The organism is Lysinibacillus sp. LK3 (assembly GCF_001043675.1).
GTDB classification, from domain to species: Bacteria; Bacillota; Bacilli; order Bacillales_A; family Planococcaceae; genus Lysinibacillus; species Lysinibacillus capsici.
Genome location: NZ_LDUJ01000001.1, coordinates 461,371 through 519,041 on the forward strand (window position 1 = coordinate 461,371; position 57,671 = coordinate 519,041).

At 40.1% G+C, this 57,671-nt stretch carries 60 protein-coding genes (1 of these 60 running past the window's edge); 48 read left to right on the plus strand and 12 right to left on the minus strand.

What is annotated here, in order from left to right:
* Positions 1-414: the start of a pentapeptide repeat-containing protein gene (locus VK91_RS02165; RefSeq protein WP_048390321.1), read on the minus strand. It extends 441 nt beyond the left edge of the window; the window shows 414 of its 855 coding nt (coding positions 1-414); its start codon is at positions 412-414; its stop codon lies off the left edge, out of view.
* Between the two features lie 138 nt (positions 415-552).
* Here VK91_RS02165 and VK91_RS02170 point away from each other — a divergent pair, with 138 nt between their 5' ends.
* The 4 genes from VK91_RS02170 to VK91_RS02185 all read left to right on the plus strand — a co-directional run bounded on the left by VK91_RS02170 (position 553) and on the right by VK91_RS02185 (position 6,197).
* On the plus strand, positions 553-2,157 hold the full coding sequence (locus VK91_RS02170; RefSeq protein WP_048390324.1) for a PucR family transcriptional regulator: 1,605 nt from the start codon (positions 553-555) through the stop codon (positions 2,155-2,157).
* A gap of 128 nt (positions 2,158-2,285) precedes the next feature.
* Positions 2,286-3,554 carry a cytosine permease gene (locus VK91_RS02175; RefSeq protein ID WP_048390326.1) on the plus strand — a complete coding sequence of 423 codons (1,269 nt, stop codon included), beginning with the start codon at positions 2,286-2,288 and terminating at the stop codon, positions 3,552-3,554.
* The gene (locus VK91_RS02180) at positions 3,551-4,654 is read left to right on the plus strand and encodes a DUF917 domain-containing protein (RefSeq protein ID WP_048390328.1); all 1,104 of its coding nucleotides are present in this window, start codon (positions 3,551-3,553) and stop codon (positions 4,652-4,654) included. Before VK91_RS02175 ends, VK91_RS02180 begins: the two co-directional genes overlap by 4 nt.
* The gene (locus VK91_RS02185; protein ID WP_048390330.1) at positions 4,647-6,197 is read left to right on the plus strand and encodes a hydantoinase/oxoprolinase N-terminal domain-containing protein; all 1,551 of its coding nucleotides are present in this window, start codon (positions 4,647-4,649) and stop codon (positions 6,195-6,197) included. Before VK91_RS02180 ends, VK91_RS02185 begins: the two co-directional genes overlap by 8 nt.
* Before the next feature lie 17 nt (positions 6,198-6,214).
* Here the strand turns inward: VK91_RS02185 and VK91_RS02190 are convergent, their stop codons facing one another.
* A complete protein-coding gene (locus tag VK91_RS02190) occupies positions 6,215-6,889 on the minus strand; it encodes an HAD family hydrolase (protein ID WP_048390332.1) in 675 nt (224 codons plus the stop codon).
* A gap of 6 nt (positions 6,890-6,895) precedes the next feature.
* Entirely contained in the window at positions 6,896-7,129 is a 234-nt protein-coding gene (locus VK91_RS02195) for a hypothetical protein (protein ID WP_016994653.1), read from the minus strand.
* 190 nt (positions 7,130-7,319) lie between these two features.
* Here VK91_RS02195 and VK91_RS02200 point away from each other — a divergent pair, with 190 nt between their 5' ends.
* The 11 genes from VK91_RS02200 to ptsP all read left to right on the plus strand — a co-directional run bounded on the left by VK91_RS02200 (position 7,320) and on the right by ptsP (position 17,953).
* Positions 7,320-8,096 (plus strand): hypothetical protein, encoded by a 777-nt coding sequence (locus VK91_RS02200; protein ID WP_048390336.1) that lies wholly within the window; start codon positions 7,320-7,322, stop codon positions 8,094-8,096.
* Entirely contained in the window at positions 8,093-8,449 is a 357-nt protein-coding gene (locus VK91_RS02205) for a GntR family transcriptional regulator (protein ID WP_048390347.1), read from the plus strand. The genes VK91_RS02200 and VK91_RS02205 overlap by 4 nt, the downstream gene beginning before the upstream one ends.
* A 9-nt stretch (positions 8,450-8,458) precedes the next feature.
* Entirely contained in the window at positions 8,459-9,172 is a 714-nt protein-coding gene (locus VK91_RS02210) for an ATP-binding cassette domain-containing protein (protein WP_048390349.1), read from the plus strand.
* 87 nt (positions 9,173-9,259) lie between these two features.
* On the plus strand, positions 9,260-10,180 hold the full coding sequence (locus VK91_RS02215; protein ID WP_048390351.1) for an ABC transporter ATP-binding protein: 921 nt from the start codon (positions 9,260-9,262) through the stop codon (positions 10,178-10,180).
* On the plus strand, positions 10,158-11,099 hold the full coding sequence (locus VK91_RS02220; RefSeq protein WP_048390353.1) for an ABC transporter permease: 942 nt from the start codon (positions 10,158-10,160) through the stop codon (positions 11,097-11,099). Before VK91_RS02215 ends, VK91_RS02220 begins: the two co-directional genes overlap by 23 nt.
* Before the next feature lie 178 nt (positions 11,100-11,277).
* Entirely contained in the window at positions 11,278-13,221 is a 1,944-nt protein-coding gene (gene nagE, locus VK91_RS02225) for an N-acetylglucosamine-specific PTS transporter subunit IIBC (RefSeq protein ID WP_048390355.1), read from the plus strand.
* Positions 13,222-13,318: 97 nt separating this feature from the next.
* Positions 13,319-14,479 (plus strand): N-acetylglucosamine-6-phosphate deacetylase, encoded by a 1,161-nt coding sequence (nagA, locus tag VK91_RS02230; protein ID WP_048390357.1) that lies wholly within the window; start codon positions 13,319-13,321, stop codon positions 14,477-14,479.
* Between the two features lie 66 nt (positions 14,480-14,545).
* Complete coding sequence (locus VK91_RS02235) at positions 14,546-15,256, plus strand: sugar isomerase domain-containing protein (RefSeq protein WP_048390359.1); 711 nt, start codon at positions 14,546-14,548, stop codon at positions 15,254-15,256.
* Positions 15,257-15,276: 20 nt separating this feature from the next.
* On the plus strand, positions 15,277-15,981 hold the full coding sequence (locus VK91_RS02240; RefSeq protein ID WP_053075668.1) for a glucosamine-6-phosphate deaminase: 705 nt from the start codon (positions 15,277-15,279) through the stop codon (positions 15,979-15,981).
* Positions 15,978-16,244 (plus strand): HPr family phosphocarrier protein, encoded by a 267-nt coding sequence (locus VK91_RS02245; RefSeq protein ID WP_004229305.1) that lies wholly within the window; start codon positions 15,978-15,980, stop codon positions 16,242-16,244. The genes VK91_RS02240 and VK91_RS02245 overlap by 4 nt, the downstream gene beginning before the upstream one ends.
* Complete coding sequence (gene ptsP / locus VK91_RS02250; protein ID WP_048390361.1) at positions 16,241-17,953, plus strand: phosphoenolpyruvate--protein phosphotransferase; 1,713 nt, start codon at positions 16,241-16,243, stop codon at positions 17,951-17,953. The genes VK91_RS02245 and ptsP overlap by 4 nt, the downstream gene beginning before the upstream one ends.
* A 40-nt stretch (positions 17,954-17,993) precedes the next feature.
* Here the strand turns inward: ptsP and VK91_RS02255 are convergent, their stop codons facing one another.
* Positions 17,994-18,665 (minus strand): HAD family hydrolase, encoded by a 672-nt coding sequence (locus VK91_RS02255; protein WP_048390363.1) that lies wholly within the window; start codon positions 18,663-18,665, stop codon positions 17,994-17,996.
* A 71-nt stretch (positions 18,666-18,736) separates the two neighbouring features.
* Positions 18,737-19,504, minus strand: coding sequence for a sporulation protein (locus VK91_RS02260; protein WP_048390365.1), 768 nt, complete (start codon positions 19,502-19,504; stop codon positions 18,737-18,739).
* A 111-nt stretch (positions 19,505-19,615) separates the two neighbouring features.
* Between VK91_RS02260 and VK91_RS02265 the strand changes: the two genes are divergently transcribed.
* The 3 genes from VK91_RS02265 (at position 19,616) to VK91_RS02275 (ending at position 21,643) form a co-directional block, all read left to right on the plus strand.
* Positions 19,616-20,470, plus strand: a complete 855-nt coding sequence (locus VK91_RS02265; RefSeq protein ID WP_048390367.1) for a LysR family transcriptional regulator — start codon at positions 19,616-19,618, stop codon at positions 20,468-20,470.
* Between the two features lie 76 nt (positions 20,471-20,546).
* Positions 20,547-21,281 (plus strand): sulfite exporter TauE/SafE family protein, encoded by a 735-nt coding sequence (locus tag VK91_RS02270; RefSeq protein ID WP_048390369.1) that lies wholly within the window; start codon positions 20,547-20,549, stop codon positions 21,279-21,281.
* A gap of 41 nt (positions 21,282-21,322) precedes the next feature.
* Positions 21,323-21,643 carry a YnfA family protein gene (locus VK91_RS02275; protein ID WP_004229297.1) on the plus strand — a complete coding sequence of 107 codons (321 nt, stop codon included), beginning with the start codon at positions 21,323-21,325 and terminating at the stop codon, positions 21,641-21,643.
* A gap of 44 nt (positions 21,644-21,687) precedes the next feature.
* On the opposite strand, the gene VK91_RS02280 is transcribed toward VK91_RS02275, so the two are convergent.
* From VK91_RS02280 to VK91_RS02290, 3 genes are all read right to left on the minus strand, one after another.
* Complete coding sequence (locus VK91_RS02280) at positions 21,688-22,452, minus strand: trans-aconitate 2-methyltransferase (protein WP_048390372.1); 765 nt, start codon at positions 22,450-22,452, stop codon at positions 21,688-21,690.
* Positions 22,453-22,737: 285 nt separating this feature from the next.
* The gene (gene nhaC, locus VK91_RS02285) at positions 22,738-24,114 is read right to left on the minus strand and encodes a Na+/H+ antiporter NhaC (protein WP_048390375.1); all 1,377 of its coding nucleotides are present in this window, start codon (positions 24,112-24,114) and stop codon (positions 22,738-22,740) included.
* A 101-nt stretch (positions 24,115-24,215) separates the two neighbouring features.
* The gene (locus VK91_RS02290; RefSeq protein ID WP_048390377.1) at positions 24,216-24,980 is read right to left on the minus strand and encodes a TSUP family transporter; all 765 of its coding nucleotides are present in this window, start codon (positions 24,978-24,980) and stop codon (positions 24,216-24,218) included.
* Positions 24,981-25,370: 390 nt separating this feature from the next.
* On the opposite strand from VK91_RS02290, the gene VK91_RS02295 reads away from it, so the two are divergent.
* From VK91_RS02295 to VK91_RS02330, 8 genes are all read left to right on the plus strand, one after another.
* Positions 25,371-25,991, plus strand: a complete 621-nt coding sequence (locus VK91_RS02295) for a DUF47 domain-containing protein (protein ID WP_004229078.1) — start codon at positions 25,371-25,373, stop codon at positions 25,989-25,991.
* Between the two features lie 15 nt (positions 25,992-26,006).
* The gene (locus VK91_RS02300; RefSeq protein WP_004229076.1) at positions 26,007-27,023 is read left to right on the plus strand and encodes an inorganic phosphate transporter; all 1,017 of its coding nucleotides are present in this window, start codon (positions 26,007-26,009) and stop codon (positions 27,021-27,023) included.
* Positions 27,024-27,471: 448 nt separating this feature from the next.
* Positions 27,472-28,170 carry a response regulator transcription factor gene (locus tag VK91_RS02305; protein ID WP_048390381.1) on the plus strand — a complete coding sequence of 233 codons (699 nt, stop codon included), beginning with the start codon at positions 27,472-27,474 and terminating at the stop codon, positions 28,168-28,170.
* Positions 28,167-29,615 (plus strand): HAMP domain-containing sensor histidine kinase, encoded by a 1,449-nt coding sequence (locus VK91_RS02310; RefSeq protein ID WP_048390384.1) that lies wholly within the window; start codon positions 28,167-28,169, stop codon positions 29,613-29,615. Before VK91_RS02305 ends, VK91_RS02310 begins: the two co-directional genes overlap by 4 nt.
* The gene (locus VK91_RS02315; RefSeq protein ID WP_048390502.1) at positions 29,615-30,685 is read left to right on the plus strand and encodes a sigma-E factor regulatory protein RseB domain-containing protein; all 1,071 of its coding nucleotides are present in this window, start codon (positions 29,615-29,617) and stop codon (positions 30,683-30,685) included. Before VK91_RS02310 ends, VK91_RS02315 begins: the two co-directional genes overlap by 1 nt.
* Positions 30,686-30,694: 9 nt before the next feature.
* On the plus strand, positions 30,695-30,916 hold the full coding sequence (locus VK91_RS02320; RefSeq protein WP_004229062.1) for a hypothetical protein: 222 nt from the start codon (positions 30,695-30,697) through the stop codon (positions 30,914-30,916).
* A gap of 109 nt (positions 30,917-31,025) precedes the next feature.
* On the plus strand, positions 31,026-31,241 hold the full coding sequence (locus VK91_RS02325; RefSeq protein WP_048390387.1) for a hypothetical protein: 216 nt from the start codon (positions 31,026-31,028) through the stop codon (positions 31,239-31,241).
* A 103-nt stretch (positions 31,242-31,344) separates the two neighbouring features.
* Positions 31,345-33,120: a sodium:proton antiporter gene (locus VK91_RS02330; RefSeq protein ID WP_048390389.1), complete on the plus strand. Its 1,776-nt coding sequence runs from the start codon at positions 31,345-31,347 to the stop codon at positions 33,118-33,120.
* Between the two features lie 232 nt (positions 33,121-33,352).
* On the opposite strand, the gene VK91_RS02335 is transcribed toward VK91_RS02330, so the two are convergent.
* Positions 33,353-33,706, minus strand: a complete 354-nt coding sequence (locus VK91_RS02335; RefSeq protein WP_048390391.1) for a DUF4260 domain-containing protein — start codon at positions 33,704-33,706, stop codon at positions 33,353-33,355.
* Positions 33,707-34,132, minus strand: a complete 426-nt coding sequence (locus VK91_RS02340; protein WP_048390393.1) for a MerR family transcriptional regulator — start codon at positions 34,130-34,132, stop codon at positions 33,707-33,709.
* Positions 34,133-34,255: 123 nt separating this feature from the next.
* Between VK91_RS02340 and VK91_RS02345 the strand changes: the two genes are divergently transcribed.
* From VK91_RS02345 to VK91_RS02355, 3 genes are all read left to right on the plus strand, one after another.
* Entirely contained in the window at positions 34,256-34,762 is a 507-nt protein-coding gene (locus tag VK91_RS02345; RefSeq protein WP_048390395.1) for a sigma-70 family RNA polymerase sigma factor, read from the plus strand.
* A complete protein-coding gene (locus VK91_RS02350; protein WP_048390397.1) occupies positions 34,755-35,945 on the plus strand; it encodes a hypothetical protein in 1,191 nt (396 codons plus the stop codon). The genes VK91_RS02345 and VK91_RS02350 overlap by 8 nt, the downstream gene beginning before the upstream one ends.
* A 221-nt stretch (positions 35,946-36,166) precedes the next feature.
* Positions 36,167-37,615, plus strand: coding sequence for a tetratricopeptide repeat-containing diguanylate cyclase (locus VK91_RS02355; protein ID WP_048390399.1), 1,449 nt, complete (start codon positions 36,167-36,169; stop codon positions 37,613-37,615).
* Positions 37,616-37,666: 51 nt separating this feature from the next.
* On the opposite strand, the gene VK91_RS02360 is transcribed toward VK91_RS02355, so the two are convergent.
* Positions 37,667-38,215: a GNAT family N-acetyltransferase gene (locus tag VK91_RS02360; protein ID WP_004229045.1), complete on the minus strand. Its 549-nt coding sequence runs from the start codon at positions 38,213-38,215 to the stop codon at positions 37,667-37,669.
* A gap of 165 nt (positions 38,216-38,380) precedes the next feature.
* On the opposite strand from VK91_RS02360, the gene VK91_RS02365 reads away from it, so the two are divergent.
* The 9 genes from VK91_RS02365 (at position 38,381) to VK91_RS02405 (ending at position 46,537) form a co-directional block, all read left to right on the plus strand.
* Positions 38,381-38,851, plus strand: coding sequence for a DUF2975 domain-containing protein (locus VK91_RS02365; RefSeq protein ID WP_048390401.1), 471 nt, complete (start codon positions 38,381-38,383; stop codon positions 38,849-38,851).
* A 10-nt stretch (positions 38,852-38,861) separates the two neighbouring features.
* Complete coding sequence (locus VK91_RS02370; RefSeq protein WP_004229042.1) at positions 38,862-39,083, plus strand: helix-turn-helix transcriptional regulator; 222 nt, start codon at positions 38,862-38,864, stop codon at positions 39,081-39,083.
* A gap of 119 nt (positions 39,084-39,202) precedes the next feature.
* Positions 39,203-39,853, plus strand: coding sequence for a TetR/AcrR family transcriptional regulator (locus tag VK91_RS02375; RefSeq protein WP_048390403.1), 651 nt, complete (start codon positions 39,203-39,205; stop codon positions 39,851-39,853).
* 56 nt (positions 39,854-39,909) lie between these two features.
* Positions 39,910-42,228, plus strand: coding sequence for an ABC transporter permease (locus VK91_RS02380; RefSeq protein ID WP_048390405.1), 2,319 nt, complete (start codon positions 39,910-39,912; stop codon positions 42,226-42,228).
* Positions 42,229-42,233: 5 nt separating this feature from the next.
* A complete protein-coding gene (locus VK91_RS02385) occupies positions 42,234-42,989 on the plus strand; it encodes an ABC transporter ATP-binding protein (RefSeq protein WP_048390407.1) in 756 nt (251 codons plus the stop codon).
* A gap of 103 nt (positions 42,990-43,092) precedes the next feature.
* The gene (locus tag VK91_RS02390) at positions 43,093-43,611 is read left to right on the plus strand and encodes a sigma-70 family RNA polymerase sigma factor (protein ID WP_048390409.1); all 519 of its coding nucleotides are present in this window, start codon (positions 43,093-43,095) and stop codon (positions 43,609-43,611) included.
* Entirely contained in the window at positions 43,598-44,260 is a 663-nt protein-coding gene (locus VK91_RS02395) for a TIGR04104 family putative zinc finger protein (RefSeq protein ID WP_048390411.1), read from the plus strand. The genes VK91_RS02390 and VK91_RS02395 overlap by 14 nt, the downstream gene beginning before the upstream one ends.
* 141 nt (positions 44,261-44,401) lie before the next feature.
* Positions 44,402-44,953, plus strand: coding sequence for a biotin transporter BioY (locus VK91_RS02400; protein ID WP_048390413.1), 552 nt, complete (start codon positions 44,402-44,404; stop codon positions 44,951-44,953).
* An 18-nt stretch (positions 44,954-44,971) separates the two neighbouring features.
* Positions 44,972-46,537, plus strand: a complete 1,566-nt coding sequence (locus VK91_RS02405; protein WP_053075669.1) for an amidohydrolase — start codon at positions 44,972-44,974, stop codon at positions 46,535-46,537.
* 34 nt (positions 46,538-46,571) lie between these two features.
* Here the strand turns inward: VK91_RS02405 and VK91_RS02410 are convergent, their stop codons facing one another.
* A complete protein-coding gene (locus VK91_RS02410; protein WP_048390417.1) occupies positions 46,572-46,781 on the minus strand; it encodes a hypothetical protein in 210 nt (69 codons plus the stop codon).
* 212 nt (positions 46,782-46,993) lie between these two features.
* Between VK91_RS02410 and VK91_RS02415 the strand changes: the two genes are divergently transcribed.
* The 10 genes from VK91_RS02415 to VK91_RS02460 all read left to right on the plus strand — a co-directional run bounded on the left by VK91_RS02415 (position 46,994) and on the right by VK91_RS02460 (position 57,670).
* Complete coding sequence (locus VK91_RS02415; RefSeq protein ID WP_048390419.1) at positions 46,994-48,763, plus strand: glycerophosphoryl diester phosphodiesterase membrane domain-containing protein; 1,770 nt, start codon at positions 46,994-46,996, stop codon at positions 48,761-48,763.
* A 214-nt stretch (positions 48,764-48,977) separates the two neighbouring features.
* Entirely contained in the window at positions 48,978-49,934 is a 957-nt protein-coding gene (locus VK91_RS02420; protein WP_048390421.1) for a stalk domain-containing protein, read from the plus strand.
* 318 nt (positions 49,935-50,252) lie between these two features.
* On the plus strand, positions 50,253-51,044 hold the full coding sequence (locus tag VK91_RS02425; RefSeq protein ID WP_048390423.1) for a DeoR/GlpR family DNA-binding transcription regulator: 792 nt from the start codon (positions 50,253-50,255) through the stop codon (positions 51,042-51,044).
* 13 nt (positions 51,045-51,057) lie between these two features.
* Positions 51,058-52,323, plus strand: a complete 1,266-nt coding sequence (locus VK91_RS02430; RefSeq protein ID WP_004229019.1) for an aspartate aminotransferase family protein — start codon at positions 51,058-51,060, stop codon at positions 52,321-52,323.
* A gap of 43 nt (positions 52,324-52,366) precedes the next feature.
* Positions 52,367-53,386 (plus strand): phosphotransferase enzyme family protein, encoded by a 1,020-nt coding sequence (locus VK91_RS02435; protein ID WP_048390425.1) that lies wholly within the window; start codon positions 52,367-52,369, stop codon positions 53,384-53,386.
* 25 nt (positions 53,387-53,411) lie between these two features.
* Positions 53,412-54,818: an ethanolamine permease gene (gene eat / locus VK91_RS02440; RefSeq protein WP_048390427.1), complete on the plus strand. Its 1,407-nt coding sequence runs from the start codon at positions 53,412-53,414 to the stop codon at positions 54,816-54,818.
* A 20-nt stretch (positions 54,819-54,838) separates the two neighbouring features.
* Positions 54,839-55,582: an HAD family hydrolase gene (locus VK91_RS02445; RefSeq protein WP_048390429.1), complete on the plus strand. Its 744-nt coding sequence runs from the start codon at positions 54,839-54,841 to the stop codon at positions 55,580-55,582.
* Positions 55,583-55,586: 4 nt separating this feature from the next.
* Positions 55,587-55,877, plus strand: a complete 291-nt coding sequence (locus VK91_RS02450) for a hypothetical protein (protein WP_004229009.1) — start codon at positions 55,587-55,589, stop codon at positions 55,875-55,877.
* A 15-nt stretch (positions 55,878-55,892) separates the two neighbouring features.
* Positions 55,893-57,374 (plus strand): aldehyde dehydrogenase family protein, encoded by a 1,482-nt coding sequence (locus tag VK91_RS02455; RefSeq protein WP_053075670.1) that lies wholly within the window; start codon positions 55,893-55,895, stop codon positions 57,372-57,374.
* A gap of 14 nt (positions 57,375-57,388) precedes the next feature.
* Complete coding sequence (locus VK91_RS02460) at positions 57,389-57,670, plus strand: BMC domain-containing protein (RefSeq protein ID WP_004229005.1); 282 nt, start codon at positions 57,389-57,391, stop codon at positions 57,668-57,670.
* Position 57,671 lies beyond the last annotated feature (1 nt).

Below are 57,671 nucleotides of genomic sequence, written 5' to 3' on the forward strand. Positions count from 1 at the left end.
TTCATAAAGCATATTATCCACCTGATAGGACAAAGCCTCCGCCACATACGCAATCATTTCGTAAAGCTGTTCCATAATAGGAAAAACACGAAACATCTTGTCAGCATGCTCACGAGATTGTCGCCAATCCTGTCCATGAAATGTCACCTGTGAAACCTGTTGACCTGCGCCTAGGCAATCAAAAACGGTACAGCCCTTAAAACCTGTCTCTCGTAGCTGACTATGTATGTGACAGCTATAGTTATCCTGCAAATTAGGACATGGCGTGCCTGCGGGTTTATTGATCGCAAAATCACTAGAAGCCACAATATTTAAAGCGGTACAGCACAAGCCAAAACAGCTTTGACAATCTGCCTGTAGACTGTGTCGGATTTTTGTACCAATGGTTGTATCTTTTTTTGTCTGATTAGACATTCTCATTTTCCTCTCTAATCTTATCCATTTAGTTACTATTTTAACACTAACAAGCTATCAGTTAAAATAGAGAGCAAACTGTATTTTGAAAGATAATAGGGGATATGGTATTCTTCTTCAAAAGAGTTGTAAAGAAAAGTGGTGGTGGAACATGGGGTAACGGTCAATGAATTATTACAATTGCCATCTTTTCGAGGGGCAGAGGTGTTAACAGGGCGAGGTAACCTGCACCGTACTGTATCATCTCTATCTGTATTAGAGGTATCGAATGTTGATTTTTATTCGAAAATTATTAACCGTATACAGGAGGAATGGTATGCAGAGGAGCTTGTTATTAGCTCCTTTTACTCCATTCGAGATAGTGTGGAGCAGCAATGTGAAACGATACAGCATTTACATGATTTAGGAGAGCTGGGGCTTATTTTATATTATGTCGGCATTGTATTGCCTGATATTCCAGAAGAAGTGCTTGCGTTAGCGGAGGCACAAGGCTTTATTATTATTTGTATGCCGCGAAATGATTATTCACTGCGCTATAACGAGGTTATTTATGAGGTTATGGAAGCGATTGTTAGTAATCAAGGCGTTAATGATCATTTTGTCAAAGAGACATTAGAAAAGGTATCGTTACTACCTGAGCATTTAAGAAGTGTTGAAATTACACTGAAAATGCTTTCAGATCGTTTAAAGGCGAATATTGTGCTCACCAATAGTCATTTTGACATTGTGAACCAAGTGATGTGGCCACGAAATTCATCATTAGATGTAGCGAATGTCATCGAAGAATGCTCCCAATCCAATTTTCAGAGGGAAGCAGGCAAGCTCGAGCTGCTAAGAAGTGATGTCGCCTGTGTCGTAGACTATAAAAGAGTACATCAAAAAAATGGCGAGCCGCTATTTTTATTTCTGATTAAAGAAAATACTAAATTACCTGCTAAGACAATTGAAAAAGTAAGTGAGGTTGTGCAAGTAGCCATAAATTTATGGGGAGACAAGCATGATGAGGTTAGTGAATATGCCTTAGTTAAAGCTATTATCAATGACGAAGGGGAGAAAATGAGAAGATTAGCCAATCTTCTTCATATTGATGTTTCCGCCATTCAAATGATGTGGCTTGTCTACATGCATGATTTAGCAGACGAAAAAAGAATTCGCGATGAATTAGAAGAGCAACTGTCCAAATATTATCAAACAAGAGTCATCCAATGCATTGACCATTGTATGATTGTACTGGTAGGCAATTGCTTTTATAAGCATCATGAGTTTGAAATTGCCATTGAATATAGTGAAACTACTCAGTATGATGCCCAAATCGCAGAAATTGTTTATGCACCTAAAATGAGAAATACAAAGTCTGTTCGTCAAATGTATCAATTGGTCAATCAGGTGGGGGACAAAGCCCATACGATTTATCCGATGCGAAAATTGTTTACTGCTGCGGAAGTGCGCTCCATGAAAAGGGCAATTGATGTCAGTAAGCAGGGCGAGGAAATGATTGAAGAATATTTGTCTGTAATTGAACCCATTTTACGTGACCATGATGCCTTGCAAACATTGATAACCTTTTTATTAGATGCAAATGCTAGTGTGGAGCGCTGTGCAGAGCTCCTCTATATCCATAAAAACACGGTGAAATACCGCATCAAAAAAATTAGTGAGCTGATTGGCACAGATGTTACCGTATATTCGGAATTTTATGATGCCTACATGGCTTGCATGCTATATCGATTGATTAATGATTAGAATAATCTGAAATTTTGTCATTTTGAACAAAATTTCAGATTATTTTTTTCATTTGCGCAAAAGACTCGACTCCTACCTTTCTTCTATAATTAAAAACATTAATCCATCACCAATAAGGAGGGAGTCACATGCAAAATGAAAATAAAGGTCAATCTTGGTATAGCTTAGGCATTATTTGGGCTGGTGCCATGATTTGTATTCCCAGTTTATTAGTCGGTAACGCACTGATTGCCAATATGAGTTTATCAAAGGCACTGGCTGTTGCTTTTGTAGGCTATGCTATTGTCGTGATCATCATGATTTTGCAAGGCATGCAAAGCAGTGATTTAGGAAAGCCCACTGTCCATATAGCAGGACAAGTGTTTGGAAAAAAGGGCTCTCGTACAATATTATCCATTATCTTAGCTATTGCTTGCTTAGGGTGGTTTGGCATTCAGGCCAATGTGTGTGGTGTAGCCTTAGCAAATTTATTAGCAATCTATCATTTGAATATACCCATTCCAATCGCTTCATTCATTAGTGGTATGGTCATGGTCGTATCCGCACTTTATGGGATGAAGGTGTTGCGTATTTTAAGCTATATCGCCGTACCATTGCTCGTCATCATTTGCCTGTATGGTTTAGGTCAAATATTAACTGGTGAGCAACTACAGCTCGTTCGGGATTATCAGCCACAGGGCAATATGAGCTTTATGGATGGTTTAGCTGTAACGATTGGGTCCTTTGCATTAGGGGCTGTTATAGCGGGTGATTATTCGCAATTTTCAAAAAAACGTTCAGACGTTTTCAAAGCCGCTACATTAGGGATTATTCCTGCAGGGGTGCTAATGATTGCTGTGGGAGCTGTCTTAACGATTGCCTATCAAACAAGTGATATTACAGCAGTCTTTCTGCATATCGCAACACCCTTTATTGGTGGAGTGGGTCTGATTTTAGCAACATGGAAAACCAATTTGGTCAATGCAATTTCAGGTGGAATTGCCTTAATTAATGTATTTGATGTTGCTAAAAACAAAGAACGATTAGCCATAGGTGTGGCGGGTACAATTGGCACAATCTTAGCCGTTGTAGGGATTTTAAATTATTTTACACCTATCATGTCAATTTTATCGGCGATGATTCCGCCTGTTGCAGGGGTGATGATTGCTTCCTACTGGGTCATTCATAAAGGCAAAACAGATAGCTGGCAGGAAGTTGAAGGGGTCAATCGATTAGGTGTATTTTCTTGGCTAGTAGGTGCTGTAATTGCCTGTATGCCAGTGGTATTTTCCTTATTCCCTGCATTGCCAGCGCTACCAAACCAACCGATGATTGGCATCATTATTTCATTCGTGATTTATTATGTTGGGTATCGTGTATCTGTACAAAAAACGGTCATATTGGAGGAACATAGATGAGATATTTAGATCAGGCAGCTATTGAACATATTGCCATAGGGGCAGCATTTTTAGGAACAGGTGGGGGAGGAGATCCCTATATTGGAAAATTAATGGCGCTTTCTGCTATCGAAAAAAATGGCCCTGTAAAGTTGTATTCAGTGGATGAAATTGCGGATGATGATTTTTTCATTCCAGCCGCAATGATGGGGGCACCATCAGTTTTAGTAGAAAAATTCCCACGTGGCGATGAGTTTGTTAAGGTTTTTCAAAAGCTTGCCCAATATTTGGGAAAAGAAAAAATTGCAGGCACCTATCCAATGGAAGCAGGTGGGGTCAATTCGATGATTCCTATTGTAGTAGCAGCACAGCTTGGCTTACCATTGATTGATTGTGATGGCATGGGGCGTGCATTTCCGGAATTACAAATGGTGACATTCCACTTAGATGGGATTTCGGCAACGCCAATGGCCATCACTGATGAAAAAGGGAATATTGGTATTTTTGAAACGATTGATAATAAATGGACCGAGCGTATCGCCCGAACAGCAACAGTAGAAATGGGCGCTAGTTCTTTAGTGAGCCTCTACCCAACAACGGGTGCACAAATTAAACAAAGCGGTGTTCATCATATAGTGACGCTTTCTGAAAAAATCGGTGAAATTATTGCCTCGAAAGATCAAGAGGTGAACGATAAGCTACAAAGCCTTTTAAAGCTTGCGGATGGATATGAGCTTTTCCAAGGAAAAATAGTGGATGTTATTCGTGAAACGAAGGGTGGCTTTAACCTAGGTAAAATGAATCTTGAAGGTATTGAATCTTATAAAAATGATCAAATGAAGGTTCATTTCCAAAATGAAAACTTATTAGCTGAGAAAAACGAGCAGGTTATAGCGATGACACCAGACTTAATTTGTTTGGTGGATTATGAAACTTTATTGCCTGTTACAACAGAGAGCTTAAAATATGGTAAACGTGTGCGTGTGATTGGCTTACCAGCACATGAAAAATGGCGTACAGCAAAAGGTATTGAAACAGCTGGACCCAAATACTTTGGCTATGAATATGAGTATACGCCAATTGAGGAACTGGTGAAAAAGGAGGTAGCAGAGCATGTATAAAATTGGAATCGATGTAGGTGGAACAAACACAGATGCCATCCTTTTAGACCATAATAGCCAGCTTATTTACAGTGTGAAATCACCAACAAGCTTAGATATTAAAACAGGGATTGAAAAGTCACTGCAACAATTACTAGAGGGCGCAAATATTGATAAAACAAAAATTACCCATGCGATGTTAGGGACAACACAATGCACCAATGCCATTGTTGAACGTAAAAAGCTAGCAAAGGTTGGTGTCATTCGACTAGGTTATCCAGCGACGGCTTCCGTACTCCCTTATACAGCTTGGCCAGCAGATATGATTGATAAATTATCTGGTAATTATGCCATTGCCCATGGTGGTTATGAATATGACGGCCAATTATTGAGTGCGCTTGATCAACAGGAAATTACAAAACTACTAGAGGAATGGCGTGGTCAAGTAGAATCCATTGCGATTGTTGGTGTCTTTTCCTCTATTAAAAATGATCAAGAATTGCAGGTTCGTGAATGGATTCAAGAAGTCTATGGCGAGGAATTCCCAATTTCCTGCTCCTCATTAATAGGTTCAGTCGGGTTAATAGAACGTGAAAATGCTACGATTCTAAATGCTGCATTATGTAAGGTGATTAAGACAACAACACAGGGCTTTGTACAGGCGTTACAAGCGGAAGGCATTTTTGATGTAGAGGTGTATCTATGCCAGAATGACGGTACATTAATGTCTATCGACTACGCCAAGCAATTCCCAATTTTAACAATTGCCTGTGGACCAACAAATAGTATCCGTGGAGCATCGTATTTATCCCAAATTCAAAACACAATGGTGTTGGATGTTGGGGGTACCACTTCAGATATCGGTGTATTACAGGATGGTTTCCCGCGAGAATCCTCGGTCGCAGTTGAAGTGGGAGACATTCGGACAAACTTTAGGATGCCAGATATTATTTCAGTCGGACTTGGCGGGGGAAGTATTGTTCGTGTGAACGGCAACAAAATTACAGTTGGGCCGGATAGTGTAGGCTATAAAATCAGTGAGGAGGCCCTTGTTTTCGGTGGCTCGACCTTAACGACAACAGATATCGCTGTCCGTTTAGGCTTAGCAGATGTAGGTGATTCCACGTTAGTGGCACATATTGATGAAGCCTTTGCCAAAGCCGTTCAAGAAGAAATTTCTTCGTTACTAGAACAGGCGATTGATAAGATGAAAACTTCCTCAGAGGATGTGTCATTAGTCTTAGTAGGGGGTGGTGGTATCATTGTGCCAGAAAATATTCGGGGCGTTTCCACAATTGTAAAATCTGAATACGGTGGTGTTGCGAATGCCATCGGAGCCTCGATTGCACAAATTAGTGGTCAATATGAGCAAATTTATATTTATTCCAAAGAACCGCGTGAGGAATCCTTGAAGGATGCACAAAACAAGGCTGTGAAACAAGCCGTATTAGCAGGTGCTCTTGAAGATACCATTGAGCTAGTGGAAGTAGAAGAAACACCTCTCGCGTATCATCCAGAAAATGCAACAAGATTGAAGGTAAAAGTAGTAGGGAAAATGGTGTAACAGTCAAAGGAAGAGTCCTAGTTAAACAGGGCTCTTCCTTTTATTAATTGCTCAAATGAATGAATCACTGCATCAGGTTTAATGTCAGTAGGATTCGTGAGCCGATGAGGATTGTACCATATGCCCTTCATCCTTGCTCGCTGACAACCAGCAATATCTTTTGCTAAGTCATCCCCAACGAATAAGGCTTCATTTGGCTGAACTTGGAGCTGATGTAGAGCTAATTCAAATATGCGTTTGTCAGGCTTAGTTAAGCCTACTTCCTCAGAAATAAGAATAACATCAAAATAGCTAGCTAAACCTGTATGTGTGATTTTAGCCTTTTGTCGCAGTGTAGAGCCGTTTGTGATAATGCCAACTTGTACTTGCTTCTTAATCGTTTGGAGAACCTTCAACATATGTTGATCGATAGAAAAGCAATATGGAAACTGCTGATCCCAAAAATCTTGCATGTCATGGCGAGGTAATTGAAAGGTTGATGGAAACGCATCAAAAAACGATGATAAAACATTGGTTTTATCGGCAATCCCATAGTCTCTTTTATCGTATTCCTTAAATTTTTCCAGCATGTCCTTTTTGAGCATACCCTGAATAGCACCATAGTATTTTTCCAAAATAATATAAAACAGGTTATCGACAGCATGATCTCGATTAAGTAAGGTATCATCTAAATCAAATAGTATCGCTTTCAACGAGCTTCATGTCCTTTCTTGCTCATCAAGAGGTTTTCGTTTATGTTTTTCATTAATAATTTTTTTGTTTAGGATCGTAACCTTGCCAACCATGAGCAACCTCATATCTTCCACAATATACTTAGCTAGCTCTTCGTCCGATATGTCATCTCCATCAATATCAAGGCGAAAATCCTGCCCTTGTATGCCACCACCATTGGTAAATTCAATTTCAAAATCAAAGACAACTCTTTTATCCATTCAAGTACCACCTTACGCTTAGTGTTAGAGTGCTATCCATATATTCTGTGTTTAATAGGTGAATACCTTCTTTGAGCATAAGCGTAATTGTTGAGTAAACAAAATTTCCTTTTTCTTGTATTTACCACTTGCCAACAAAAAAGTCATAGTGTAATATGTGACTAGTACACTATGACACGAGGTGTTGTGATTGAAAAGCTTTACAGGACTTTTAAAAAAAGAATGGGTACTTTATCGCTCATGGTTTCTAGTAGGGATATTTATGGGACTTATGCTATCTTGGATCGTTCCATATATCTTACATCAGTATGTCGATCTCTTTGCACATGAGCATCAACTAGCATTTGCATTTACGATGCTCGTCCTTTTTCTAGGTGGATTCTATTCTATCTTACAATTTTTGGCATCGATGCGATTGGATATTAAAGCAAAGGAGAGCTGGCTCCATTCAACAAGCTCTATCACAAAGCTTATCGGAGCAAAATTGGTTTGCTCATTAGTAGGTTATGTCCTCTTCACTATCCTTTTCACGAGTATAGCCATTTTCAATATTAAGGATGAGCTGATCGCGAGCGCTGGACAAATTTTATTAGTTTTAGTAATAATTGTTATTATATTGACGATTTTACAATTAATGCTATTTATCGTTCTTTTATTCTTTTTAGCTTTTTATTTGCAATTGAAGCGCATAATAGGTCGTTTTTCAATTGTGCTGACAATGATTGTGTTTTATGTAACCACAGCTGGTTGGGCGCGGGTAACGGAGAGTCAGCTGTATCGAGCGATCTTCCTCCATGGGGAAGTTTCGCTTCAAAACATCGAACACTATCTACCAAAAGCGAAAGAAATGACGATGGAATGGATGCTTGGCTCGATATATGTCGTTGAGGAAATAGCCATTACGTTATTACTACTACTGCTGTTTTTAGCAGCATCGAAGTGGCTTGAAAGGGTGGTTTTACGATGACGATGGATTTTTCGCGTGACAAACCCATTTATAGCCAGCTTGTCGATCGAATTTGTGGAGACATTTTGAAGGGGAAGTTGGAGCTAGGTGATCGACTTCCCTCCGTTCGAGAATATGCAGTAGAAACAGGTGTCAATGTCAATACGGTGCAACGTGTATACAAGGAGTTAGAGGCAATGAACATAACGGAAACCAAACGAGGACAGGGTACATTTATTACGAGCAATGAGGAGCGCATTGAGTTATTGCGGGAAGAGATGAAAAATCAGCTGGCTGAAAATTTTTTAACATCGATTGAGGCATTAGGCTTTTCGAAGGAAGAGATGCTTGTGGTTTTGAAAAATAAAGCGTGAGGTGAAGGGATGTTACAGCTATCAAATGTATCTTTTCAATATAAGAAAAAGCCAGTTTTACAGGATCTATCCTTCTCCTTTCCGATTGGACAAATCATTGGACTAGTTGGGGAAAATGGTAGTGGTAAATCTACGCTTATGAAAGTTTTAGCTGGTTTACTGCGACCCACTGCTGGTGAGATTACACTAGAGGGTAAGCCAGTCACACGTAGAAGTGCTGACAAAATTGCTTATTTACCAGATACAGATTTGTTTTTTGAGTACTACACAGGTGAACAGCTTTTCCAGCATTATGCTTCGCAATTTGAAGATTTTTCCTATGATAAAGCCTGTATCGTCGCACAATTTTTACAGGTAGATACGCGCACAAAGCTACGCCAATTATCAAAGGGTAATCGTGGTCGCATGAAAATGGCTGCCACCCTTGGACGAGAGGTTCCTTATTATGTCATGGACGAACCATTTGCTGGGCTAGACCCAATTGTGAGAGAGCAGTTGATTAAAGGCTTAATTCAATTTACGGACATCGAAAATCAAACGATTTTGCTATCCACACATGAATTATATGAGGTAGAGCCTATTTTAGATCAAATTATTTTATTGCAGGCAGGATCAATCATGGCCTACGAGAATGTGGAAACATTACGCGACGTGGCTAATAAGGATGCAGTTGAGTGGATGAAAGGGTTTTATCGTCCTTCAGTAAAAAATATTGACAGCTAAAGGTGAAGAAAGAATCGTCAATAAAGCAATGTTGTCGTGCCAGACTGCATAATGCTCAGGCGAAATAGATTAGAAAGGGTGAAAAATATGACAGAACCGATTGTACAATTGCAAAATTTATCGAAAACTATTCGAGGAAAGCAATTAATTCAAAAGTTAAACATTGATTTATATCCAGGCCAAATTACAGGATTTTTAGGACCAAATGGAGCGGGGAAAACAACAACAATCCGAATGATGACAGGGCTTATGCATCCAACAGAGGGCAATGTCATCATCGACGGGCTTTCACTGAAGGAGCATTATGAGGAAGCCATTAGTAAGGTAGGTGTGATTGTTGAAAATCCAGAAATGTATAAATTTATGTCAGGCTATAAAAATTTACTACATTTTGCACGTATGCATAAAAATGTAACAAAGGAACGAATTCAGGAGGTCATTCAACAAGTTGGGCTCGAAAATCGTATACATGAAAAGGTCTCTACATATTCACTTGGTATGAGACAACGACTAGGATTAGCCCAGGCGTTATTGCACAGACCGAAATTTTTGATTTTAGATGAGCCGACGAATGGCTTAGACCCTGCTGGTATTCGTGAGTTTCGTATGTACCTACGTAAGATTGCTTCAGAAGAGGGCGTATCCGTCTTTGTCTCAAGTCACTTATTATCAGAAATTGAATTGATGTGTGATCGAGTGGCCGTGATTCAAAATGGGCAGCTAATTGATCTGCGCGATATTCACAATGAAAGCTCATCATTTTATTATGTGGAGGCACAGCCAAAAGAGCAGGTGTCTGCTTATCTGGAACAGTGTGACTTTAACTTTGTAGCAGAGAATCAAGGCTATGTGGTGGAAATGAAGAAAGAGGATGTCCCAGCTATGACTACACAACTAGTCCAAGCGGGTATTCAATTATTTGCTGTACAGCCACATCAAAAAACATTAGAGGATCAATTCTTAGAAATGACTGGAGGCGGACAAATTGCTGAAGCTAATTCAAAATGAGTGGATGAAATTATGGCATAAAAAAGGAACATGGGCAATGGTGGCCATGCTGATTCTTGTCATTCTTGTTCCTGCTGGAATCACCAAATATTATGAAGTAAAATCCCCGACGGAAGGCTCTTGGCAGGACATAGAGCAGGATGCCATTCAATCTTATAAAGAGAAGCTAGCAGGTGAAGATTTAACGGAGGAAGATAAGGCATACTTTCAAGAGCAGATGGCTATTTCTGAATATCGTTTAGCGAATGATGCACCAAGTCAAAAAGATAGTAGTCTTGCAAGCTTTATGTCCTTTACAAGCGGTATGCTTACGCTTGTTACTTTATTTACAGTCATTACCGCAGCTAGTATTGTATCGAGCGAATTTTCAACAGGGACGATTAAAATGCTCTTAACGCGTCCAATGTCCCGTGCAAAAGTGTTAACGTCTAAATTACTGACAACATTCCTTTTTGGTTTGTTATTGTATGTGGTCAATGTTGTGGTAAGTGCCCTTATCGGCTTAGTCTTGTTCGGCATGGGAACAGGTGTGGAATTAGAAATGGTCAATGGACAGGTCGTTGAAAAGGCTGTATGGAGCGATTTAGCCTATCATTACCTATTATCTGGTGGCGATTTTGTGATGTCTACATTATTTGCCTTTTTGATTGGCTCAGTATTCCGTTCAAGCTCATTAGCAATCGGTTTAACGATGTTCCTTTCTTTTACAGGCGGCATGATAGTTATGTTTTTAAGCCGATACGACATCGTCAAATATATTTGGCTCACACATTCTGATTTAACACAGTATGAGCATGGTGGTGGCTCCATGATTGCTGATGTGACGTTGCCCTTCTCATTAACAGTACTTGCGATATACGCAGTAGTTTTCCTTGTCATTAGTTATTCAACCTTTATGAAACGTGATGTCACGGCATAAGCTAAAGAAGAACTGTGCCCTAATTTTGGATTAGGGTGCGGTTTTTTTGTTTAACATCACGAAATATTAAAAAAGTATTTATTTTTTTTTGAATTGCGCCTATAATAATAGCAACTTAGTGAAAACGCTTTTTTTTTGCTAAAGTGGTCTAGACAACTATACCAAAGGGGGATAATGAATGTTTGCTTTCTTACAAAAAATCGGTAAGTCGCTCATGTTTCCAATCGCAACATTACCAGCAGCAGCATTACTATTGCGTTTAGGTTCAGCGGATATGCTTGGGGCCGTACCGAATGAAGCCATCCAGTACATTGCTAGTATTATGGCCGCTTCTGGTAATGCTATACTAGGGAATTTACCAATTATTTTTGCTATCGGTATTGCGATGGGGTTTGCACATGATAGTAGTGGTGGCGCAGCTCTAGCAGGTGCGATTGCGCATCTTGTTTTAGTCGCCGTTTTAGGGACTGTTAACGAAGAATTAAATATGGGTGTGTTTGGTGGTATTATTGCCGGTATTACGGCAGGCTTATTATATAACAAATATTATAATGTGAAATTTCCAGAATGGTTATCATTCTTCGGTGGACGGCGCTTTGTACCGATTATTACGTCCATCACCATGGCAATTTTAGGTAGTATTTTAGCAATTGTTTGGGGACCAATTCAAGGTGGTATTGATGCTGTCGGTAATTGGATGATCGGTGCAGGATCACTTGGCGTAGGGATGTATGGCTTCTTCAACCGTCTATTAATTCCAGTGGGTCTCCACCATGTAATCAATACAATTATTTGGTTTGATTTCGGTGAATTTACAAATGCTGCAGGCGAAATCGTGAAAGGGGATATCAACCGCTTCCTAGCAGGAGACACAACAGCTGGACATTTCCAAGCTGGTTTCTTCCCCATCATGATGTTTGGCTTACCAGCAGCCTGTCTAGCAATGTATTTTGCGGCGAAAAAAGAAAAGCGTCCAATCGTTGGAGGGATGTTCGTTTCTATCGCTTTAACAGCCTTTTTAACGGGTGTTACAGAGCCTATTGAATTTTCCTTTATGTTCTTATCACCAGTTCTTTATGGTATTCATGCTGTATTAACAGGTATTTCATTGGCTGTGGCCTATCTCGTTGGATTCCGTGACGGCTTTGGGTTCTCTGCAGGCTTAATTGACTACTTACTCAACCTTGGTCTGGCAGATAAACCATGGCTCTTATTACCTTTAGGTTTAGGCTTTGGGGCGATTTACTTTGTGGTATTCTATTTCTTAATCAAAAAATTAGACTTAAAAACACCAGGACGTGAAGACGATGAGGATGAGGATGGCGAAGTAAATGCTATTGCTGATGATGTCGATTTACGTGCATATTATACAATTGAAGCATTAGGTGGAAAAGACAATATTAAGCAAGTGGATTATTGTACAACTCGCCTACGATTATTAGTACAGGATTCTGCTAGCGTCGATGAAAAAACATTGAAGCAAACAGGTGCAAGAGGAGTTATGCGTATTAGTAAAACCAATGTCCAAGTAATCATTGGGACATCTGTTGAGTTTTTAGCTGAAGCCATAAAAGAACGTTTGAAAAAAGGCAATCCAGCACCAGCCAATGTAGGACTTTCATCAGCTCAGCCTGTCATGGAAGAAACGGTGAAGAATGACACGATGACATTGCGTGATATCGAAATGCCAATGACGGGTGATTTATTGCCTTTATCAGAAGTGCCTGATGAGGCATTTTCAGCAGGCTTGATGGGCCCAGGTTTCGGGATACGTCCGACAGATGGAGCAGTCTATGCACCATTTGATGGTCAAGTAGTGATGGTGTTCCCAACAAAGCATGCAATTGGCTTAAAATCTGATACGGGCATTGAAGTATTAATTCATGTTGGCTTAGATACGGTCAAACTAAATGGTGATGGTTTTGATCTGTTCGTTACAGATGGTCAAAAAGTTAAGCGTGGGGATGCTTTATTAAAAGCAGACCTTGTACAGATTGAAGGGCAAGTACCTTCTGTTATCACACCAGTTGTCTTTACAAGCTTAATGGGGCAAGAGATTACACTTGAAAAGACTGGCTATCAACGAGCAGGCTCAACGAATATTATTACAATGAAGAAGTAACAACTAATGGGGCTGTTAGCGAAGGTATACAGAGGCAATGAGCTATTGCACACGGATGCCTTTTCGACAGCCCTTGTTCAAGAAGGAGATGTTTTTCTTGAGTTTACTCATTCGAAATATCACAGTAGTGAATGGCAATGGACGAGATGAACAGGTAGATGTATGGATGAAGGATGGTAAAATTGCGCAAATTGCTCCTCAGCTTGATATCCACGATGTAGAACAGCTTGATGGTTCAGGGAAATTTTTATTGCCAGGATTTATTGATATGCACATTCATGGATCCGCTCAAATGGATACGATGGATGCTTCTGATGAAGGGCTTCATACGATGGCTCAATCCCTTTTAAAAGAAGGAACGACAAGCTTTTTAGCTACAACGATGACACAAAGCTATGACAACATTGAACGAGCTATTGAAAATGTAGCACAGTTCCAGCCACAGCCAGATGAAGCAGAGGTACTAGGTATTCATATCGAAGGGCCATTTGTTTCAAAGCAGCGAGCAGGGGCACAGCCTCTTGAATATATTGTCGAGCTAGATTTAGATATATGGACAAAATGGCAGCAACTAAGTGGCCATAAAATTAAGCAAATTACGCTAGCACCAGAAGAGCCGAATGGCATGGCAGCTGTGCAAAGTATTTCTGCTAGCGGTGTCATTGTTTCAATTGGTCATTCGGATGCTACCTTTGAGCAAATGCAACAAGCGGCTCAATTAGGTGCCACACAGGGGACACACTTATACAACCAGATGCGTCCATTCCACCATCGAGATCCAGGTGTAGTTGGCGGTGTCCTGCTGCTAGATGCGATTAAGGCAGAACTGATTGTTGATTTTATCCATATGCATGAAGGCGCGGTGGAAATGGCCTATCGCTTAAAGGGAGCAGAAGGGCTTATTTTAATTACAGATGCCATGCGCGCAAAGGGAATGCCCTACGGAGCATATGATTTAGGCGGTCAAACAGTTCATGTGACAGAAGCAGGTGCCCATTTGTCAAATGGATCGTTAGCAGGCAGTATTTTAAAAATGGATCAGGCTGTACGGAATATGCATCACATTACGAATTGTACGCTGGAGGAGCTTGTCAAAATGTCCAGCTTTAATGCTGCCGAACAATTGAAGCTAGGTAATAAGGGTCAGCTTATACAAGGCTTTGATGCGGATGCAGTGATTTTAGATGAACAATTAAAGCTCCACCAAACGATTAAGGCGGGCAAGGTCTTATATGATGCAAATTCAAGTGGACAATAGTTACTAATATGCAGCAGGTATACAAACATCTTGCATGAAACGATGGAAATGAAAAGGTGATAGAACATGAATACCTATTTTCAACAAGTAAATCGATATTTAACAATGGTGGCACAGCAGGAAAGCAACCAACTTATGCATATTGCCAAGCAAATTGTTAAACGTCTCACAAAGGGAGGCATTATCCAGCTCTTTGGCTCTGGTCATTCCATGCTATTAGCACAGGAATGTTACTATAGAGCAGGTGGCTTAGTGCCTGTCAAACCGATACACATAGAATCGTTAATGCTACATCAGGGTGCACGGCAATCCTCACAAAATGAAAAAAAACAGGCTTTTTTAGCCACCTATAAGGATCAGCTGCAATTTGATGACCAAGATGTTTGTATCATCATTTCAACCTCTGCCAATAATCCAGTGCCCATTGATATGGCTACCTATGCAAAGGAAGCGGGCGCTTTGACTATTTCACTCCAATCACTGGAATATCAGCACCAGCCGTCTCGCCATCCGTCAGGCAAGCGTTTAGAGCAAGTAGTAGATGAAGTTTTGAATACACATGTGCCATTAGGTGATGGTGTGTTAACCGTTGACCAATTGCAATATGCTCCTGTATCAACGGTGTTAGGTGCGACTTTACTAAATGCTTTATTCGCTCAAATCATTGAGCTTATGCATGCACAGGGCGCTAGTGTACCAGTGTTTGGTAGCAGTAATTTAGGGGAAACTAATAACGATGCGCTCATTGATCAGTATGGTCAGCGTATTCATTTCTAGGATACAAAGGAGGATATGTGGTGAAAGTAAAAAGATTTTCCTCAATGGATGATTTATATTCACATGCAGTAGCGACCATCGTTGAAGCCAAAAATAATGGCGCCACAACGTTCGGGTTAGCTACTGGTGGAACAATGGAACCACTATATGCTAAAATCTGTAAAACAGATATTGATTTTTCACATTGTATTAGCTTTAATTTGGATGAGTATGTTGGACTTGAGGCAACTCATCAGCAAAGCTACGCCTATTATATGAACAAACATTTATTTAACCAAAAACCATTTTTAGCATCGTATTTACCAGATGGATTAGCAGTAGATCCTTTAGTGGAAACAGCTCGCTATGAAGGATTACTGCAACAATATCCCTTAGATTTCCAACTGCTTGGTATCGGTCAAAATGGTCATATCGGCTTCAATGAGCCTGGTACGTCATTTGCTTCTTTAACACATCTTGTAACACTCGAAGAATCTACTCGTCAAGCTAACGCGCGTTTCTTTTCATCCGTTGACGAAGTGCCAACACAGGCATACACGATGGGTATTCAATCGATTATGCGGGCAAAATGCATTTTGTTACTCGCGGTGGGAGAAGCTAAGCGTGAGGTGTTAGAGCGTTTACTGGCATCTGATTATACAGAAGACGTACCTGCAACTGCTTTATCGAAACATCCAAATGTAATGGTTTTAACAGACTTACAAGAAGAGGAGAATAAATTATGAAAACACAACAATTTACAGTAGTCGATCCTTTAGGTATTCATGCACGGCCAGCGAGCCAGCTTGTGGCAAAAGCAACACCATTTGCTTCATCTATAGAAATACGTACAGAAGAAAAAGCAGCTAACTTGAAATCAATCTTAGGTGTGATGGGATTAGCCTTAAAGCAAGGTTCACAATTTACACTTGTTGTAGAGGGGGAAGACGAAGAGCAAGCATTAGCAGCACTAACGACACTCATCACGGAAATGGGGCTTGCACAATGACACGACTCACTGGTATTGCCGCTTCAGACGGCATTGCCATTGCGAAAGCATATCGTTTCGTCCAACCAGATTTAACATTCGCTAAAACAACTGTTCATGATATCGAGGCAGAGCAGAAACGTTTAGCAGCCGCTCTTGCCAAAGCAGAGCAAGAACTGATTGTCATTCGACAGCAAACATTAGAAAAATTTAGTGCAGAAGAAGCCGCAATTTTTGAGGCACATTTATTAGTGGTTCATGATCCCGAATTAATTGGGCCTATCAATCAAAAAATTGCAGACGAAGCGGTAAATGCGGAGTATGCATTGCATGAAGTAACCTCTATGTTTGTGGCATTATTTGAAGGTATGGATGACGAATACATGAGTGCCCGTGCATCAGATATTAAAGATGTGACAAATCGCATATTAGCACATTTACTCGGAGTACATATTCCAAATCCAAGCAATATTAACGAACAGGTAATTATCGTAGCGAATGATTTGACACCTTCAGAGACAGCCCAATTAGATCGCAACTATGTTCTCGGTTTTATTACCGATATTGGTGGGCGTACATCCCATTCAGCCATCATGGCTCGTAGCTTAGAAATCCCAGCAGTCGTAGGGGCAGGGGTTGCTACGACAACAATTCAGGATGGCGATACTATAATTGTTGACGGTTTGACGGGTCAAGTCCTAGTGAATCCAAGTGCCGATGTGATTGCAGACTATCAGGAGAAGGCACAAAAATATCGGGTACAGCAGGCGGAATGGTCTACTTTAGTGAATGAGCAAACCGTTTCTAAAGATGGCGTGCATGTTGAGCTGGCGGCTAATATTGGATCGCCAAATGATTTGGATGGTGTATTGCGTCATGGAGCAGAGGGAATTGGCTTATATCGAACAGAGTTTTTATATATGGGCAGAGAAAATTTACCCTCTGAGGAAGAACAATTTACAGCGTATAAAACAGTCTTGGAAGGAATGAAGGGCAAGCCAGTTGTTATTCGAACACTCGATATTGGTGGCGACAAGCACCTGCCATATTTACCTTTGCAAGAAGAAATGAATCCATTCCTTGGTCACCGTGCCATTCGTCTATGTCTTGACCAGCAGGAGTTATTCCGCACACAATTGCGAGCACTACTGCGAGCATCTGTCTACGGAAACTTAAAAATTATGTTCCCTATGATAGCGACCATTCAAGAATTCCGTGCGGCTAAAGCCATTTTGCTTGAGGAAAAGGAAAAGCTGATAGCTGGAGGGGTTGCAGTAGGCTCTTCCATCGAGGTCGGGATGATGGTTGAAATTCCCTCGACAGCCGTAATGGCAGATATTTTTGCCAAAGAAGTGGATTTCTTCTCCATCGGTACAAATGATTTAATTCAATATACAATGGCGGCAGATCGGATGAATGAAAAAGTTTCTTATTTATATCAACCATATAACCCAGCCATATTACGTTTAATTCAAATGGTCATTAAAGCTGCCCATCAAGAACAGAAATGGGTAGGAATGTGTGGAGAAATGGCTGGCGATGAGCATGCTGTTCCACTATTGCTAGGCCTAGGCTTAGATGAGTTCTCTATGAGTGCTACGTCTATTTTAAAAACGAGGGCCTTGCTAAAGCAATTATCTGTCCCAGAGATGCAGACTTTAGCAACAGAGGCATTACAGCTAGCGACAGCTGAAGAAGTGCTGGAAAAAGTAAAGCAAGCTGTGAAATAAGATAGAACAAAAACCCATCTACTTATTGGTAGATGGGTTTTTAGCATGATGGGCTGAAAGAGTCAATGAATATCGGTATTTCTAATAAATCCTCCACGATGGCATCCGCTTGAACATGTTGCCATTGTTTATCTTTTTTCCAAATGCCCTTCATTCCCACATGTTGAGCACCTTTGACATCATTCACAGGATGGTCGCCGATAAAAACACATTCATGAGGAAGGACATTCAGCTTTTCGATGGCATTTAAAAACAGTTGAGGATCGGGTTTTTTCATTCCTGCCCATTCAGAAACTAAAATGACATCAAAATAATGTTCAATTGCTAATGCCTTTATAGTGTCCATCTGAAAATGCCCATAGCCATTCGTAATCATGCCTAAAGCCAACTGATCCCTTTTCAATTGTTCTAGCATAGGGATAAGGTTAGGAAAAGGGACACAGCTATATTTAAATTCGTTTAGGTAATCTTGAAGAAGTTCTTCCCACGTAATATGAACAAGATGAAATTCTTCTACCAATTGCTGATAGACATGGTCCTTCCAAACGTAGCCCCGCTTATCTAATTGGATAAAACGAGCTATATATTGTTCTTTTGGAATGGAACCTAGTACTCCCTTTAATCGCTCATATTGCTGCTTAATGAAGAGTTCGACAGATGCATCTCTATTTAATAATGTTCCGTCTAAATCAAATAATGCCGCTTTCATCATTATCCTTTTCATCCTCCTATTTGATCATAAAAAAAGTAGCTGAAGTTAGGCTTCAACTACTTTTTAGTTCATTAGGCATGTTTTGAAATGATTTGCTGAAGCTTTGCTTGTAGTGTCGGTAGGTCATGCGTCGTAACCGTTGTGCGAACATAGCTTTCATCCATATCTAATGCTTCAGCAAAAAAGCTACCAATGCCTTTTACTTTGCGATCAATTTGCATGAAAATCTCTGCAGAATGGTTGGATTGAGAAAGGAAAACTAATTCAAGCTCATCTAAATGGCCTCTATATTGTCCAGTGGGTACAAATTCAAATTCCTGGACAAATGGATAGTAGCCGCGGAAGCGTGAAGGAGCTTGTTCACATTCAGCTTCACGTAAACGGAAACCTAATCCACGAATCGCATCTAATATATGACCTGCTAGTGCTGTTGGCTCGACACGAATATAATCCTTATCACTCGGATCGACCGCATTTTTAATATCAAGACCCGTTTGAATCCATACCTGTGTTTTACCTGCACTAATCGGTGTTTCAAATGGCAATGTTAATGAAATAGGGAAGATTTTTTCCTCGCCGGCGCCCAGTGTGAAAGGCTCTGTTACTTTGACCTTCTGCAGTGCGGCAACCTCTGTATGTTTGTGATCATTCGACTCACGGATATAGGTCGTATTGACGGATAGGTAAATCGTGTCGACCTGTTGCTCAACTTGACCGCCACGCACAATGATTTCACCCTGCATGACCTCTCCAGCACGATAAGTATCCTTCTCCAATCTTGTATCCACTGTCGCTGAACCTATACCAATACTTGCTAATGCTTTATGAAAAAAAGACATCTTTCATTCCTCCTACTGACATCGTTAGCTATACATACGCTTATGTTGAAAAAAGGTTTCAAGACTTACAAATTTTTCGTTATACTAGTTGAAAACGAAAGAGGGATGGCGATGGAGACAGAGTGGCTACGCACATTTATAGTGGCAGCACAAACTGAAAACTTTCGAGAAACAGCTGAAAAACGATTTATTACACAATCGACCGTAACGAAGCATATCCAACATTTAGAAAGGGCATTGCAAACCCCATTATTTGATCGACAGAGCAAACAGGTGACGTTAAATCAGCAGGGTGCTTATTTTCGTCTGCAGGCACAAAAAATTCTGTCCGCTATAGATGAAGGGCTACAACAAATGGATTCCTTCGTAAAAGGCTACACCGCTAAGCTTACGATTGGCGTTGCTCCGCAAATAGCGAATTCAACATTACCAGCTATTATTACAGCATTCCAGCATCGAAAGCCCTCTACTCAGGTAGTGATAGAACTTTTAAAATCCAATGAAATTGGGGAAGCGGTATTTACTGGTGTAATCGATATGGGCTTATCCAAATTAACCTCAACTCGTGAGCTTCACACGGTAATGCTCGCACAAGAACCATTGCATTTAATTGCTCCTATTGCTAAAAAGGAATATGATGCTTTCACCCTTTTACAGCAGGAAACGCTTTTCACACATGAATATGCGCCCTATTGGCAGGAAGTACAACAGGTGCTACAGCAATTTACTAGCCATCAAACAATGCATATTAATCAAACAGAGGTAATCAAGCATTTCGTCAAGCATGGTCTTGGTATTGCCTTGCTGCCTAAGAGTGTAATTGAACCAGATTGTCAGCAAAATCTTTTACATAGCTATTCAGTAAAAGAATTTTCTCATATTGTATCGGATACTTACTTGCTTACAAAGTATGTCTCGGCTGATTATGATGATTTTTTAGTAGCGTGTAATAGCGTGTATGGGTAAAGCCGTTTTCTGCACTGTTTATTCATAATGTACCTTTATACTATTTTAGTATAAATAATAGATAGAGGGTGTTTAGATGTATAGTATATTGTCCACCATTAGTCAGTTGATTAGTGAACCGCTTACGCAATTTCTACAGGGCTATGAGCATTCTGCCCTGATGATGACCATTCTTCTTGGCTTGATAGGCGCCTTTGCTCCATGTCAGTTAACAGGTAATATGAGTGCCATTACATTTTACGGCAATCGAACACTTCAAAAGAGCAGTAATTGGCAAGAAATTATGTTTTTTATAGTGGGGAAAGTGGTTGTTTTTAGTGTGCTTGGCTTTTGTGCTTGGCTTTTTGGGCAATCATTTGAAACAAAGATGACCGTTTATTTTCCAATCTTTCGTCAGGCTATTGGGCCGATGATGCTGCTAACAGGGCTGGTGCTAATCGGTTTATTCAAATTAACCTTTCTACAACGTTTAACATCGCTGCTGCCGCCTGTAGTAAAAGAGGGGAAATTTGGCTCGTTCTTAATGGGTGCTAGTTTTTCTATTGCCTTTTGTCCCACTATGTTTGTTCTATTTTTTGTATGGTTAATGCCCCTTGTGGCAAGTACTTCCTATGGGTTGCTTCTACCTAGTATTTTTGGCGTAGCGACCGCTGTACCGCTCATCATCATGCTTCTGTTGATCTATGTCTTTGATGCCAAGCGTATTATCCTACGAAAAAGCATGAAGATGGGAAGAGCTATTCAAATGACAGCAGGAATCCTATTAATTTTAATCGGAATAACGGACACCATTACATATTGGAGTATGTAAGACATGTATAATAGAGTGAAAATGAGAAAGAGAGATACAATATGATCGCTATATTATTATTTATTCTTGCGGGAATTGGTGAAATAGGTGGGGGCTATTTAATTTGGCTTTGGTTACGAGAGGGTAAACCTTTTTATTGGGGCATTATTGGCGGTATTGCACTTGCTCTGTACGGCGTTGTTGCAACATTCCAGTCCTTCCCTACCTTTGGCAGAGTTTATGCAGCCTATGGTGGGGTATTCATCGTGTTGTCTATTTTATGGGGGTGGGGCATTGATGGCAAAAAGCCCGATCATTTAGACTTTATTGGCGCAGGGATATGCTTAATAGGCGTCATTGTAATATTGCTGCCTCGCTCTTAGCATTGAAAAAAGGTTACTACAACAGAATAGTAACCTTTTGTAATCTATTTTTTACGAGCAATAAAGCGCAGACGATAATAATCAATGACCCATTCATTCTGTTGGAAACAAGTTGGCTTTAATAATTCCTCACATGTCGCATAAACCTGCTCTTTCTCATCAGCCTTTAAGTGCTGTAGAAGATTTTCACTAAACATGACCAACCAGTTGCGAAGCCCATCCTGCCCTTGAAGTGGTGTAGGGCGTTTATAGAGTGTGATATTCTCGACCTGAAAGCCTGCCTTTTCTAATTTTGATTGATATTCCTCGACGCTTGGAAAATACCAAGGGAAATAGTGGTCGATATAGGGAAATTGTAAAGATTCCATACTTTTTTGCAGAGCCCAAATGATAGATGCAATATTGCCTTGTCCACCCATTTCAGCAACAAAGCGTCCACCGTTCTTCAGTGCACCATAGACATTTTCAATAACTACATCAGGTTCCTTCATCCAATGAAGTGCGGCATTGGAGAAAACGGCATCAAATTGCTGAGAAAAGTGCATCGCTGTAGCTTCCATCGTTTGAAAGTTAATGGCAGGATATTTTTGCTGAGCAGCTAAAATCATTGTAGCCGACGCATCTACTCCGAGCACAGAAGCTCCAAGTGCTGATATGTCATTAGCCAAATCTCCTGTACCACAACCCACATCTAAAATATGTTCATTTTTTTGCGGCGCTAGTAGATCGACTAAGCTTGTACCCAATTTTGACACGAAATCATGCTTTTCATCATATAAATGAGCATTCCATTTTGTTTTTGTTGTCATCCTATTTCATCTCCTTTAGTAGAGCATAGCAAAGGAGATCATCCAACAGAAATGCGAAAAATCATGAATTTTGATTCCAAATTGGAATGATAGCTTTCTCTCCAACAGCTAGCTTTACACGCTATCAAATTTCCGATCCGATAAGGGATTAAATTTATTTTATACAACACATAGTCAAGGTAGTAAGAAATGGTGTTTCTCAATGATTGGAAAAAATGATGTCCACAAAAATTTTGAGTAAAATAAAAAGGTAGCTGGTGTTTTTTCAGCTACCTTTTGCTATGGTTAAAGCTTTGTTAATGTTTTGCCACTCCAGCCAAACAAGATCGTTAGAATTGGTCCTAGTAAACAGAAGAAGGTGAACGGTAGGTAATCCAGTGTGGAAATACCGAGGACACTTGTGATAAAAATACCACAAACACTCCAGGGTACAAGTGGGTTGACGACCGTACCTGCATCCTCCATGACGCGTGAAAGGTTTTTTGGTGCAAGCCCAACCTTTGCAAATTGTGCCTTAAAGGCCTCACCAGTTAATAGAATGGATAAGTACTGTTCACCGATCAATGTATTAACACCGATGCCGGTGATGGCAGCGCCTGTAATAACAGAACCAGCACTTTTAAATAAGCTTTCGACCTTCGCTAAAATGCTTTGAATAATGCCTAGTGTGAATAAAAGGCCACCCATTGTTAAGGCAAGTAAGACAAGCGCGATTGTAAATAGCATACTATTCATCCCACCACGAGTGAGCAAGGCATCTACCTCTTTATTACCAGTTTGAGAGACATAGCCATCAAACAGAATTTTGAAGACATCTGAAGCGGGAACTGGGTCAAGTAAAGAGCCAAGACCTACTCCAATAATGGACACAACAGCCAATGTAATGACTGCAGGTGCCTTGTAAAAAGTCATGATTACGAGAACAACAATTGGCAATAATGTATACCAATGAATAAGTCCTGTAGACAGTAAACCCCCTTTAAATTGCTCCACTGTCTCAAAGGATGTAGCAGCTCCTGTTGGGGAGATAATAGCATAGAGCACAAAGGAGATAAGAAAAGCAGGGATGGTTGTCCAGCCCATATTTTTAATATGCTCAAAAAGGTCTACACCAACTGTACCAGAAGCAAGATTGGTTGTATCGGATAATGGAGACATTTTATCACCAAAGAAGGCCCCAGAAACAATCGCTCCAGCTGTAATGGTTAGCGAGATATCCATAGCTCCGGCAATGCCCATAAATGCTACACCAACCGTTGCTACAGTTGTCAGAGAGCTTCCAATTGAAATACCAACGATACTACAAATTAAAAACACGATAGCAAAGAAAAAGTTTGGCGACACAGTTAAAAAGCCATAATAGATAAGGGTTGGGATCGTTCCACCCATAATCCAGCTGGAAATTAAAATGCCAATAAAAAAGAAAATAAAAACGGCGCCAAGTCCAGCGCTAGCACCAGCAATCATACCACCCTCAAGATCGCGAAAGGGTACTTTTTTCAGTAATCCATAAGCCAGTAAAAGGGCAATCACAAGAAAAATCGGGATATGCGGCGTAGCCTTTAAATAGCCAATACTATAAGCCATTATGGCGATAATTAAAATAGTGATAAAGCTTGCCTCAAGAAATCGAGGGTTACTCTTTGCTTCTATTCGAAACATGTGAATCCTCCTAATAAATACTTCTGCGCTTCAATGCGGTGAAGCCCAAAAGTATTATAGCACGCTAATATTTTTTGTCAATTGACTGAAAATTGGCGGTCTCAATGAAAGAAATAATCCAAGGCATTTTTCAAAATCAATAAACATGTCATGACAATAAAGATGACACGCATCATGCTCGTTCCACGCTTCAGCGCAAATTTGGATCCAAGGATTGCCCCAAAGATCATGACAAAGCCCATCGAAAAACCATAGAGAAAATGAACTTCTCCTAAAACTAAAAACATGATTAATGCCGCTAAATTTGAGGTGAAATTAAAAGCTTTCGCATTACCAGCAGCTTGGAGAAAATCATAACCCATCATTAATAGAATAAAAATAAAAAATGAACCCGTACCTGGTCCAAAAAAGCCATCGTAAAAACCAATAGCCGCAAATGCACCTATATAGGCTAAATGTTTGGCTGTACTAAGTACAAGCTCTTGATATTGCTGTCCCCAATCTTTTTTAAACATTGTATAAGCAGCTACAAGGACGAGCATAACAAGCATAAGTGGTTTTAAAATAGCAGGGGACACAAGATGGACAGTAAAGGCACCGAGTAAAGACCCTACAAAGATAAAGGGGAGGATTTTTCCGATTTTCTTGATATCAACTTTACCTGCACGTAAAAAAGTTAGCATACTTGTACCATTACTAATGGTATTGGCCAGTTTATTTGTGGCAATGGCTGTACTTGGAGGTAAACCAACAGCCATTAATGCAGGTAAGGAGATGAGCCCACCACCTCCAACAATCGCATTTAAAAAAGATGCGATAAAAGCAAGTAGTAATAATATTGTGAGTGAAAGTAAATCAATATCCATAAATATGCTCCCATCTTTCCTCATTGCGTTTTAACATAGCGTACTGCGGAAGTCAAAAAATAACAATGAAATTCCAGCATTTTCATGTAAATTTCGTTTACAATTCCTTAACATTTCACAAGACAAACAAATAAGCAGAAAAAAGTTTATTTCAAGTATTTTTATAAAAATAAAAGAAAAAATGGTCATTTTTAAAGAAAAAATAGTGATTTTTAATATTTGATTTCCAACGTTTACAACTTGCGAAATAGCTTAAAAATAAATGTGGCAAATTTTATATTACAGTTTTGTAAAATCAACATCTTAGTGTTTAAAATTTTGTAGAATTGTGTAAATGTTTTGTTATGATGGTTCAGAAATTGACAATATTTTTTCAACAGGAGGAACAGGATGTTCAACTCAAATAAGCAAGATCCATTTTTTCAGTCACTATTAAAAATTGCGAAAAACGTGAATGAGGGTATCTATTATGCTCATAATGCCCGTATTCAAGATATAGATGCGCTAAAAGAAATTGCAGATACAATGAAGCAATACGAAACAAGTGGCGATAAATTAATCCATGAGCTAATCGTTATGCTGAATAAATCCTTTATGACGCCAATTGAGCGTGAAGATATTTTAGCATTAGCCAATAAATTAGATGATGTGATTGATGGAATGGAAGGCTGTATTGCACACTTCAATATGTACAACCTAACAGAAGTAACAGAGCCAATGCGTCAATTCCTCACATATATTGCGAAAAGCACGGACGAAATGGTACAAGCCATGGAACTGTTAAATAGTAAAAAGCTTGTGGAAATGCGTAAACATGCTATTCAAATTAAGGACAATGAACGTGAATGTGATGAAATTTTCCGTTCTTCAATGAAGCAATTATTCATCCAAGAAAAAGACCCAATGCGTTTGATTGTTTTCAAGGATATTTATGAGCAATTTGAAGACATTGCGGACAGCTGTCAAACAGTAGCAAACACAATTGAAACAATAATTATGCGTAATGCATAAGATGGAGTGTACGAAATGGATACGATCTTATTAATCACCATATTAGTCGTTATTTTCGCACTTGTGTTCGACTTTATAAACGGCTTCCATGATACAGCCAATGCGATTGCTACCTCTGTATCGACCCGTGCCTTAAAGCCACGTACTGCGGTTTATATGGCAGCAGTAATGAACTTCGTCGGAGCGATTACATTCGTTGGGGTAGCCAAAGCCCTAACAAAAGATATTGTGGACCCATTTTCTTTAAATGCCTATGATGGAGATATTACAGGTTCTGTTGTTATTTTAGCAGCCTTATTATCTGCCATTACATGGAATTTATTAACATGGTATTTTGGGATTCCATCAAGTTCTTCTCATACATTAATAGGTTCTGTTGCAGGGGCAGCTATTGCCGCAGCAGGATTTGATATTTTGAACTATGCTGGGTTTATTAAAATTCTTCAAGCACTTATTTTTTCACCATTACTAGCGTTCGCAGCTGGTTTCCTGATGATGACATTATTAAAAGTCATCTTCAAAGATATGAATTTATATCGAACGAATAAAGGCTTCCGTACAATGCAAATTGGGACAGCAGCCTTACAATCCTTTACACACGGGACAAATGATGCGCAGAAGGCAATGGGTATTATTACCTTGGCGCTAATCGCCGGCGGCCTACACCAAGGAGATGATATTCCTTTCTGGGTACGTTTTGCTGCAGCAACTGCGATGGGTCTTGGTACATCTGTCGGAGGTTATAAAATTATCAAAACGGTGGGCGGTAAAATCATGAAAATCCGCCCAGTAAATGGGGTAGCAGCAGACTTAGCTTCTGCATCGATTATCTTTGGTGCCACATTAATCCATTTACCAGTTTCTACAACACATGTTATTTCTTCATCCATCATGGGTGTCGGAACAGCACACCGTGTTAAAGGCGTTAAATGGGGGATGGCACGTAAAATCGTTACAACATGGGTCATCACGATGCCAATCTCTGCTGTCATGGCAGCATTGATTTACTATATTCTAAGTTTATTTTTCTAGTTCGCTAAGGAATGCACAATCACAGTGCATTCCTTTTTTAATGGGATAAAAATGAAGGATGTAGCGGATAGAACCGGCAAAGTGGCGGATAGCCGGTTAAAGTAGTGGATAGAACCGGCAAAGTGGCGGATAACCCGGTTAAAGTAGTGGATAGAACGGCAAAATTGGCGGATAGCCCGGTTAAAGTAGTGGATAGAACGGCAAAAGTGGCGGATAGCTCGGTCAAGTTGCGGATAGGAGCGGCAAAGTGGCGGATAGCCTGGTTAAAGTACCGGATAGAACGGTAAAAGTGAAGGATAGCCCGGGCAGGAAGAAAACTGCTTCGATGAAATCGGTAGCCTCCTCCCCTTGTGTAAAGAGCAGTTTCGCTCTAAGGTAATTATAAAGAAAGTGTAAAGTTCGGAGAAAATCGTTTTTTCCGTAGTAAGGTGAATGCAGGAGGAAAATGATGAAGGAAAAATTACTACTGATTGAGGATGATACAGCGATTGGGCGCATTGTGAAGGATACGCTAGAACAGGAGGGCTATTGTGTGACATGGGCTACTACGGGCCTTGAGGGACTGGAAGATTTTCAAACGCAACCTTTCGATTTAGTGCTAGTGGATTGGATGCTGCCAGAAATGGATGGGTTAACGGTTTGTCAAAATATCCGTTGGGAGAGTGATGTGCCAATCCTAATGATGAGTGCCCGCAAGGAAGATGCGGATAAGGTGGAGGGCTTGCAGGGGGCAGACGATTATATCGCTAAACCATTTAGCTTAGAAGAATTAAAGGCACGAGTTGCCTCTCATCTTAGACGCTGGCGACGCTACCACAAACAAGACGTGATAGAAGAGCATACTGCCTATGCGAATGGTTTAACAATAGATTGGCAACGACAAATAGTATGTGTTTATCAGCAAGAAATTGCATTAACTCAAAAGGAGTTTGCCCTTGTTAGGCTGCTAGCTAAAAATCCGAGTCAAACCTTTACAAAAGAAGAACTGTATCAGCATATTTGGCAGCAAGCAACGTTAGAGGACACTCATACTGTCACAGTGCATATCAAGGCACTGCGCGAAAAGCTCAAGGATTCTGTGAAAAAACCAAATTTCATTCAAACTGTGTGGGGTAAGGGCTACCGTTTTATTGGTGAACCATTATGAAAATAAAAGCGTGGTTACTAATTATGTTTTTTATTGTAATGGTCATACCCATATTAGGAGCTTATAGCCTTTATGTGTGGATTAATGCTTATTACCAAGATAAAAATGTGGCGGAGTACTTTGACAAGTGGACAGAGCTAAATCAGGTAAAAGATGTCGTTGAAAATCCAGTGCTTTATCAAAAAAATGCCGATTTTGAGGAGATAGAGGAACTTACCAATGAGAAGCTGGCGATTACCCTCTATACGAAATCTGGCTATGTTTTATATTCCTCCAACCCTTTGCTAACGGGCTATGTAGGGAAAGAGCGCATGTTAAATGGTTTATATGATTTACAGCAAGCATACAACGCCTTTACATACAAGGAGCCTGTGTATCTAAAAGGTGATTTGCTTGGCATCTATGAAATTCAATTAATACGAACAGATTGGGTAAAGGGTGTAGAAAAGCGTTCATGGCTTGTCATCGCAAGCACGATCCTGTTGTTTCTTATCATTTATTTAACTGTCATCTTGTTGCTTCATCGGAAACTGAATCGGCCATTAGGTGAACTGATGCAGCACATGCGTAATTTTGCGAAAGGTCAGCATGTTAAATCAACTCTAAGCGTAAGAAAAGATGAGATTGGGGCACTCGCCAAAACATTTGAGGCGATGCAGGTTGAAATTGAAAAGACTCGAGCTTCCTTAAAAGCGGAACAACAGCAAAAAGAAATGATGATTGCAAGTATTTCCCATGATTTGAAAACACCCCTTACAGCCATCCAAGCCTATGCGGAATCTTTACAAAATAAAGGCTTATCAGAACAGCAGGTGGCAGAATATCAGCAGGTCATCGTTACGAAGGCAGATCGGATGAAGCATATGCTAGAGGATTTAATGATGTTTACCTTACTTCAATCAACGAACTATACATTAGAGCTTATTGCTGTGGATGGAGAAGAATTTTTTGACATGGCCTTGTCTGACTATGAACCGTTATGTGAGGAAGAAGGATTTACATTAAAAGTCTTCTGTTCCGTAGATGGACTCTATGCTGTGCATCCTAAACAACTTCAGCGTGTCATTGATAATTTATTGAGCAACGCCTGGCGTTATGGGGAAAAGGGGACAACAATAGGCTTAGCGGCAGTCAATGCTGGAAATGATCCCGAATGGGGCTTTGATTTCTTGAAGTCTGCTTTAAACAAGCAAGAAGGTATGTATATAATTGTGCAAAATCACGGAAGAGGCATACCACAACAGGACATTGTTAAATTATTCGAGCCAATGTATCAAGCAGATTATGCGAGATCAAAGGCTGGTGAACGAGGAACAGGACTAGGCTTAAATATTACAAAACAAATTATTGAAAAACATGGGGGTACTGTCGAACTGCTTTCTAGAGAGAACATTGGAACAGCGGTAATTTGCTGGCTACCACCTTATAAAGGAGTAAATGAATGATGAATTGGAAAAGATCTTGCCGAGCAGCAGGCTTAATTGCTGTTATGACATTTAGCTTGGTGGGCTGTAATTCAGAGGCAACTTATACACCTCAGGAAATTATCGACCAAGCCCTTCAAGAATCGAAAGAGCCACTCACTTATTATGGCGAATATACGTTAGATATGGGAGAGCTAGGTGGTAAAGCTCAAGTGAAGGAATGGGTAAAGGATAGCAATAGACGGATAGAAATGACAGGCGATAATGGTGAACATGTTATCACAGTTAAAAATGATGCTAAAGTGATTAGCTATGATGTCACTGAAAAGACAGCCTACACAATGGATTATTCACAACCTGAATTAGACAGCTTGCAATCACCTAAAGATCAGGTACAGCTTATTTTTAATATGGTTAAAGATACGCATGATATTAAGATAGCAGGAGAAGAGAAGGTTGCAGGTAGAGATACCTATAAAATCGTCGCAAAAACGAAGAAAACGGAATCGTTATTTGGCGATATCGAAGCATGGATTGACAAAAAAACTTGGCTGACATTAAAAATGAAGACAGATAGTGCAGGGACTCATATGCTCACTGAATATTCTAAGATTAATTTTGGTGAAAAAATAGATGCTCAACAATTTACACTAGATTTACCAAAGGATGTAACGATTCAGGAAATTAGCGGACAGGATACTTCTGAATCCATTTCATTGGACGACGTAAAGCAGCAGCTTGAAAAATTTTTATTAGTACCAGAAGTAAATGGTCTAACGTTAGACAACATATCCATGGTTAAAGGGATAGAGGAACGACCAGAATACTCTTTCGATTATGTTTTAGATGGAGAGCTAGCCTTTTTTGTCACGATTTTTAAAGCAGATGCTAGTGTTGCAGATATTGGTCCCATTTTAAATGAAAAAGAAATAGATATTCGAGGACAAAAAGGCACTGTTATGGATGGTGAAAATTTCCGTTCCCTTGCTTGGCAAGAAAACGGCTACCAATATAGTATGGTTGGACAAAATCCAGAATTAACAGTTGAGGATCTTTTAAGCTATGCGCAACAAATGACCGTTGTACAATGAGGTGATACTATGAAAAAAGCGCAAGGACTAAAATGTCTGGCATTATTTTTATTTACCACTATTTTCTTATATGGGGTAGGAGAAACATATGAGGTGTCTTGGCTACAATTTCACTTTACGGGACAATATCAGGATGTAGGCTTTTATTTCAGTTTTACATCCCTCATTCCAATATTAATTGGATTGTTAATGGTGGGTCTATATGAATCATTGTTAAAAAGATTCATCTAAATAATTTGGAGCAGGATCAGAGTGGAGGATCCTGCTTTTTTTATGGTAGAAATAGAGTTGGTATATTACAATATTTATGTAAAGAGGATATTAATAGGAGGTTTCTTCAATGGCTACATTTCTACATGGCTTTGCTCAACAACTCATTTTCCCCTTGTTTATGATTTTATGCTTTTATTTCACATTAACTTATTTTCATCATCTAAAGACAGGCGATGATCGTGGTATTAAGAACACAAAATGGGCTGCAGTGGTATGTTTAGCTTTCGCTTTGGTTGCACCAGCGCTTTATAATGTGATTACGTTTATGGTCATGATGAGGTAAAGTGATAATTTTGGCACAATACGTACATAATGTAAGGTAACAGGTTTAGTCCTTCTAAAATGAGGGAATATACATTCATCCTAGGATATTGTAGGTGGTACATATGTTTGACAATTTACTATTTCAGTTACCTTTTATTATTTTTATCGGTTTGTTTTCACAGTGGTTAGCATGGCGTTTTCGCATGCCTGCCATTGTCATTATGAGTATCGCTGGGCTAATTATTGGTCCGTTTACAGGGTTAGTGTCTCCAAAAGAGACATTTGGCCCTATTTTTCATACCATTATTTCTCTGGCAGTTGCCGTTATATTATTTGAAGGAAGTTTAAGCCTTGATTTTCGAGAAATACGTGGCTTTAAGAAGTCCATATTGCGTATTTCCACAGTAGGGGCAGCCATCGCTTGGATTGCAGGCTCTACTGCCGCGCATTTTGTTGCAGGGCTATCATGGCCAGTCTCTTTTGTCATTGGTGGATTATTTATTGTGACAGGTCCAACCGTTATTTTGCCTTTATTGAGACAAGCAAAATTGAAGGAGCGACCAGCAGCTATCTTAAAGTGGGAAGGCATCGTTGTAGATCCTTTTGGCGCATTGTTAGCGCTATTTGCGTATCAGGTCGTTTTGGGTATATATCATTTAGAAGGTGGGACATCTCTTACCGTTTTCTTTGTTTCCGCCTTTTTAGCCGCCCTGTTAGGAGGGGTCGTCGGTTATGTAATGGGGCAATGCTTGGAGCGTGTTTTAATTACAGAGTTTTTGAAATCACCTTTGTTACTTGCTACTATTTTACTTGTTTTTGCCCTAAGCGATGCCATCATGCACGAGACGGGCTTACTGGCTGTGACAGTGATGGGGCTTGTGATGGCAAATATGCATTTAACAAGTCATCATGAGCTGTTGCATTTTAAAGAAAATATTTCGGTTATTTTAATTTCAAGTGTCTTTATTATGCTGACGTCGTCTTTAACCATCGATACGTTATGGCAAATCGTTGATTGGCGTATGCTACTATTCGTGCTAGCAATGATGTTTATTGTTCGACCGTTATCGATTTGGATTGCGACCATTAATACGGGCTTAACATTGGAAGAACGGGCCTTAATTGGGTGGATTGCACCGAGAGGGATTGTAGCATTAACCGTTTCAGGTTACTTTACAACGGCACTACAAGATGTAGGTTTTCAAAGTGCACAATTATTAACAGCGCTCACATTAGCACTTGTTTTTGCGACAGTGGTTGCCCATGGCTTTAGCATTGGCTGGCTTGCGAAAAAATTAGATCTACAAGCTTCCACTGGGAAGGGTATTGTGATTGTAGGCGCTTCTCCATTTACAACACAGCTCGCAACGTCCCTGCAAAATAACGGAATTGATGTGTTGATGATGGATCGTGCATGGGAAGATTTATCTGCTGCTCGACAAAATGGTATTAAGACGGAAACAGGTGATATTTTAAGCGAGCATACTGAGTTTTATGTTGATTTAACCCCATATGATCAACTAATTGTAGCAACAAAGCAGGACGCCTATAATGTCCTTGTTTGTGCAGACTTTGTTCCAGAATTAGGGCGTCTCAATATTTTTCAAACGGCTTTACATTCTACAGACCCTAAAAATTACTCACGGAAGTACGGGGGACAGCTTCTTGTCGATGCACAGCATGATATTCATCAGCTAAATGAACTGATAGAGCAAGGTGCACAACTTCGTCAAACGAAAATTACAGAAGTATTTACATGGAAGGATTATGTAGAACAAAATCCTCATGCCGTCTGGGTGTATGCTATAACACAGGATGGAGCTATCGTGTTGGATATGGTCAATAAATATGACGATATAAAACATGAACCACATACTATTATTAGTTTAATTCGCTAAAACCAGCCACCTGTTTGTGCAGGGCGGCTGGTTTTTTGATGCAAGAGAAAGGAGACTAGTTGACTGAAAATGACCATGCTTGGAATTAGTGTTCTGCCTGTTTTATACAAAACAAGAACAGCTAGCTTAAAGAGAGAATCCTACCCCAAGAGAGCATTTAATTAGGAGATTTTTCTAACCCATTTCTACTAAAAATCGCAGTGTTAAATGGCTAGCCATACTTTCCTCCTCATTACGCAATCTGCTGTAAATGTGTCTTCTTAAAAGCGTCATCATATTTTAAACCATAGCCAAGTGCGCGATCTAAGAAAATATGTGCGAGCCAAATCAGGGCAGCCATCAGAGGTATTGATGTAGTCGTTAGTAAACCAATCACCATCAACATGGCAGGTAGCACAAAACTATGCCCCATATTATAGAAAAGAGCGCCTATTTTTGTATTGATGAGATAGCCAACCATGGTGATGTCTGGGAGCAATAAAAACACAATAAAATAAAGCCATGGAAAATTTAGATGACCATAGAAAGAAGCTGTGATGATGAAAGCAAGGATATATTCGATTGAGATGATTTTACGTAGTGACATTTAACCACGACCTTCCAGTAAATTTTGATACATATCCTCAATGAGTAAGGCAATTTTTTCTTGATTTTCTTCAAATTGTCCGTCAGCCATTAACGTTTTTGTCAGTTGTAACGAATGAAGCGCATGCTGATAGAATCGTAGTTGCTGCTCAATTTGGGCAATCTTTGTGGAAAATAGCTGTACCGTTTCTTCATTACATGCTGTTGAAATAGGCTTTTGTTCGAGTGTCAGTAAATGTTTAATTTCTTGAAGCGTAAAGCCTAGCTGTCGTAAAACGATAATAAATTTCATTGTATGTTCACACATGGCATCATACACACGGTAGCCATTGTCTTGTTTTTGCGGCTGTAAGAGTCCCTCTTTTTCATAGTAGCGAACGGTATCAGTTGTTAATTGAAATTTCTCGGCGAATTGTTTAATTTTCATGTAAGTACCTCCTAAATTCATCCTAACATTGGAGTATGCTCCAAGGTCAAGGTGCTTGAGGAAAAAATTTAAAAAAATGAAACGGTCATTCAGTGGCAGTCGTTTATAGTGTAAGAAGGGGAGGTGGACGGCATACTTGAGGAAATGATCGAAGAACATGCAGCACATTTATTACGTCTCGCCTATTTTTATGTAAAAAACCGACAAACCGCAGAGGATATTGTGCAAGAGGTCTTTATTAAATTTTCTCAGCGTGGTTATGAAGAACGCGGGCAGTTGCGTGCGTATTTATCCACTCTAACGATTAATCAAAGCAAGGATTATTTAAAAAGCTGGCATTATAAGAAATTACTATTACAAGAAAAAATATTTCCTATTCAGGGGAATAGACAACGAGATGAGCTCGTGGCAGCAGAGGAAAGGTCTCACATTGGGGCAGCTATTTTAAAGCTTTCACTTACCTATCGGGAGCCTATTATCCTTTATTATTTTGAAGAAATGAAAATTCGTGATATTGCCCAGCTACTTGGCATTGCGGAGAATACGGTGAAAACAAGACTGAAGCGGGCAAGAGAAGCATTAAAGCCTCATCTAAAGCAGGAGGAATGGGAGGTGCTTAGACATGAATGAGATACAGAAGGAATTACTCAAAGTCGCTGGTGATATGACAGCAAGCAAAGAACGAGTCAAAAAACAAGTACTACAACAGTCTATCAATAGAAGGAAGCCTTTTCGTTTCACTCTATTAACCATCCTACTGACACTTTGTGTGGTGGGGTTTATGATGGTGCAGCTTCTTACGAACGAAACAGAGCAAACAACCTCACTATTTCATGAAAGACAGCTTGAGCATTTCGAACGGATTAATCGGCTAATGTGGCCAGGGAAAGAGCAGGAATTTTATAAAGAGGAAGCCTATCTATCGTATGAGAAGCTCGTTGCCGCCTACTATTTTGGGAAATCATTAGGGATTGATTATTCTAAGGCAGAGCTAGAGGCGGAGAGAAAGAAGCAGGTAGAACAGTTGGAAATGCTTTATCAAGCATCTGAATACGAAGCACTATTTCAGGGATTAGCACCGAAACAGTATGTTGAAACATATCTCGAGCCCCTACTGCCGATGTATACAACGCGAACAAAGCTATATGCCTTCTATAAAGAAAAATATCCAACTTTTTATGCTTACCAAGAAGTAGCCAATATTGATGCCAAACGATATTTCCAAGCGCATTATACTGATCAGGCAGCAGCCTTTCAGGAGGAGCATAACATCGTATTACGGACCAATTCACATGGCTCTTCAATGGTCGGAACAGTTGCAGAGGTTGAAGCGAATGTTTTCTTATTTATTGAAGGAGTGATTCCCGAGGACCTTGATCATATGACGGAAGAACAGCTTGCTGAAAAATATGAACAGGCCAATTGGTATCCTGTGCTGGATGATTTTCCTGTCAAGCAGGGGGATTATATTACTTTAACTTCTATGGGAACAGGCAGTATAGAGGAAAACGGGGTCGTAAGAAAATATGGTTTATTATCTAAACTGGAAAAGCTAGAGCCAACCATTACAAAAAAGCTTGAGCTAGAAAATGACAAAGAGGTCGCTCAGTTTTTACAGGATATCCCTTGGCAGCCCGCAAATTATATGAAAAGGCCACCCGAATATTCATTTGAAGTAGAAGGCGTCCGTATTGAAATGTGGAAGGGCTATGGGGGTTCAATTTATCTCCAAAAGGCTGGAAGCGGAGAAATTCACCTTAGTGCCAACAGAGCGAAGGCATTAATAGCCATCCTAGGCATAGAAGAATCTTAACAAGTCTCTTGAAAGAGGCTTGTTTTTTGTTTAGGGGAAAATTATAGTGAAAGTACCATGTTAAAATAACCTTTAATTGAATGTAGGAAAAAATACACAGTGATTTTCTTTATTAGGCTGAATTACTTAATGTCGAAAAAATAAATGAGTCTAAAGAATTGTAATATTTTAAGGTCAAAGGTAGTATTAAAGAAGTAAGGATGAAGAAAAGGAGGGGCGGTATGAACGCACAAGAATTTGAAGAACTATGGATTACGCTTAATGAGTTATATAATGCGGATCGTTTTTTAGAATATATAGAAATAAGTAGTGCCGCAATTGAAAGTGCCATTATGCTTGAAATGTACGATAAGGCTATCCTTCTATTACGTTATAGCTGTGCCAGTTATTTTCAAACGGGTGATTTACAGCTTTCTATAAGTGTCCTTGAACAATATCGTGAGTTAACCTTTCAACATGGCAACGATATTGATGTAATTCAATATTACAATTTAGCAGCCATTTATTGGGGAACATTTGGTCATTTAAAGAAATCAGAAGAGTTGATGCTGAAAGGCTTAAAAATTGCTGAAGCAATTCAGCACGTGGAGAGCATGGGGAAAATCTATAACAATCTGAGCGACTTAGAAATATCCATGGGAAGCTATCGGACAGCTAAGGAATTTGCCTTAAAGAGTTTATATTATGCGAATGCGTTTGAAATAAAGCATAAAGAGCCTTATACAGGGATTATCCATCCGAAGACAAACCTAGCTGTTGCACTTATTTGGCTTGAAGAATTTGAGGAAGCCAATACGATATTACAAGAATTAATGGCAACGATTCATCATCCACCCTATTCGAAAGTACAACTTGAGGTACTCAATGCCTATGCCTTCCTGTGTGAAAGACAGGGACGTATAAGTGAGGCCATCGATTTATATCAAAAGACAAAGCATTATGCTTTACAAAACAATGACCTTTCTTTACTTCAATTAATTTATAATTCTTTAGTGAAGCTAATTGAGGAGCAAGGCAATAAAATTGTATTATGTGCGATACAAAAGGAATATATAAATATTTTGTTAGAAATCCAGCGTGAAAACTATTCACATGTATTGTTTGAAATGGAATATAACGATCATAAGAAGCAGTTTGAAAAAAATGCCTATATTGATCCTCTGACGAATATTTACAATCGTCGCTATTTTGATGAACAGGCCAAAAAGATGGTCGAAAAGGCGACTGAAAATCATCAGCAATTGGCCCTGATGATGGTGGATTTAGACCATTTTAAAGAAATCAATGACATGAATGGCCATTTATTTGGCGATGATGCTTTGACGAATACAGCCAAAACTTTACAGGACTATTTTCAGCCCTTTGAGTCCATTGTTGCCCGTTTTGGTGGGGATGAATTCATTGTGTTGAGTCAAGTAAAGGAAGGTGAATCAGTGCAAACATTGGCTGACAACCTGTATCAAACCTTAACGGCACTGTCACTAACAGTGAATAATCAAACGGTTCAGTTGGAATTTAGTATTGGTGTCAGTACGAATGATCATGGCAAAATTCAGAAAGTAGAAGAGCTTATCCAGCATGCGGATGAAGCGCTCTATAAATCAAAGCGTAACGGCCGCAACCAAATTACGCACTATAATCATTATTGCGATGTGGGAAATGGTATTTAAAAGAGAGAGAGGCATATCTACGAGGGAAGTGCCTCTTTCGTAAACGTGTTGCTAGTGTGATGGATTAAGCAAGCCATAAAACACAATATCTTCAAAAGTACCGTTTTTATAAATATGATCCTTTAATGTTCCCTCATAGCGCATGCCACATTTCTCCATAATTTTCCCAGAGGCGGGATTGGAATGGAAATACCGGGCATAAATACGATGATACTGTTTCTCCTGAAAGGCAAATTCAATCATCGCTTGAGCAGCTTCTGTTCCGTAGCCATTACCCCAATAGGGCTCTCCAATCCAATAAGCGATTTCTCCTCTTTGATGTTGGGATTGATTTGACAGTCCTATCGCTCCATATAATTGTCCACTTTGTTTGTCTGTTATCGCAAATTCGTAACTTCGATTTTCCTCAAAGTTTTGTTGATGCGTGGAAATCCATGATAATGCACATTCTAATGTATAAGGATAAGGTAAACTCAATGTGCTTTTATAGATCGCATAATTGTTACATAAAACACTTACTTCCTGTGCATCTGCTTGCGTAAAAAGTCGAAGTATTAAACGTGTTGTTTCTATCGTCTTTTCAGTTGGCGAATAAATCATCGAATACCCCCTTTTCAATGGTTGGATTGATTATAGCACAATAAAAAGTAAAGTAAACCAAATAATGGGTGTTATAAAGTATCTTGAATTGGAATAAAAATTTATTGAAAAACGATAAACTATATGATAAATTAAACAGGAGAATAAATAAAAGAGGTGCGTAAGATGAAACGAGAAACGCTCTTTTTAAAGATAGCTGTTTTTCTAATAGGTATACCCGTTCTTGCCTTATGTGTATGGGTGGTGCCTCGTGTTGCTTTGAATACAGTGGAGCATTCTCCCATTTTAACCATTGTTGCTTTAATTGGCGTCTATGCAACGGCTATTGCTTATTTTGTTGCGCTATTTACGACGATCAAACTATTAAGCTATATTGACCAAAACATTGCATTTTCAGAGCTGTCTGTCAAAGCTTTAATCAAGATCAAATATTGTGCAATTATTATTAGTAGTGTTTACGTGGTTGGCATGCCACTGATATACTATGCTGCGGAAGTAGACGATGCCCCAGGTCTTATCCTTATCGGAATGGTCATTATTTTTGCTTCCTTTGTCGTGGCAGTATTTGCTGCTGTGCTGCAAAAGCTTCTAAAAAATGCCATCGATATCAAATCAGAAAATGATCTAACGGTTTGAGGTGAATACTATGGCAATGATCATTAACATTGATGTAATGCTGGCGAAACGAAAAATGAGTGTTACAGAGCTTTCAGAAAAAGTTGGCATCACGATGGCGAACCTTTCGATTTTAAAAAACGGCAAGGCCAAAGCCATCCGCTTTTCAACATTAGAGGCTATTTGTGAGGCATTGGATTGCCAGCCTGGCGATATTTTGGAATATCGGAAGAACGAGGAACTACAAAAATAAGGATCTGCGTAAAGCAGATTCTTTTTTTTGTAGAAATTATTGCCAACAGAAGTAGTCCTATGCTAGGATAAAGAAAAGATATATCGACAGGCAGTCGGTCAATTATAAGGAGTTGTCTTATGAGAGAAATAAAAAAAGCGGAAGAACGCAGAAATGAAATATTAGATGCAGCGGATGAATTATTTGCACAGAAGGGATTTGATGGCACTAGTACGAGTAATATTTTGGAAAAAGTAGGCATTGCTCGAGGTACCCTCTATTATCACTTTAAATCTAAGGAAGACATTATGGATGCGCTCATTGAGCGTTATACAAGCACAATGCTCGCAAAGGCGAAAACCGTTGCAGCAGACAAGACTATAGCTGTAAATGAGCGGATATTGCGCGTTGTCATGGCATTGAATATGCAAAATGAACAGGGTGGACAGGAAATGATGGAGCATGTTCATAGACCGCAAAATGCCTTGATGCACCGTAAAATACAGCAAGTGGTCATCAATCAAGTGCCACCAATCCTTACTGCCATTATTCGGGAGGGCATTGAGCAAGGTATTTACCAAACGCCTTATCCCTATGAGTGTATGGAAATGATTATCGCTTATACCAATACGGTATTCGATGATGATCTCGTGTTGATGACAGATGAGGAAAGAGCTGCTCGTATTCCGGCATTAATTTTTAATATTGAACGAATGCTAGGGGTGGAAAGTGGTAGCTTATTGTATATGATGCGAATGTTTGGAAATAAAGGAGAAGGCAGTCCGAACTAAATATTTTAGGTCTTGTTAGATTTGATGGCGATTAACAATATACAAAGAGGTGACTTATGTATTGGAAAATTGTGCGAAATGATATGGCAAATAGTAAGCTAATTACAGGTATGACCATGCTATTTGTGGCGGTAGCAGCTTTACTTGTCACACTATCAGCAGTACTTATGGTCCATTTGACAAGCGCAATTGACACACTGATGAAACAAGCAGAAACGTCTCATTTTCTTCAGATGCATGCAGGGGAAATCGATCAAGTGCGGCTTACTGAATTTGCAGAGCAAAATAAATATGTAGATGAATATCAAATGAATGAATTTCTAAATGTGGAGGGCTCGAAGATCCATATTGCGGGTACCACATTGGCACATAGTGTGCAGGACAATGGTTTCAGCACACAAAGTGAGAAATTTGATTATTTACTTGATCTTGATGGTCATGTGATTGAAGTGGCAAATGGTGATATTTATGTACCTGTAAGCTATTGGAAGGACGGCATTGCCGACTTGGGGGATACTGTCATCGTTCATGATCAAACCTTTACAATAGCAGGATTTCTAAGGGATTCACAGATGAACTCAATGCTGGCGTCCTCCAAACGCTTTCTTGTCAGTGAACAAGATTATGCAGCAATCCAGGAAGCGGGAACAGTTGAATATTTAATTGAGTTTCGTTTGAAAAATTTGGCGGATTTAAAGAATTTTGAGGAAGCCTATACAAGTGCAGGGTTAGAAGCAAATGGACCAACCATTACCTATAAGCTTTTTCAAATGCTGAATGCCATATCAGATGGGCTTATGATTGCTGTGATCTTGCTCATCAGTGTCCTTGTAGTCGCTATTGCGTTTATGTGTATTCGATTTACATTGCTCACTAAAATTGAAGAGGATACTCGAGAAATCGGTGTGATGAAAGCAATTGGCCTACGAGTGGCAGATATTCAGAAAATGTATCTAGCCAAATATGGCGTTATAGCTGTGATTGGTTGTATGCTCGGTTTTGCCTGTTCCTTCTTCCTTCGAGATATTCTATTAGAAAATATCCGTCTGTTCATGGGAGAAACGGACAATGTTTCACTCATTTGGTTGTTCACAGGTTTGGGGTTGTTGCTCGTGTTTATCGTGATTATGGGCTATGTACAATCGGTACTGAAACAGTTTCGCAAGCTATCAGCCACGCAGGCTCTGCGCTTTGGCACAATGCAAGGAAAAGGGCAACATGCAAAATTATTGAACCTCAGCGCCAATAAAAGGCTACCGATTAATCTTTTCCTTGGCATAAAGGATGTGCTATCACGAAAAACACTTTATGCGACAATGCTTGCAGTATTAGTATTGGCAACATTTATTATCATCGTCCCTCAAAACTTACACAACACAATTGCAGCTAAAAGCTTTATTACGTATATGGGTATTGGGAACAGTGACATCCGAATTGATATCCCACAAGGCAAGCAAAATGAACAACAGGTGGCAGCGGTGATGGATAGGCTTGAGCATGACACAGCCATTAAGAATTACACTGTTTTGACAACAAAAAAATTCACAACGATTGCCGAGGACGGAACAGCGCAAAACCTAAAAATAGAGCTGGGTGACCATACGATTTTTCCCTTAGAATATGCACACGGAGAGGCTCCAGTTGCTCCTAATGAAGTGGCACTTTCGGTGCTCAATGCAGAGGAGCTTCAAAAAAAGGTTGGCGATAGTTTAGCAGTGGTCATTAATGGACAGAAGAAAAATTTGAGGATTAGCGGTATTTATTCAGATATTACCAATGGAGGCAAGACTGCGAAGGCAGCTTTCTCTGACCATTCTACGGATAGCATGTGGAGTGTCGTCTATAGTACGATGGCAGATCCATCTCTTGTTGCAGAAAAAAGGGCGGAATATGCAAAAACCTTCTCATTTGCCAAAGTGTCAGGTATTGATGATTATATTTATCAAACTTTTGGTACGACGATTCATGCCATCGAAAAGGCAGCTCGTGCAGCACTCGTCATTGCCTTATTGCTATGTGTGCTCGTGACATTATTATTTATGAATATGCTGATTGCGAAGGATCAAGCGCCCATCGCTATCATGAAGGCATTGGGATTCACGAATGTCGATATAGCTACACAATATGCTGCACGTTCGATTTTTGTATTACTGCTTGCTATCTCGATGGGGACGTTGCTCGCAAACACGTTAGGTGAATATTTAACTAGTACGGTCATTGCCTCATTCGGGGCGGCTTCCTTTGATTTTATGATTAATCCACTAGCAGCGTATGTTTTTTGCCCACTAGCGCTTAAAAGCGTTGTTCTGCTAGCTACGCTATTTGGTACGTCAAGGGCAGGGCAGGTAAAAATTATTGAGCATATAAAGGAGTAGAACCTATGAATATCGTAAGTGGTGAGCAAATAGCAAAGACGTTTCAGGTAGGCAAAGAACAGCATCCCGTTTTACTGGATGTATCAGTTGCCATCAATCAAGGGGAGTTTATTTCCATCATGGGCCCATCAGGCTGTGGTAAATCGACACTGTTGTATGCCCTTAGCGGGATGGACAGTATTGATCAAGGTCAGGTCATCTTTGATGGAACGGATTTAACGACATTAAGTGACAAAGAACTGGCTGATTTGCGTAGAACGAAAATGGGCTTTGTCTTTCAGCAGCCGACCTTTCTAAAAAGCTTAAATATCCTCGATAATATCCTGTTACCTGCGATGCGTGATGAGCGAAAAAATGTCAGGGCCTTGACAGAAAGGGCACTACAGATCATGAACAAAATGGGGATTGCAGACTTGGCAAAGCGAGATATTACACAAGTGTCTGGTGGGCAGCTTCAACGGGCAGGCATCTGCCGCGCCTTGATTAGCAACCCGCAAGTGATCTTTGGAGATGAACCCACAGGCGCATTGAATTCAACGTCTGCACAGGAAATCATGGATTTATTAGCCTCCATCAATAGTGAAGGCACTACGGTGATGCTTGTGACCCATGATCCAAAGATTGCCGCAAGAACAGAGCGTATCCTTTTTATGTCTGATGGTGCTATCGTGAATGAATTGAGATTGCCTCGATTCACAGGCGCCGATTTAGACGATCGAATGGTCAAAGTTGTCTCTACTATGCAAAAAATAGGTATTTAGCTTGAAGAAATCCGTAATGATTTAAAAATTACGGATTTTTTTTGATAAAATGAATCGCATTCTTTACGGCGACCGTCAGTAGTGTAGAAAGTAGGTGAGGGCAATGATGTCTATTGAACAGATAATCGAGGAGCACGGTGATTACTTACTAAAGGTCGCCTATCTATATGTAAAAAATAAGGCAACGGCGGAGGACATCGTGCAGGATGTGTTCATCGCCTTTTATCAAAAGCAGGGACAGTTTCGTCAGGAAGCATCCTTACGTACATATTTAGTGAAAATGACGGTTAATCGAAGTCACGATTATTTACGAAGTTGGAAAAGTAAACGACTGACATTGTTTGAAAAGATCACGGGGCGCACAACAGCTATGACACCTGAAAAGGAGATGCTAGAGAAAACTGTAAAAAAAGAGCTGGTGGAGGCACTGTTTACATTATCAGTTGCCTATCGAGAGGTCTTGATTTTGTATTATTTTGAGGAGATGTCGACAGTGGAAATTGCACAGCTTGTACACTGTCCGGAAGCAACGATTCGCACAAGATTACAGCGAGCTCGTAAACAATTAGCAACAGCAATGGGTGACTTTGATTGGGAGGTGCTACGCCATGAATCAATTTAAAGAGGAACTATTAAAGGAGCTACAAGATGTCAAGCTCTCACAGCAGCGCAAACAAGTAATCGCGGAAAAAGCACGACGAAAAGTTCAACGTAAAGCAGATGGTCAATGGACGTATCGCATCGTGTTCGCAACCTTTACTATTTTTGTTATCGGTTTTAGCTATATCTTGACACAACAGAAGGGGCAACAGGGTTCAGGCCATCAGGCGGCTAGCCTACAGTCCGATAATTGGCATTGGTGGTCACTATTTGCTTCGGATTATGTAAGAGGAATGATTTTACTGAGCATTTTTATAGGCGCTACATTTATTGTCAAACGCTATCTATTGAAAAAGGGGTATGGTTTACCTGTTTGTATTGAATGTGGGGAGAGTTGGTCTGAGAAGGATGCACGTAAATTATATCGCAAAAATAGTGAAATTGTGTGCCCTCATTGTGGACAAAAACAATATCGCACAAAAAAATCCATGCAAATCAGTGGTGTAATGACGATGCCAGTGCCACTGCTGATTATGCTACAGCATGTTTTCCATCATTTTGTTATCGGTCTCATTTTCTTTTTAGTGGGCATGTTCTTCTACCATTATCAAATTGCGCCATATGTGTTTAAGCTACAAGAGAAAGACCCGATGAATGAACCTTTATGGTAATGATTTTGGCAAGAAATTGCTAGGCTAATCTAGCAATTTCTTTTTTTATTCTAAAATAGATTGACAATGGTTTTCATTTGCTTTATCTTTGTGTTAACTTATTTTTATTATTAGTTAACGCACAAGGGGAGGCTTTTTACATTGAAAAAAGGAAGTACATATCAATATGTGTTAGCAGCATTTGGGGCAGCAATAATCGCAGTTTTAGCACAGGTAACAATCCCGCTACCACTTATCCCGATTACAGGTCAAACGTTAGCGGTTGGAATTATCGTGACGATTTTAGGGACAAGATTAGGCACGTTATCTGTTCTATTATATATTTTACTAGGGGCAGCAGGTTTACCTGTATTTAGCGGTATGTCAGGTGGACTAGGAATTTTAGTTGGTCCAACAGGTGGATATATTGTAGGCTTCCTTGCCACAGCCATTATTATGGGCTTATACTTAGATAAATTTGGTATTACATTTACTCAAGCTATTATTGCGAATATCATTGGGATGATTGTTACATTAGCGTTTGGGACAGTGTGGTTAAAAATTGTAGCAGATTATACATGGACAGCTGCCTTTATGGGTGGTGTTGCACCATTTGTCGTGGTTGGTATCGTCAAAGCGGTACTTGCAGCATGGATTGGTGTGATCGTTCGACGTCGCTTAGAAAGAGCGCACTTAATTGAAGCAATAGCATAGGACATGGGAGGAATTGTTTTGGCAACATTATGGACAGGTGGTAAGATTTACACGATGGCTCAGGTTGGTGAAACAGTGGATGCAGTCCTTGTTGAAGATGGAAAAATTGTGGCGACAGGCTCAGTGGAGAGCTTGTCGCCACTAGCTGCTTCTATCCAACATTTAGAGGGCAATATCATGTATCCAGGCTTTGTCGACAGCCATTTACATATTATTGGCTACGGAGAAAAACTCAAGCATCTTGATGTGTCGGCGGTTACGAGTAAAGAGGCGTTACTTGTGAAGCTTCAGGAGCGAATGGCTGAGGCGTCAGCACATGAATGGGTCATTGCGATTGGACTAAATGAAAACCAATTTGAGGAGCCCGTTTTTCCGACCTTAGCAGAGCTAGATGCCCTTGGAGATGCTCATTTAATCATTAAACGGAGCTGTCATCATTTGATTCTAGCAAATTCCAAGGCACTCGCTTTTGCAGGAATTACAAATAGGACTCCTTCGCCAGAGGGGGGTGTCATTGACAAAGTAGATGGTCAGCTCACAGGGATCCTAAAGGATGCTGCATTGTATTTAATTGTTAACCAGATGCCACATATTACACCTGCTTATATTGAGGATGCACTGACAAAGGCGGTGACCTCATTGCAATCCTATGGTTTAGTAGGGGGACATTCAGAGGATTTAAGCTATTATGGACCGCCAAGCCAGCCGATTCAGGCTTATCGCAAAATAGTAGAGGCACAGCAATCCTTTAAGGTGCATGTATTACAGCATCATACAGTCTTTGAAGAGGTTGCGAAGATGGATTTATCTTCCTCACCATTTTTGGAGTTTGGTGCGATGAAAATTTTTATTGATGGAGCCTTTGGAGGTCGTACGGCTGCACTACGTCAGCCTTACTGCGATGATTCGGACAATGCAGGGATGCTTATTCATACAACTGAGCAATTAACAAGCTATGTTCAGCTGGCACGTCAATATGGACAAACCGTTGCCGTGCATGCCATTGGGGATTTAGCAATCGACACGATTTTAGACGTTTTTGCGGCATATCCTCCTCAGGAAGGTCAGCTTGATCGCGTAATTCACTGTAGCTTAGTCGATGAGGAACTATTAGCCAAGCTAGCTGCATTACCAGTGGCAGTGGATATGCAGCCGCAGTTTGTACAGGGAGAATACCAAGCAGAGCTATCGAGACTTGGAGAGGAGCGCGCACAGGGCTTACATCCTTTAAAATCGCTTCTTGACAGAGGGCTGATTGTCGCAGGCGGCAGTGATGCGCCAATTGAAGTGCCAAACCCGTTGCATGGTATTTATGCGGCTGTCACTAGAAGAAATTTTGAGGAAACACATGATGGCTATAACCCTCATGAGAAAATTTCCCGATTTGAGGCAGTCCGTTTGTATACAGTAGGAGCGGCTGAAATCATTGGACAGCAATTGATGCGTGGCAAAATTGCAGAAGGCTTTGCTGCAGACTTTACGATTTTACAAGAAGACGTTTTTACGGTAGAGATGGAGCAGCTTCCACACATTCAAGTCGCATGTACGGTTGTGAATGGTCAGATAGTATATGAAAATCGCTGAGAAGGTTATCCTTCCCAGCGATTTTTTTATGGGACTATTGTTTGTCAGTTAATTGTTTTACTTGTTGTTCTAGGGTCGACACACGTTTTGATAAGTCCTCTACTTGCTGTTGCATGGTTGGTGGAGGAGACACAGGGGCAGTGGATTTCATTTTTTTGATCATATGGATCATTACGAAAAAGATCGCTAGAAACATACATAAAAGAACGGTTGTACTAATGATATCACCAAGGTTGAATTTCATGTTTGCGCTCCTTTCTGTAGCGGGTATCTAGTTATATACAGGGTAGCCTGCTAAAAAGTTTCAAAAAAATGGTGAATGTCACGATTAATACAAAAATTGACGCCTACTTTGGTGTAGAGGAGTGCTATTTTATTGGCTTCGAGGAATGGGTCATAGCAGTCAAAACATACGTTAGTAGTGAGCGATTTTAACAGCATGATAGGGGTGAGTATGTGCACAAGGCAGGACAAGTAATGCGACAGGCTGTCCATAATATTTATGTTTATCGATTCGATTATGTACAGGTTTTCGCATTAATTAGAATCTTTCAGTTTTTATTAATGATCCCTGTAACCTCTATCGTTTTGAAGCTCATGCTACGAGTAACAGGGTTTACACATATTACTGAGCAAAATTGGCAAAGCTTTGTGACGAATCCCTTTGTGATGATAATGATTTGTCTATTAATTTTGCTGTTTTTATTATTTGTATATTATGAGATGGGCTTTCTATTTCTCATGGCCTTTCATCAGCAACGAGGACTTCGCTACCGATTTCTTCCTTTATGGCAACAATTAAATCGCAAGGTTGTCTATTTTTTTAGTGTGCAAGTTCTATTTCTCATCGTCTATTTAGCACTATTAATGCCACTAGCTTCCTTTATGCTACCCCTTACATTGACTCAATCCATCTCCCTACCACATTTTCTAACTGAAGAAATCATGAGTAGTCGAGCGGGTAGGCTAGCATATGCTGCAGTGGCAAGCATTATCGTGATGATAGGTATTCGAAGTATCTTAACGTTACCTATCTTTACAATCCAGCCGAACATCTCTATTTTGCGTTCTTTTAAGCAAAGCTGGCGATTTTCCCAGCGTGGTTTATTTGAACTAGTCGTGCTACTAGCTATGCTTTTAACAGGTCATCTGTTGATGATGCTTGGTATCACAGTGGTCGCTACGTTTCCGCTCTATCTAATTGAACGTTTAATGCCAAGTGCAGCCTTGGTTACGGCTGGGCTGACACTAGCCTTTTTAGAAATGGTCTTTGTGGTGCTATTTAGTTTATTACAGGCGATGTTTTCACAAGTTATGGTCGCCATCACGTATAATACGCTAGTTATAGGCAAATTGAGCGGGACTACACATCGGAAGCGGCGCTATAAGCCATTACTATTGATCAGTGGCATTGTGTTTCTCGTATTAAGTATGATGAATATCAATTCATTAGAGAAAAGTGTCTATGCGCCAGATACCAAAATTATTGCCCACCGCGGCTATGTAGCAGGCAATGTAGAAAATACAATTAGTGGATTGGTGAGTGCGGCCAATGCGGGGGCAGATTTAATTGAAATCGACATTCAACAAACGGTGGATGGGGAATTCGTCGTCTTCCATGATCGAACATTACGAAGGTTAGCAGGTAAAAATGGTGTTATTGCGAATATGACCCTGAGCGAACTAAAAACGTTAACCATTCATCAAAATGGCTTTAGCGATAAAATTGCTTCATTAGATGATTGTATTGAAATTGCCAAAGCGTTAGATGTGGCGCTTCTAATCGAATTAAAGGTGCATGGTCAAGAAACAGAAGATGTTTTACCTAAATTAGTAGAGAAGCTACGAAAATACAAGGTGCTAGATTCCTATTATGTGCAATCCGCTGATGGACAGAAAATGACGCAATTAAAAAAATTGGTGCCGAATTTGCGAGTCGGTATTGTCTATGCACTCAATATTGGACCGATGGAGGAAAATGTTGATTTTATCGCACTGGAGGAATCCTGGGTAACGGAGCAGCTTATCCAAGAATTGAAGCAACATCCGACCGATTTATTTGTTTGGACACTCAATGACGACCGCTCCCTGCAAACCTTTATCGAAAAAAATGTCAGCGGCGTCATCACTGACCACCCCGACGTCGCCCGTGAGCTAAGAACCCAGCAAAGCGAAAACCAGTATTTCTTACAGCGCATCCTGAATCGTCTGAGATTTATCTTTTGATCAGGGGAGAATAAAATTGCGAAGAAGCGAATATCCAAAAGCAAAGCACCGCCATCTAGTAAATCGAATATTCAAGAGAAGTCGCTCGCAAATCGCTATCGCTCAAAATGAGGAAGTAAAGCTCTAGCCATAAAAATGGAGACAGTTTGTAACCTTTTTCGTGTGAACACGACTACTTTATTGAATTCGGGAAAATGAAGGAGATGCTTTTTGTATGAAAATGACGAAAGTCGTACCATTTGCTATGTCAGCATTATTATTAGGGGGCGCGATTGGAGCTCCAACTGCATCAGCGAACGAAGGAGAGGCTACTGTGATTAACGCAGAAACTTCGGAGCAACAAGTGCAGCCTATTTTTATTAAAGTGACAGGTACAGTTGAAAACGTAGAAGTACGTGAAAATGCCACATACTATACAGTGGTTGATGGTGACAATACAAATATTGTGATTGCCAATAAAGACTCATTAGTTTTTGACAATATGGGAAAAGAAGCCAAGCTTCAAAAAGGAGATAAGGTGTCAGCTTACTCATATGCCAAGAAGCCGATGCTTGCGATTTATCCACCACAATACAACCCAGAAGTAATCATTGTAGAAACAGAAGAAATGGGTAGCGTGGAAGTGGATTTCTTCAATAAAGATTTAGTGGATACTGAAAATAACCTCAAGTTAAATGTTGGGGAAGACACGAAGCTAGCAAGTGCTACTGGCAAAGCTGTGAAAGTGGACGATTTAAAAGAGCAGCATTTAGTGGTGTTCTACACAATCGCAACGATGAGCATCCCTGCTCAAACACCGCCATCAAAAGTGATAGTATTAGATACAATTGAGAAGGAAGAGCCTGTTGAAGTGGATCCAGTTCCAACACCAGAACCAGCTCCAGCTCCAGTTGATTCAGCGGTTCAAGAAATTATCAATAAAGACTTTTACGAAGTAGATGGGACAAAAATGGTGCCGCTACGCTTAATCGCTGAAAAGCTAGGCTTTAAAGTAGAAGTAACGCAAAAAGGTGCCATTGTTTCAAAAGGAGCCCTTTCGTATACAATTACGCGAGGTCAAAAAGAATATGGTTATAATAAAGCGCTTCGCCAATTTAAAGTAGCCCCTGCTTTATTAGAATCTGGCAAAACATACGTACCTGTTGAATTTGTAGAGGAATTAACAAAATAATCTCGTCATCTCCCTTTATGGTTTCTACCATGAAGGGGGATTTTTTATGGGAAAAAATAGTTGTAGAAAAATATTTTAAAAAAGGTTTTAGAGAGCAGTTGGAGACAACTGAAATTGGTTTTTTGTGGAGTTTTCATTTTACGCTTAAGAGAAATAAGTGGCTTTAGAGAGAAAAAATCAAACAGAAAATAATATTCAGAGTATTGACAATTATTAAACTATTATTTAAAATTCAAAACAAATCCACATAAATACAGAAATAAAGTGTTGGATTTGTGGATTTTGTTGGATTTAACTTTGTGTTTGGAGTGATGATGTATGTCTCTTTCGTTTGAGGAACGTAAAAAAGTGATTTTAGATATTTTAGATTTAGAAGGAAAAGTGAAGGTAAGTGATGCAGAGCAGCTATTAAATGTATCAGGCGAGACTATACGTAGAGATATGGATCGATTGGAGAAGGAAGGGCTTCTACACAAAGTCTATGGGGGGGCTGTGAAGGCAAAGGAAAAGTATGAGAGGACCTTTGAACAGAAAACGTCACTTAACAATATAGAGAAGAGAAGGATTTGTAAGGCTGCTGCAAATATTGTGGAAGACGGTGATGTTATCTTTATCGGTCATGGTACAACAGCCTATGAAATCGTTCGTTATTTAGGTGATAAGCCCAACGTCATTGTCGTCACAAATTCACTCCCAGTTTTATCATTAGCCGCAGAATGCTTTCAAGGGAAGGTGCTCTTTGCGGGAGGAGAATATGAACATCGACAAAAATTTATGGGAGGTCCATTAGCTGATTTATTTTTTAATCAACTAAAGGCAAATAAAGCCTTTGTTGCTGCAGGCGGAATTTCGTTAGCAGATGGTATTACCGACTATGATATTACGGGCGCAGCGATTTCAAAGAAATTAATAGAGCGGGCAGAAAATACGATTATTTTAGCGGACCATACGAAATTTGGTGTCTCTACATTTGCGCATATTTGTCATTTAGAGGACGTTTCGATGGTGATTACAGATCAAAAGAGCTCCACACAATGGCAGGAACGATTACAGCAGAAAAAAGTGGAATTATTCATTGCAGGTGAAATGTTGGATGACGTCAATGTATAGGAAGGTGGAAACTATGGACTATTTTGCAAATAAACAGGCAACCTTACAAAAATCAATTGACTGGTGGAATCCAGGAAAAACGAAACAGTGGCAAATCGATGGTGTTGATGTCGTTATCGGGAAACGAGAGGGCTATTATTTCTACGATGTGGATGGCAAAAAATTAATGAATGCGCATCTCAATGGCGGAACATATAACCTTGGCCATCGTAATCCAGAAGTCATTGCTGCATTAGTGGAAGGAACCAATTATTTTGACATTGGTAATCATCATTTTCCATCTACTGCACGTGCACAGTTAGCTGAAAAATTAGCAGCCTGCACACCAGAAGGCTTAACATATTCTATTTTCTCTAGTGGTGGAAGTGAAGCAATTGATGTGGCTCTAAAGTGTGCGCGTTATGCTACAAAACGTAAAAAAACGATTTCCATTAAAAATGGATATCATGGACACACAGGTCTTGCAGTTTCGCTTGGCAATGAACGCTATTCAAAACCATTTTTAAGTGAGGGCAGTCCCCATGAATTTGTGCACGTACCTTTCAATGATCTGGCGGCAATGGAACGAGAGCTTGCTAGAGGGGATGTAGCTAGCGTAATTATCGAGACTATTCCTGCGACATATGGTTTCCCCTTGCCCACTGCTAATTACTTGGCTGATGTCAAATCACTTTGTGAACGATACGGGGCATTATATATTGCAGATGAGGTGCAAACGGGCTTGATGAGAACAGGTAAGCTGTGGGGAATTGAGCATTATGGCGTGAAACCGGATATTCTGGTGACAGCAAAGGGGCTAAGTGGCGGTATCTATCCAATTGCAGCTACAGTGGTCAATGAACGAGCAGGCGGCTGGATGGAAGAAGATGGACTAGCCCATATTTCTACATTTGGTGGAGCAGAACTAGGTTGTGTAGTAGCGATGAAAGTATTAGAAATCTCCCAACGTCCTGAAGTAGTAAAGAATGTAGAATATGTTGCTCGTTATCTACGAAGTGGTTTAGAGCGTATTCAACAACAATATCCTGATTTCTTTGTGGGCATTCGTCAGCTTGGCGTTGTTATGGGCCTAGAATTTAATCATCCTGAAGGGGCTAAATATGTGATGAGCTCCTTGTACAAACATGGTGTATGGGCCATTTATTCAATGCTGGATACACGTGTGTTGCAATTTAAGCCAGGGCTATTATGTGATAAAGCATACTGTGATGAATTGCTTGAAAAATGTGAGGCGGGCATTAAAGAAGCAGCGCAGCTTGTAAAATTTGCACGCTATTAAAGGAAAGAAAGCTTGTCAATTTAGTAAACAGGGGGTTTTCTAGATGGGTCAAATGGATTTCATAGATTTAGAATTGGTCCTTTCCAACTTTCATCAAGCAGCAAATGATGCATTAAAGGAGTTTAGTTGTTTACTAGAAGCATCTTGTAAAATGATTGATTATTCCGAAAATGCGACGTATCTCGTAGAAGATGGGCAGGGCAAAAAATATATTCTGAGGATCAGCCGACCAAATTACCATAAAAAAGAGGAGATCGAAGCGGAGATTGCCTGGTTAAACTCGCTCCATGAGCAATCTCCTATTGATGTATCACTACCGATGCGAGCAGATGACGGTGACTACGTACATGCTCATTCGTATAATGACACGATATATTATAGCACATTATTTACATTTTTGGAGGGCAATGCTCCTGATGAGAATAATGAAGATGACTTAATTCGGCAATTTGAAACATTAGGCGAAATTACAGCCATGTTCCATAAACACACAATCGAGCAGCATGATTATTACCAAGCCTTTCAGCGCATGACATGGGACTATGACACGATTCTAGGTCAATCTCCAAAATGGGCGAGATGGCAGGATGGACTAGGAATGACCCCTGCACGAATCGCTTTATATGAGGAAGCATCACATATCATTCAAAAGAAGCTTGAGGCATTTGGGAAAGAGAAAACACGATTTGGTCTTATCCATGCGGATTTACGCTTAGCTAATTTACTCATCTATGGGGACGAAATTAAAGTAATTGATTTTGATGATTGTGGTTTTGGGTGGTTTTTATATGATTTAGCCACATCGGTGAGCTTTATTGAGCACATGCCGTATCTTAATGAGTTGATCGCTTCATGGGTTAAGGGCTACAGCAAAATTCGTTTATTAACAGACGCAGAAAAAGAAATGATTCCAACTTTTATATTAATGAGAAGGCTACAGCTTATTTCGTGGATTGGAAGTCGTGATAATGAGACAACGCGCTTACTTGGTGAAAATTACACGCTTCAGAGTGATGATTTAGTGAAAGCCTATGTAGAAAAGTATCAAGACTGTACCAACTAAATAACGATCAAAGGTGGCGAATAACATGTCTTCGAAAAAGGATGAAATCATCGTATTAAAGAAAGCCCTTACACCCATCCATTTATGGACAATTGGCGTCGGCATTGTGATTTCTGGTAACTACTTTGGCTGGAATTTTGGTTTAAGTCAATCTGGTTTTTTAGGAATGCTCATTGCCACATTATTTATGGCGATTATGTATTTAACGATGACCTTAGGTATTTCTGAATTATCGACGATGTTACCTTATGCAGGAGGACCTTACTCCTTTGCTCGACGGGCGATGGGGCGTTATATCGGTTTTATTACAGGAGTTGGTGTCGTGCTGCAATATGTCATTGCCGCACCAATTATCGCGATTGGTATTGGGGGCTATATCAGCTTTTTGTTTCCAGCCGTACCGACAGTGGTGGCAGCTGCCTTTATGTATGCTCTGTTCATGGGGGTTCATATTATTGGCATTAAAGAATATGCCACGATCGAAATGGTGCTTGTTTTTATTGCTTTAGGCTTACTAGTCTTAATGTATTTCGTTGGTTTACCGCAAATTAATGTGGGCCATTTATTCCCTGAGAATGGCGATCTTATACCAGGTGGATTTAAAGGCATCTGGTCAGCATTGCCCTATGCGATGTGGCTATTCCTAGCAATCGAGATGTTGCCTATGTTATCGGAGGAGACGAGAGATGTGCAGAAGGACATGCCGAAGGGGTTAATTTCAGGTATGGTGACCTTGCTGATTTTATCCATTTTGACAACAACTGTTGCCATTGGGCTAGCTGGCATCGATGTCATGACGGTTGCTGAAGATCCATTGCCAGCAGCGATTGCCGCTGTTTTTGGAAATACGTATTGGTTGGCGCAGATTTTAGCATCTGTTGGCTTAGTAGGACTAATTGCAAGCTTTTCGGGTGTGATTTTGGCTTACTCTCGTCAGGTCTATGCTTTATCACGTGCAGGCTATTTGCCAAGCATGTTATCGAAGATGCATAAAAAGCGTCAGACACCATATATGGCCATTATTTTGCCAGGCTTTATCGGGTTAGTGTTAGTCATTTTATTTAATCCAGATGATTTAATTTTAATTTCTACCTTTGGGGCATTAGTATCGTATATTACGATGAATTTATCGGTGTTGATTTTGCGTAAAAAGGAACCTCATTTAGTACGTACCTTTAAGACACCGCTGTATCCATTTACGCCTATTGTCTCACTTGTGCTAGCCGTCATTGCTATCTTTGCGAGCTTCTTTGCGAATTTGACTTTTTTCATCGTTTGTTTAGCTGTTTTTGCTGTGGCAACGATCTATTATTGGGTGTGGGCAAGACACCATATTAACGAGGATGCACCAGAGGAACGCTTTGCGAAGGACGCTACAGTGCAGGTAGAGGTGCAAGCACCAGTATCGCCAATAGAGGCTATACGAGAATAAATAAAGGGATGGGTTTTCCTATGACAAAAGTGGAATGGGTCATTTTTGATAAGGATGGAACAATCATAGAAATGGATTCTTTATGGATTGCCTGGGCCAAAAATTTATATGCTAATTTAACTGAAAATTCAGACTTAGAGATCTATTTTTCCTTACAAACTTTTTTAAGAAACATAGGGGTTAATGACAATGGAACAACGATTGACCCAACGAGTCCTCTAGCTATTGGAAGTATACAAGAAGCTGAGACGATCGTGGCGTTCTTACTCTATCAGCAGGGAATCCCATGGAGCAAAGGGGTAACACTTGCGAGAGCAGCTTCCAACTTAGCCACATCGCAGCAGGAAAATAGCAAGGTACAGGCATTACCAGGTATTCGTAATCTCTTAATAACCTTAAAAAATAAAGGGAAGAAATTAGGGGTGATTACAGCTGATCAAACGGCACGAGCCAAATCTCATTTACAACAGCTAGAGTTATTAGCTTTGTTTGATTTCGTTCTAGGAAGTGACCAAGCTACATCCAGTAAGCCCTTCCCAGACTTAGCATATGTGGCAAAGGAACAATTTCAAGTATCGCTTGAGAAAGCCGTGATGATTGGCGATTCGAATGCAGATATGCTCTTTGCTAAAAATGCTGGCATGTGCTTTTCCATTGGCATCATTCCTAGTACCACATACCCAAAGGATTATTTACCTGATGCAACCGCAATTATTGAAGCGTATGACGAATCTGTTCTCACCATGCTAATCGAAAAGGAGTGAGCATATGGACAATCAGCTAATTGCCAAGATTACTGAATTGGTATTGGAAAAACTAACGCAAGGCTCTCAGCCTGAACAAGCTTCTAAAACGTTATCAAATGAAGAATTACAGGAATGGCAATCATTTCGATTAATAAAAGAAAACCAACATCAGACGCAGCAAACAACTGCCCCAGCATATGTAGCATTATCTACGCATGAATTACAGCATTGGCAAAGTCTGCACCAGCAATCATCAGGCACTGTCTCTGTAGCTAATTCGAGCGACTTAATTGCCCTAAAAAAATTTACATGACGGGAGGTTCGTCATATGGTGAGAGACCAAGATTTGGTTTCGATACAAGAGGCAAGAGACGGAATAGCAGCCGCTTCGATTGCGCAAAAAATGTATGCCAGCTTTACGCAAGAGCAGGTCGATCGAATTGTCGAGGCCATTGCCCAAGCTACTTATAAACAGGCAGAAAATCTTGCTGTATTAGCTGTTACGGAAACAAAGATGGGCATTATTGAACATAAAAAAATAAAAAATGAGTTGGCTTCTCAAGGTGTCTATGAAGCCATTCGGCATGAAAAGACAATCGGCATTATACATGAGGATAGGATAGCAAGGCAGGTGGAAATTGCTTATCCATTCGGTGTTATTGCGGCAGTTACACCTGTCACGAACCCGACTGCTACAGCCATTTTTAAAACGCTAATTGCCTTAAAGGCGCAAAATGCCATTGTCTTTAGTCCTCATCCAACAGCAGTCAACTGCACCATCGAGGCATTGAAAATTTGTCAGCAGGCAGCCGTTCGTGCAGGGGCGCCAGAGGGACTTATTCAATGGATTAGCCATCCAACAATAAAAGGAACAGAGGAACTTATGCATCATCGTGATGTACAGCTAATTTTAGCAACTGGTGGAGCAGGGCTTGTCAAAGCTGCCTATAGCTCAGGGAAACCAGCTTATGGTGTTGGCCCTGGGAATGTTCCTGTCTATATTGATCGCACAGCAAATGTGAACGAGGCAATGAAGCAAATTATCGATAGTAAATCATTTGATAATAGTACGATCTGTGCCACAGAACAAGCTATTGTCGTACATCAGGAGGTCAAAGCACAGGTGATGGCTGCTTTAGCAGAAAATGGGGCCATCCTTCTAAGTGGGCAGGATAAGGAAAAATTAGCAAAGGTGATTTCACCAGTAGCTCGTACATTAAATAGCCAAATTGTCGGGAAGCCAGCAACCGTAATAGCCCATATGGCCAATATTGATGTCCCTCGGCATACACGCGTATTAGTAGCGGAGGAACATCAGATTGGGAAGGAGTATCCATTTTCCATGGAAAAGCTTTCTCCCATCCTAGGTCTTTATACGGCTCGTTCTCAGGAAGAAGCCGTAAAGATTTGCCGTCGCTTGCTTGACGTTGGAGGGAGAGGACATAGCCTGGCTATTCATGCACAGGATGAACATTTTGTTAAGCAGTTTGCCGCTCAAATGCCCGTGTCCAGAATATTAGTCAATACTTTAGCATCTGTTGGGGCTGCAGGCGGTACGACAAGTTTAACGCCTTCCTTTACATTGGGCTGTGGGGCCTATGGGGGAAATATTACGAGTGATAATATTTCTGCACATCATTTATTAAATAAAAAAAGAGTGGCCTATGGTGTGAAGGCACTAACGATTCCACCCCCACAGCATCCACAAAATATACAGGCTCCAGCGATGCAAGCAATTGAAGGGGTGTCTATTGACAGGTTGTCCATTGAAAAGATTGTAGAGGAAGTACTCACAAAGCTAAGTAATTAGAGGAGGAAAAGGAAATGAGCGTAGAGATAAATGGAGCTTTAGGCATGATTGAAACAAGAGGCTTAATTGGATCAATTGAGGCGGCAGATGCCATGGTGAAGGCAGCAAACGTCAATATTGTAGGGAAAGTACATGTTGGTGGCGGCATTGTGACGGTGCTGGTGACAGGTGATGTCGGGGCAGTCAAGGCAGCGACGGATGCAGGCTCTGAGGCCGCACGTCGAGTAGGTGAGCTATTATCGGTACATGTTATTCCACGCCCTCATTCGGAATTATACGCAATTTTACCTAAGTGAA

Coding starts and splice junctions, on each gene's coding strand:
- VK91_RS02175 (WP_048390326.1), top strand. CDS start 2,286: ATGCAAAATGAAAATAAAGGTCAATCTTGGTATAGCTTAGGCATTATT.
- VK91_RS02180 (WP_048390328.1), top strand. CDS start 3,551: ATGAGATATTTAGATCAGGCAGCTATTGAACATATTGCCATAGGGGCA.
- VK91_RS02185 (WP_048390330.1), top strand. CDS start 4,647: ATGTATAAAATTGGAATCGATGTAGGTGGAACAAACACAGATGCCATC.
- VK91_RS02195 (WP_016994653.1), bottom strand. CDS start 7,129: ATGGATAAAAGAGTTGTCTTTGATTTTGAAATTGAATTTACCAATGGT.
- VK91_RS02205 (WP_048390347.1), top strand. CDS start 8,093: ATGACGATGGATTTTTCGCGTGACAAACCCATTTATAGCCAGCTTGTC.
- VK91_RS02210 (WP_048390349.1), top strand. CDS start 8,459: ATGTTACAGCTATCAAATGTATCTTTTCAATATAAGAAAAAGCCAGTT.
- VK91_RS02215 (WP_048390351.1), top strand. CDS start 9,260: ATGACAGAACCGATTGTACAATTGCAAAATTTATCGAAAACTATTCGA.
- nagE (WP_048390355.1), top strand. CDS start 11,278: ATGTTTGCTTTCTTACAAAAAATCGGTAAGTCGCTCATGTTTCCAATC.
- VK91_RS02235 (WP_048390359.1), top strand. CDS start 14,546: ATGAATACCTATTTTCAACAAGTAAATCGATATTTAACAATGGTGGCA.
- VK91_RS02245 (WP_004229305.1), top strand. CDS start 15,978: ATGAAAACACAACAATTTACAGTAGTCGATCCTTTAGGTATTCATGCA.
- ptsP (WP_048390361.1), top strand. CDS start 16,241: ATGACACGACTCACTGGTATTGCCGCTTCAGACGGCATTGCCATTGCG.
- VK91_RS02255 (WP_048390363.1), bottom strand. CDS start 18,665: ATGATGAAAGCGGCATTATTTGATTTAGACGGAACATTATTAAATAGA.
- VK91_RS02260 (WP_048390365.1), bottom strand. CDS start 19,504: ATGTCTTTTTTTCATAAAGCATTAGCAAGTATTGGTATAGGTTCAGCG.
- VK91_RS02265 (WP_048390367.1), top strand. CDS start 19,616: ATGGAGACAGAGTGGCTACGCACATTTATAGTGGCAGCACAAACTGAA.
- VK91_RS02270 (WP_048390369.1), top strand. CDS start 20,547: ATGTATAGTATATTGTCCACCATTAGTCAGTTGATTAGTGAACCGCTT.
- VK91_RS02275 (WP_004229297.1), top strand. CDS start 21,323: ATGATCGCTATATTATTATTTATTCTTGCGGGAATTGGTGAAATAGGT.
- VK91_RS02280 (WP_048390372.1), bottom strand. CDS start 22,452: ATGACAACAAAAACAAAATGGAATGCTCATTTATATGATGAAAAGCAT.
- nhaC (WP_048390375.1), bottom strand. CDS start 24,114: ATGTTTCGAATAGAAGCAAAGAGTAACCCTCGATTTCTTGAGGCAAGC.
- VK91_RS02290 (WP_048390377.1), bottom strand. CDS start 24,980: ATGGATATTGATTTACTTTCACTCACAATATTATTACTACTTGCTTTT.
- VK91_RS02295 (WP_004229078.1), top strand. CDS start 25,371: ATGTTCAACTCAAATAAGCAAGATCCATTTTTTCAGTCACTATTAAAA.
- VK91_RS02300 (WP_004229076.1), top strand. CDS start 26,007: ATGGATACGATCTTATTAATCACCATATTAGTCGTTATTTTCGCACTT.
- VK91_RS02305 (WP_048390381.1), top strand. CDS start 27,472: ATGAAGGAAAAATTACTACTGATTGAGGATGATACAGCGATTGGGCGC.
- VK91_RS02310 (WP_048390384.1), top strand. CDS start 28,167: ATGAAAATAAAAGCGTGGTTACTAATTATGTTTTTTATTGTAATGGTC.
- VK91_RS02315 (WP_048390502.1), top strand. CDS start 29,615: ATGAATTGGAAAAGATCTTGCCGAGCAGCAGGCTTAATTGCTGTTATG.
- VK91_RS02320 (WP_004229062.1), top strand. CDS start 30,695: ATGAAAAAAGCGCAAGGACTAAAATGTCTGGCATTATTTTTATTTACC.
- VK91_RS02325 (WP_048390387.1), top strand. CDS start 31,026: ATGGCTACATTTCTACATGGCTTTGCTCAACAACTCATTTTCCCCTTG.
- VK91_RS02330 (WP_048390389.1), top strand. CDS start 31,345: ATGTTTGACAATTTACTATTTCAGTTACCTTTTATTATTTTTATCGGT.
- VK91_RS02335 (WP_048390391.1), bottom strand. CDS start 33,706: ATGTCACTACGTAAAATCATCTCAATCGAATATATCCTTGCTTTCATC.
- VK91_RS02340 (WP_048390393.1), bottom strand. CDS start 34,132: ATGAAAATTAAACAATTCGCCGAGAAATTTCAATTAACAACTGATACC.
- VK91_RS02350 (WP_048390397.1), top strand. CDS start 34,755: ATGAATGAGATACAGAAGGAATTACTCAAAGTCGCTGGTGATATGACA.
- VK91_RS02355 (WP_048390399.1), top strand. CDS start 36,167: ATGAACGCACAAGAATTTGAAGAACTATGGATTACGCTTAATGAGTTA.
- VK91_RS02360 (WP_004229045.1), bottom strand. CDS start 38,215: ATGATTTATTCGCCAACTGAAAAGACGATAGAAACAACACGTTTAATA.
- VK91_RS02365 (WP_048390401.1), top strand. CDS start 38,381: ATGAAACGAGAAACGCTCTTTTTAAAGATAGCTGTTTTTCTAATAGGT.
- VK91_RS02370 (WP_004229042.1), top strand. CDS start 38,862: ATGGCAATGATCATTAACATTGATGTAATGCTGGCGAAACGAAAAATG.
- VK91_RS02375 (WP_048390403.1), top strand. CDS start 39,203: ATGAGAGAAATAAAAAAAGCGGAAGAACGCAGAAATGAAATATTAGAT.
- VK91_RS02380 (WP_048390405.1), top strand. CDS start 39,910: ATGTATTGGAAAATTGTGCGAAATGATATGGCAAATAGTAAGCTAATT.
- VK91_RS02385 (WP_048390407.1), top strand. CDS start 42,234: ATGAATATCGTAAGTGGTGAGCAAATAGCAAAGACGTTTCAGGTAGGC.
- VK91_RS02390 (WP_048390409.1), top strand. CDS start 43,093: ATGATGTCTATTGAACAGATAATCGAGGAGCACGGTGATTACTTACTA.
- VK91_RS02395 (WP_048390411.1), top strand. CDS start 43,598: ATGAATCAATTTAAAGAGGAACTATTAAAGGAGCTACAAGATGTCAAG.
- VK91_RS02410 (WP_048390417.1), bottom strand. CDS start 46,781: ATGAAATTCAACCTTGGTGATATCATTAGTACAACCGTTCTTTTATGT.
- VK91_RS02420 (WP_048390421.1), top strand. CDS start 48,978: ATGAAAATGACGAAAGTCGTACCATTTGCTATGTCAGCATTATTATTA.
- VK91_RS02425 (WP_048390423.1), top strand. CDS start 50,253: ATGTCTCTTTCGTTTGAGGAACGTAAAAAAGTGATTTTAGATATTTTA.
- VK91_RS02430 (WP_004229019.1), top strand. CDS start 51,058: ATGGACTATTTTGCAAATAAACAGGCAACCTTACAAAAATCAATTGAC.
- VK91_RS02435 (WP_048390425.1), top strand. CDS start 52,367: ATGGGTCAAATGGATTTCATAGATTTAGAATTGGTCCTTTCCAACTTT.
- eat (WP_048390427.1), top strand. CDS start 53,412: ATGTCTTCGAAAAAGGATGAAATCATCGTATTAAAGAAAGCCCTTACA.
- VK91_RS02445 (WP_048390429.1), top strand. CDS start 54,839: ATGACAAAAGTGGAATGGGTCATTTTTGATAAGGATGGAACAATCATA.
- VK91_RS02450 (WP_004229009.1), top strand. CDS start 55,587: ATGGACAATCAGCTAATTGCCAAGATTACTGAATTGGTATTGGAAAAA.
- VK91_RS02455 (WP_053075670.1), top strand. CDS start 55,893: ATGGTGAGAGACCAAGATTTGGTTTCGATACAAGAGGCAAGAGACGGA.
- VK91_RS02460 (WP_004229005.1), top strand. CDS start 57,389: ATGAGCGTAGAGATAAATGGAGCTTTAGGCATGATTGAAACAAGAGGC.